The sequence below is a fragment of the Flexithrix dorotheae DSM 6795 genome, from assembly GCF_000379765.1.
In the GTDB taxonomy this organism is placed as follows: domain Bacteria; phylum Bacteroidota; class Bacteroidia; order Cytophagales; family Flammeovirgaceae; genus Flexithrix; species Flexithrix dorotheae.
The window spans coordinates 1-57,671 of sequence record NZ_KB903444.1; the positions used below are offsets into that span (position 1 = coordinate 1).

The window sequence follows — 57,671 nt, forward strand, 5'->3', positions numbered from 1 at the left end:
GCATAGCTTAAAGTCTGAGTACCACTATCTCCATCACTGGCCACTATTTGTAAACTTACATTATCCCCTTCAACTGCTGTCTGATTCCCCGGGTTAGTCACCAATGGTGCATAATTTACTGGGCCGGAAGCACCACCTGACAACTGAATTGTTTTTTGCTGATTAAAACCATATTCAATCAAAATTTCAGCATTATCCTGAGGGTCGTTCCCCGTATATTCTAAAAATAAACCATAGGTCTGACCAGCACTTAGCAGTATATCCTCTAACCCTGATGAAGGTAAGGAAAATTTATCCATATCTGTACCTGTTAAAGATATAGATTCAATAAATATCCCCTGATTACCATCTGCATTTATTAAATTAATAATCACATTACCCGGAGCCCCACTAAAAGAATATTGATCAATGGTATTTAGAGAACTGGCAGTAATAGGTATTCCCTGAGGGTTATTATTCCCAAAAACTTCCATATTCGTCATATTTCCACCACCTTTATTTGGTGAACCTGAGGTGATAAATATACCACTACCAGAAACAATTGCCTGGGTCCCATGTCTTGCTGTATTCAACTCATCCCAGGTATCCCAGTTTCCTGTATTAATATCTAAAGCCTCAGTATTTGCAAATACACCTGATGTGGACTCTCCCCCAATTACTACCACTTTATTATTATAATATACCACAGCAGCTCCAGCTCTTTCTGTTGGAATATTATCAGGTAAAGCACTTGATAACCAAACTTCGGATGACAAATCAAATACATCAACCTCTCCAATTGTAGGCGAGAGAGTATTTATCTCCCCGGATCTTCTCCCGGAAGAAACATATATTTTGTCGTTAATTTCCACCGCCTGGAAATGATCTCTTGCTCTGGGGGCATCAGGTAATTGCCTCCAGGAATTCGTGGCTGGGTCATATTCATCTACCCACGAAACCCATCCATTTGTATGTCCATTTGTAATTCCCCCTATAATGTAAAATTTGTTATTATAAAGCACCACACCTGCAGAGCCTCTTCGCCTGGCTGCTGGGATTTCTGGACCTTGAAGCCAGAAATCTCCAACTGGATCATATAAATAAATATAATCAGCCGGAAGTTCCGTTGGAAAATTATTATCCTTAAATCCACATATTGCCCAAATTAAACCCTCATATTCAACTGCCTGAAAATGATTAATGGAAATGGGAGACTCAGCTCCTGCAGACCAGGTCTTTGTAGCATAATCGTATTCTTCCACTAAATCAGACTCTCTGCCTCCAAGGATATAGAATTTATTCCCTGCCCTAACAAATGCATTTTCATGCCTGGCTATATGCTCATTTGTATTGGTAATACTTTCCCATGTTCCCATAATAGGAATAACTTCCCATTCAAAATTTGTAGTAGCTGAAGTATTCGTTAATTCATTGTCTGTTACAGTAATAGTTACCTGAAATGGACTATTTGAAGAGGCATTGCTCTGAATTGTCCCAAAGATATGACCGTTTGTAGGTTCTATGCTCAGCCCTGGAGGTAAGCCTAAAGCTTCATAAGTAAAATTCCCGCTGCCACCACTCGCTACCACAGCCAGATCAACCTGCTCTCCTTCAGTGTTGGTTTGATTAGAGATATCCTCTACTATAATTTCATTATTCCCGGTATCTTTTAGTGAAATACTAAAATAATCCCATGTACAGGCGAAAGAAGGATTGGATTGATATGATGTACTAATAATTCCAACTGCCAAAGCAGAGGGGATTCCATTTATGGAATAATTACCCTTAATTGCATTCAGCAAGGAACCTGAAATTGTAATCTCTGATCCAAGATTTATTATGTTAATATTATCGATAGAATATTTTGGCTGAACCGTACCGGAAACAGGATCAACCTCCAAAAACAACTCTATTTCAGTTTCGGACAATAAATTAGCTACATTGTAGAGCTGTCCAGATTGTTGGATTCCTCCCCCTTCATAATAAACCTCAAACCCACCAGAACCACTGTTTGCAGCGAGAACCAATTTGAAATAATTATCCTGATCACCGGTGCTAATGTAAAATCCCTGAGACTGATAGTTTTGGGGTGTTTCATTATTAAAAAATGGAGCATTGATTTTGGTTTTAATTACATAGGTACCAGTGGTTTCTCCTACATTAATACCAAACTGAAAGGCATTGTCCTGATTATTTTGGGTTACATCTCCAAAAGTGGTGAACAGGGTAAACAGCCCTGCTGTTCCTCCAAAAATAGTTTCGTCTGCATCAAATTGATTAAGATAATCCGTTGTACCATTTGTCATGAGTCCGGTCATCCCAATATCTCCAAATCCATAACCCAAAACATTAAACAAATCATTATTAAAAGGGATATCAGTAGAAAAGCCATTTGTAGCATCCCATTGAAAAGCATCATAAACGTCAATTATCCCATCCTCATCATCGTCATCATCATTTAAATTTGATATCAAAAATCCATTCACAAATGCTTTATCAAAATCTTCTGGTTGGCTTGAACCAGAGCAAGGATCAGTACCATTATCAAACTCATCTGCATCTGGATACCCGTCATTGTCACTATCTACATCCCAGGCATCTACAGGGTTACATGGATTTCCCCCTCCATCGTAATCTCCAGGTTCAAATACAACTATATTATCCGAACCATAAGTAACCGCCCAAATAGTACCGGGGAAAATATCATTGTCACCCTGAGCAATGACATCAAGAGGAGTAGAACCAAAGCCAGACGCAATATTTTTATTGCAATTATTAGGAGGATCTGGACAGTTTAATACGGATTTACCATCAGCACTAAGAGTCGCCCTAAATATTGGACCATCATTTTTAAAACCCGCCATGAGTAAATCACCTTTTAATTCATTATTAAAATTACTGGCGGTGTATTCACAAATTCCATTAGTGGAGGGTCCGTAATTTACCAAGGCCCCATCAGTTTCACCAGAGTTTCTGAAATCTCCTTCAGCGGGGTTTGCCATACTTAAGGGCACTGGAGGCCAGTCTATGGGGAGAGATTGTTGAGAAAAGTTTGGATCATTTTCATTAAGAATCTCATTCCGCCAATAACTATCAGATCCATCATTTGGATTCAGTGTATGTGTTCCTTTCGTAAATAATCCCGCCCCATCCGGGTTTCCTCTTACAGGAGTGGGGTGACCAGCATAATATATCTGATTATTAAAAGGATCACCGGGGACATAATTTAAATCCCCATTTACAAGAGGGCGAATATAGTGTAATCCATTTTTATTATTCACTGCAGGATCTCCTCCTGGCCCATTACTAGTGGACCCAGGCTCACCGGTAAGGTATTTATTGGTAACAGACGCGGTCAAGGCCTCTGCAGGATAATCGGCTTCGCCATCAGGATGCCCTCCCCAACCACCATTAGCACCATTGTCTACTGCATACATTCTCCCTTCTCTTCCAGGAGTAACCGTAATGAGCAAATCATACACATTTCTCCAACCAGGTGAATATATTTGCACAGGACTACTAGGATCAATTTTTGCTTGATTTAAACCATCATTTCCACCAAATGGGTCACCAGAGTCAGTATATCCATCAGTACTACTGATATTAGTCCTGGTTGGATCATCTAAAGTTGGCAAATCATAAATCCATTTATAAGTATACCCAAATTGATTTGTCGTATTTACCGGCATAGAGTTAATGGCAGACAAATCAATTTTTAAAATAGCTGCAGAGTAGGCATATTCCGTATGAAAGGCAAAATTGTTTGAAGGACTCCCGGCATTAGTATGACCACCCACAGTAAGATATAAAATATCGGGGTCGAAAGGATCAATCACCATTCCATTCACAGAATGATTTTCCTCAGACCTCGGAAACCCTCTTACCAAATCAATTTTTTCCCAGGCACTTCCGTTCCAGGTCAATCGATGTAAAATACCCGAGTTTGTATCCAAATTTAAATCATTTCCTCCTCCTCCAGCTCCAATTCTCCAGTCACTTGAGCTCACATACAAGACGGGATTACTCATAGTTCCAGTTAGAAAGATACCTGTGATTTGCCTTTCTTTTGTATCATTATAATTCCCATCATCATCATGATTGGGTGTATTGTTTATTATAATATCAATCGTTTCGGTAGCTGTAATTGTATAATTATTAGGTCCATTTCTGCTAATGGTATAGGCATAAATTAATCCGTTTTGTTGCGCAACATAAAGTCTGTTATCAGGACCAAATTGTAGAGAGGTTGGATTTTCACTTATCTCACCCTGTAATCCACTTGAATTGAAATTGATTTGAGCATAAGAATTAAAATTAATTGTCAATGAAAACAGAATGATTAACCAGTTTAAATTTTTCATAGTCATATCAGGTAATCTGAATAGTTAAATTTATGCTGTTTTTATTGGAGGAATCAGAATTAAAAAATTAATCTTTACCATTTTCAAGAGCAAGTTTAACTTTCTATGGTGAAACACCCTTTTTCAATGGGAGCTTCGCCTTCTGGTTAACTTAACTGCAATTTAAACCCCTAATTTACTGGTAATTTGAAAATCTAAAGTCTAGGTAAATTCAAAAATACAGGCAATACATTATAACCCTCACCTCCCAATTTGTCTTCAGGTTATTATTAAACAGGAAGACCAAAAAGTAGAATAAGAAATTCTAAATTTTGAAAATGTTAATCTTAAGTTAGGAAACTGGATTCAAACAATTGTTGATTAGTGCTGGATTACTGAAAGATTTATTTAGAAAAAGATATCTTATTAAGACTCAGTATATATGTAAACTTACTTAAAGAATTTTTTAGTGTCAATATTAAAGCCACCATATTATTCTAGTTGTTAACAAATATTTGAGAAATTCAATTCATTAGAATCAATGATTCTCATTCAGAATAATTAAATAGGATAGCTTTGTTAAGCTGAAAATTCCCATTAGTTAGAGTAGAAAACTCTTTATTTAACAATGTATACTTTTGTTTTTGACTTTAATTTTTGATCTTCTCAAACAAAACAGCTAATTGCTCAAAGGCCTTAAATAAGAATTTATTTCATTAATTCGAATTCAGTAAAAACTATATGGAATAATTGTTTTAATATTCAAAGGAGTTCAAACATCAATTTGTTCATTGTTATCAATTTATTTTACTTAGTAGTTTATACATTTTTATTATCATATAAACTCTAAAAGCCAAAATATTATAATCTACACTTTGAGATGATTGTATTTTTGTTTTTATCCTTTTTCTAAAGGATTTTGGGATTATTTTTCTTAATAAGCTTTTATAAGGGGTTTTCAATTTACCGCTCTCTCCGTTTTTGGAAGCTTTTAAATTTTCCTGAATCGTGTCCAATAAATCTGAAGGCAGTAATTCATAGGCATGCTTAGTCGATATTTCCTGTAATAATAAGCTTTGGATTCTGTTTTCTCTCAAAATGTCAGCAGCTTTTGCTCCTCCTCCCTCAGATGCATAAGGAATATTGGGACTAATGGAATTGACCATTTTTTTAAAAATCCTTTTTTCATTCCGGAGGTGATCAGGTAGTGTTCTAACCAATTCTAAAATTTCCTTCGATAATAATGGATTAACCAGTTCTACATAACTAAGTTTGAGATCTGACAAAGCAGCCAATATAGTTGATATACGATATTCCAAATATAATCTATCTCTCCATTGTAGTAAGGATTCATTATTTTTCCTCAAAAAATTTGCTGGAAGTTCTTGTTCAAACCCTTGATAGTCCGCATAATCCTTTAGATTGGAAAAATCAGAACAAAATGCCAATCCCAAGGAGAATCTCAATTCCTGAGGAGTAGATACAGTGGATGAACAAAAGTTTATATCACCGCGAATTATACCCTCAATCCTGTTTTCAAATAAACTTTTCCAAATATTAAACCCATCCATATATCCTGAAATATGGTCAACTCTGCCCTCTCCATTTTGGAAAAATCTATGGAAAATTATTTCAATTGGTTCATTGGAAATATCTGTACTTAAAAACTCATGGGAAACATTTAAGGCATTGGCTAATCTTTTTGCAATAACCACATCATTATTTGAATCTTTCAAAGCAGCTTTTAGGCCCCAGGTTATGGTCTTAATATTATCCAATTCCTGATTTTTTTTAAACAGGCAAAGAATTGCCCTGCTATCAAAACCTCCGGAAAGTGGCACAACCCAATTGGAATAATTGAATTTAATTTTTTTGAAGATTGAGTTAATGGTCGATATAAAAGTAGTCTCATGTATTTGAGCTGAAACCTTAGATTCCTTAAATTCAATTAAATTTGATTTTACAGTAATCTCCCATTTTTCTTTGTCTAGTATGATGGAAGAATCAGAAGGAATTCTTTTGATCCTTTTATCCCATGAATAAAGTGGACCTAAAGACCCTGTTGACAAAATCCAGGGAATTACCCTTTTATCAAACTCAAATGTCCCAACCAACAACACTATGGCTCTCTGAGAAGTCGAGGCAACAAACATATGTTGGTCAATATAGTACCAAATCGTTCTGGAGGCGGCAGGATCAGACACTACCTCTGAAAATTTATCTCCATCCCTAAAAAGAGCAAAAGACCCATCTGGATATGCTTCACAGGGAATATCCCACTTTTCATTTTGATTGAAAATCTTCCCTAATAAAAGGCCTGATTTTGTGGTGAGCATGGAGGAGTAAGGATTCACCACTGCATAAGCTCTAAAATTATTTACTTCAATTTTTGGTGGGTTAGGTGTAATATTATCGGGAGAGATAGCAGTACAAATTTCCAAAAGTTTATCCTTTATAGATAATGGAAGTGTTTCCCTGGAAATTAACCAGATTCCTTTAGCCATATTCTTTTAATATTTACACAAATAATAGTACCCATTGATTACCAATATAATAATTTGTTTTTGAATAATGAATGGGTCTAAAATTCATTTATGGCTTTGTTTTAAATGTATTCATTGTTCATCTCTAATACCAGCCCTAATTTTATTGTATATTTAGATTAATAATTGTTAATGTATAGCTTTTGTAATTAAAAAATTATATATTATTGATAAATATAAGATCAGTTTTTATCCTTCCGTGTTTGGAAAAATTCAGTGCTTTAAAATTTCCACTTATAAAAATTATCATAACAAACAATTCTATAAAACTAGAAATTTAACTGACTACCATGAGATTAACAATTACTCTTTTACTTCTTTTAGGTTTTAATCTAATTGGTTGCGTAAAGTATAATAAACTACTTTACATGCAAGACAAGACAAATCAAAGGGCTTTCACTGGATATACTACATCTAATTATACCATTAAACCTTTTGATAACCTTTCAATTAAGCTAAACTCATTTGAACAATCAACCACGGGAGAATTTAATAGCACTGGTGCTCTTGGCTCTCGTCCAGGTGGAGTAGACAATGCACTTTTATATTTATCCGGTTATATGGTGAATCAGGAGGGCTTTATTAGGTTGCCTTTGGTAGGAGATTTAAAAGTCGTTGGCCTGACAACTGATGAAATAAAAGACCTGATCGACAAACAGCTTGAGGATTATTTAAAATTCCCCTCAGTATCAGTGAAACTAACGAACTTTAGAATTTCTGTGTTAGGAGAAGTAAACCGACCAGGGGTACAATATATCTATGAAGGAAAGGTCACCCTCCTTCAGGCTTTAAGCCAGGCCGGGGATCTTACGGATTTTGCCAACAGAAAAAGTATAAAACTTATCAGAGAAACCGGTAAGGAATCCATAACATCATATATTGATGTTTCAAAGCCAGACCTCATTTCTTCTGAATACTATTTTTTACTACCAAATGATATTATTTATGTAGAACCAACCAAAGCTAAAGCAGCAAATGTAAATACCAGGGTAAATGGACTGGTGTTATCTGTAGTTTCTGTTGTGATTACCACTATCAACCTTATTGTTACTATAAATAAATAAAACAGTGAATTCAAATACATCTTATGTCAACAATAGCGAAGAAGAACAAATCGATATAAAATCCTTCTTATACAAAATATTACGGAAGTGGTATTATTTTGCCATTCTCATCCCTATATTCATAGGACTAGGCTTTTTATACTTAAAAGTAGCAACTCCCATTTACAAAGTCACTTCCACAATCATGATTGATGACGAAAGTGGCTCTACTTTAAGTACTCAGGATATTTTTGGTGACATGGGTGTGTTTAATAGTAAAAAGAATATCGAAAATGAAATCGCTATATTGAAATCCTATAAGATTGTAAATAATGCAGTAAAAACTTTAGACTTTACTATTTCCTACTTTGAAAAAAATACTTTTAGACTAGCTGAAAAATATAAAACAGTACCCTTTAAAGTAAATTATGACTCTTCTCACTCCCAAATTTTTGAAAAGTTATTTTATATCAATTTTATAGCTGATAATATCTATGTTATTTCCCTTAAGGAAGATGATTTTTTTGTCACTAAAGTCCAGGAAGGAGAAAAATCAAAAGCCTTTGTTGATCACTTTTCATTTGAAGATACAGTTCACGTGGGTCAGGATTGTAGTTCAGAATACTTTAAGTTTTCTGTACAGCATTCTGATAAATTTTTTGAGGGATTCTCCAAACAGGGAAAAAAATATGCCTTTAAAATTAGGGATTTAGAAAAATTGACAGATTCCTACCGAAAACAATTACTTATACAACCCTATAGTGACGAAGCCTCTGTAATAGAATTAAAATTAGAAGGTCCTGTTGTAAAAAAAGAAATTGATTTTCTAAATCGATTAGGGGAAGTTTATATTGATAATCAGTTAGAAAAGAAAAATCAAACCGCTATAACCACAATTGATTTTATCGACAGTCAAATTCTTCAAATCACAGACTCGTTGCAGGGAGCAGAAGAACAACTGGAAAATTTCAGAAAGGAAAAAAATGTGATAGATATCAATTTCGCTGCGGCAAATGCAGCCGAAAATCTTCAATCACTCGAAACTGAACAAGCAGCACTAAAAGTTAAAGATCAATATTATCAATTCTTATTAGATTACTTAGAAAACAGTGATTTTAATTCCATAATTGCTCCAGCATCAATTGGTATTGAGGACCCGTTACTGAATGCCTCCATCATTGAATTAAAACAATTAAATTCACAAAAAGTAGCTTTGTCATTTACTGCAAGTGAAAAAAGCAAAGAATTAGCCATCTTAAACTTACAAATTGAAAACCTCAAGAAAACGCTTACTGAAAATGTTAAAAATATCATTAATTCTTCTCAGATAGCTCTTAATGATGTGGACGGTAGAATTTCTCAGGTTAGAAGCATAATCAATAGATTACCTGAAAATGAAAGAAACCTGGTTAAAATTCAGAGAAAGTTTGATTTTAGTGATAACTTATATAATTACCTGCTACAAAAAAGGGCGGAAGCAGGTATTGCCAAAGCTTCAAGTATGCCTGAAAATGAAATTCTGGATAATGCCAGAGCTATTAGCAATGAACCTATTTCACCAAAACCACTCCCGGTATACCTGATTTCCTTCTTTTTAGGCTTATTAGTTCCTGTATCAATAATTATTATTAGAGATTTTTTTGATGATAAAATAAAAGACGTTGATCAATTGGAAAAATTAACACAAATTCCTCTTGCAGGATCTATTGCCCGAAAATCTAGTGATAGCGTAACTATATTAAATGCTCCTCAATCAGGATTAGCTGAATCATTTAGAGGATTAAGAGTGAATCTCCAGTTCCTTGGCTCGGAGGATAAGAAAAAGGTTATTGGTTTTACCTCTACCATAAGCGGGGAAGGAAAAACTTTTTGTGCCTTTAATTTAGGTATCATGTCATCCATCTCAGGAAAGCGAACTATAATTATCGGAGCAGATTTAAGAAAACCAAAATTAGAAGAACATTTTAAACAGATAAAGCCCAAAAACGGCAAAAAACACTCAGAGTCCCATGATATTGGACTGAGTACATATTTAATTAATCAGGCCACTATTAACGATGTAATTCAAAAAAGTACTGTTGAAAACCTTGATGTAATTACAAGTGGAACTATTCCTCCTAACCCAACTGAATTATTGGAATCTAATCGGATGGGGATTTTAATTAATGAATTAAAATATCTGTATGATCAGATCATAATTGATGCTCCGCCTCTAGGGCTTGTAGCTGATTATTTTATTATCAATAATTACACAGATGTAAATATTTATGTCGTTCGCCAAGGGATTTCAAGGGTTAAATTTATTGAAGACATTGATAAAATTTATAAAAATAAAAAACTTTCAAATCTTTCAATGATATTGAATGATGTGAAACGCTCAAACTCTGCTTACGGATACGGTTACGGATATGGCTATTATTCTGATGATAAAAAAATAAGCCGTAAACTTTTAAAAGCTAAAAAAAAGAAAAAAGAAAACGTATAAACACAGAGTATAACAATGTAAATAATACTAATTATCAAAATTTCATTTAAATGAAAATGATGACTTAAAACAAACTTATGAAAAAATTCATCACAGATACTTTATTCATATCTGTAGGGGGGTTATTGAGCAAAGCTAAAGGCATCATTTTTTTGCCTTTGATAATAGGAGCTGTAGGGCTTTCTAACTATGGAGCTTTTGTTCAAATCTATGCGAATGTAAAAATTCTAGTTCCAGTTTGCACACTTGGATTGGGAATGGGATTTCAACGATTTGCTTCTAAAATTGAAAAAAGAAATAAAGTAGAATTAAGTAAACACTTTTTTTCTGTACTCATTCCATCTTTTTCTTTTGGGTTCCTTGGTGTAATAATTCTCCTCCTAATTTCCCCCTTTATTAATAATTGGTTTTTGGAGGGTAAGTATTTAGAAAGCCTTCAGATTTCAAGTTTTATGGTGCTTTCAAATACTTGTTATACCAACATAAATAAATTTCTGTTGGGGGGTAAAAAATTTAAACTTTATTCGGTGCTGGAATTTTCCTATGCCTTTTTGCCTTATTTGGGATTTGTAATAGGTACGGTAATTTACAAGGATATATACTTTGGCGTGTTATATTACACCATTTTTGATTTTTTAATCGTCCTGATATTTTTCATTTTAATTGCTAAAGATTTAACTTTTGTTTGGCCTTCAAAAAATATATTTATTCAGTATTTCAAATTCTCTTACCCCCTGGCTATCAGTAATATTGAAGGTGGACTATTAAATAAAGCAGACAGGTATTTTATAAGTTATTACCTCGGTGTGGAAGCTTTGGGCATATACAATATTGTCCATAGGTTTACAAATCTGCTGTCTTTTGTAAGTGTCCCTATTAGAAAACAGATGATGAGTTATTTACCAAAAGTCTGGGACGATGGTTTCAAGGCAGAATCTATCAATATTATTAAATCAAGCTTAATTGTTTTTGCAGCAATTTCCATTGGTATTTTAGGTTATTTAACCTTTTACTTTAAAGATATTCTGTTCTTTTTGATCGACAAGGAAATAGAATTACCACATATCGAATTTTTAATTTTTCTGCTTGGTTCAGCTTCCTTTTTTTCAGGAACTAAAGTGTTTTATTATATTTTAATCCGACTGAAAAATGAGACCAAATATGAGTTGTTTTTTCAACTGGTTGGTATGATCATCAACATCATTCTCAATTTTATATTGGTGCCTGTCTATGGTCTATTTGGCTCCGGAATAGCCACCTTTATAACCTATTTAGTAATCCTTAGTTGGTTAAACCTCAAACATCCAATTCCATTTGACTTTACTTTCATCAAGCATTTTATTTCCTTTTTTATAATTGCTTCAATTTTTTATTTCACAAAAACTTGGATGCCTCAAGCAAGTTTTGTCTCCTTTTTAGCGAGTAGTATTCTTGCAAATGGTTTGTTTCTGTTTTGCCTCATTTTTGTGAAAAAGAAAATGCTTTTACAGATAAAATCTGAAATAAACTTATATAAAAAATTAATGAAAAGAAGAGGCAAAGTGACTATTTAATCAATAAAATTATGCCTGAACATTTACCTAATTTCATAATAATAGGAAGTCCGAGAGCAGGAACTACATGGATTGATAATAACATCAGATGTCATCCGGAAATTTTTATGCCTAAAAAAAAGGAACTTCACTTTTTTGACAGAGATTTTGAAAAGGGATTGGCATATTATCATTCATATTTTGATACTGTAACAAACGAAAAAGTAATAGGTGAAGCTACACCCTCCTATTTGCATAAACCAGGTATTGCTCAAAAAATATATGATACCTTAGGAAAGGATATAAAAATAATAGTTTCCCTTAGACATCCTGTTGACCGGTTATATTCCAGGTATTGGAATGCAAAAAGTAAATTTAATGAAAATAAAAATTTAACATTTGAAGAAAAGATCAAATCAAAACAAGAATTTATTAGTGAAGGATTATATGCCAGCCACCTTAAAAAATATTATGAGCTTTTTCCCGCTGAAAATATTTTAGTTTTATTGTTTGACGACCTTGAAGAAGATCCTGCTAAATTTTTAAAAAAAATCTATCAATTTTTGAAGGTAGATGAAAGCTATATTGCTCCGCTTACCAATGGAAAGATTAATGCAGCATCATCAAAACCAAAGTTAGGGAAAAGTATTTTGCTTAATTATTCATCCAGATTTTTCAGAAAAATTCATCTGTATACGCTCTCTCAAACTTTGGAAAAGTTAAACCAGAAGAAACTTCCCAAAATGGATCCTAAAACACGTTCATGGCTAATTGATGAAGTCTATAAGGAGAGTAATAATGAATTGGAAGTACTATTAGGAAGAAATCTGGACAGTTGGAAAAAATAAGAAAATGAAGCATTTAATTTTTAATACAACAGCTTTAATTAAATTATACTCTTCTTACCATAGGGCAAATGGTGAGAAAAATATTTTTTTATTTTCAACTCCCAGAAGTGGCTCTACCTGGCTTACCGAACTTATTCATACCCAGCCTCAATTCAGAATGATAAAAGAACCGTTTAATCTTAGAAAAGGCTATGTTCGTGATAATCTAAAAATGGATAATTGGGAGGATTTAATTAATCCGGTTAATCAAAAATCAATTGAAAAATATATCAATCATTTTATTCAAGGAAAAGATAATGATCTTCGGTTTCCCAGATTTGCTCCTTTCAGGCCGTTATGGAAACCATTTACCTCCAGAATAATTTTTAAAATTCTTTTTGCAGGTGAAGGGGAATTTAACTGGTTTAAAAAAAAGTTTAATGGCGAAATTATTTTTTTAATCAGGCACCCTATTCCTGTATCACTTTCCAGAAAAGTGTGCCCAAGAATTGAATCATTTTTACAAAAACCATATATAAATCACTTTTCAGTTGAACAAAAAAAATTCAGTCAGGAAATCTTGAAAAAAGGAGATCATTTTGAAATGGCAATTTTGGATTGGTGCTTTCAAAATGCCTTACCTTTAAGGCAAATGGATCAATCCTGGTTAACAGTTTCATATGAGCAAACTGTATTACAGCCAGAAATCGTCATTCAAAACCTGGTTTCAAAATTTCAATTTCCTAAACCAGAGAAAATTACAAACAGGCTAAATAAAGCTTCAGTTTCAACAGGAAAATCCTCCCGGGAATCTCAAAATATTCTACTGGATCCTCAAAAACTGGCAAAAAACAAAAGATGGCTTGTAGAAAAGTGGAGGGATAAAATTACAGATAACCAACACCAAAAAGCTTTTGAAATTCTTAATGTTTTTGGAATTGATTTTTACGAATACAAAAACTTTGGCCCAAAAAAATCCTATTTGCTCAAATAATACATGAAAAAATCAATAGCGTTTATATTACCACATTTTTATCAGTTCTATAAAGGAGGAGCTGAAACTCAATGCTATTATTTGGCCAGGGAGCTTCTTTCCAGAAACTGGCAGGTATATTACATCTTTGAAAGCCAGACAAAAATATACAAGGTAGATAGTTCAGGAATAATTCTTCGAAGCATACCCAAAAGAAAAGGGTATTTAAAATGGTTGAATTCTTCAAGTCTGAGGTCGACAATGGAGGAAATAAAAGCTGATTTTTGGTATTCGAGGGCTAATATTTCCTATCTTATATTTCTAGTAAAATTTGCCAACAAAATAGGAGGTAAAGTTATCTGGGCCTTTTCCAGAGATTCACAGTTTGCCCTTAACTGGAAACAACAAAGAAATGCAAGTCTTTTGATAAACTTATATAATGTTGTCAACCAGCTTTTTTTCTTCAATGCATTAAAAAAAACAGATATAATTTTATTACAAACAGTTCATCAACATAATTTATTAAGACAATACAGAAAATTAGAGGGTCAGGTGATTTACAATGCTCATCCGGTAGAGCAAATCCAATTAAATTCTGATAAGCGAAAGAAACAATTACTTTGGATAGGAAGATTAAGGCCTTTTAAAAGACCTGACAGACTTATTGAACTTGCAAAAGTTCTGGAAGATCACAATATTTCAATGAAAGTAATTGGAAAAGTGAGTATGGATAAATATGGATTGATGTTAAAAAAATATTCGGATGAAACAGACCACTTATTATTGCTTGGAGAGCTAAAGCCGGAAGAGGTCCAAAAAATGCTATTGGAATCCATGTTTCTAATAAATACAAGTGAATATGAAGGTTTTTCAAATACCTTTATTGAAGCCTGGCTCCGTGGGGTACCTGTTTTCTCCTTTGAGGTAGATCCTGATAATATTATTTGCGAAAATAAGATTGGATTAGTTTCGAAAAATAATTCTGAGTTATCGCAGGAAATTATTAAGCTATGTGATGATTTCTCCAGCTGGAAATTATTATCGGCAAAATGTCAAGAATTTGCTTTGGATACCTTTGATATTACAAAGGCTGTAAACCGGTTAGAAAAAATCCTTGGATAGAATATGAAGCAAAAAGTTATTTTTATAATGGGATTAGGTCATAGTGGATCCACATTTTTACAGTTGTTATTATCTTCACATCCTTCAATTATTGGATTTGGTGAAATCGCCTTATTATTAAAAACACTTAAAAATCAGTCTGCCCCTTTTGATCTTCCCAATTGTTCTTGTGGAAAGAAACCTCAACAATGTGAAGTATGGAACAAATTTCTTCTGGACTATAATCCAAATATGACAAATAAGGAATTGTATTTATCCATTATTAAATTATTTCAGGTACATTTCCCAGGAAAAATTTTAATTGACAGCTCTAAAAATCTGGATAGTTTCAAGGAGTATTATTCCACATACGATAAAAATTTAATTGATCTAAAGGTAATTTTCCTTTCCAGAGATTTCAGAGGCTGGATTAATTCAAGAAAGAAAAATAATAAAAGAAAAAACAGGAAAGATTATGGCCTTTTATTTAATTCCTACAAATGGTTTTATAGAAATTTCAGAAAACTAAAATTTCTTAAAAAAATAAACCAGGATTTCTTATCCATAAATTACGAAACATTGGTGTTTAATACTGATCAAACTTTCAAAAAGATACTTCATTACCTGGAATTAGATTTTATGGAGCCTGATCTGGAAAAAGCCTGCACACACGATATTTTTGGTAATAGAATGAAAAATGATAAGAAAAAGAACACAAAAGTATACTACGATCATAAATGGATGAAAGAAAATAACACAGTATTACTTTATCCCTTGTTGATACCTCCATATTATCTTAATAAAAAATTATATTCTTCTGATTAGATGGAAAGACTTTATTATTTGAGTAGCTCACAAATTCCTTCTCAAAAGGCAAATAGCATTCAAGTGATGAAAATGTGTCAGGCATTTTCAAAACATTTTGAAAAAGTATTTCTTTTTGCCGTAAAAACTGATGAAAAAACCAACCCATTTGATTTTTATAAGGTATCAGCAACTTTCGAAATAAAATTATTAAAAAGGCCTAAAATTAACTTTATTAATAAGATAATATACGCCATTAAGGTATTAAGGGAGCTTTGGTTAGCAAAAGCAGGTGGGGTTATTTACAGCAGGGATGTTTTCTCCACAGGATTGCTATCTTTTTTTTATAGTAGAAATTTTACTATTTTTTTCGAAGCACATGCACCACCATCCAATATTCTTAGAAAGTGGGTTTTAAAAAGAATTTTTTTAAACTCAAATTTTTCAAAGTTAGTAACCATTTCTGGGGCATTGAAAAAAGAATATCTCCGATTATATCCTGATTTATCCGAAAACAAGATTGTGGTAGCCCACGATGGAGCAGACCTTTCCCAAATTCCTGAGAGTATGATCAACCCGACTGATTTTAATTTAAAGGGGAAAAAGCTAAAACTCGGGTATATTGGCAGTCTTTATCCGGGAAAAGGAGCTGAAATTATTTTAGAGGTTGCCACATTACTCCCACAATTTGAATTTCATATTGTGGGAGGGAGCAAAAATCAAATAAATGAAATTAAAAAAAATATCTCCCTGGACAATGTTTTTTTTCACGGTTTTGTAAATCCTGAGAAAATTTATACCTATATGGATCAGTTTGATGTAATGCTTGCTCCGTACCAATCCAGAGTAATTGTTGGTTCGGGTACACTTGATATTAGTAAATGGATGTCCCCTTTAAAGTTGTTTGAATATATGGGAGGTGGAAAACCAATTATAGCTTCGGATTTACCTGTTTTAAAAGAAGTAATAAAGGAGAATGAAAATGCTTTATTGGCAGATCCAAAAAACCCTAATGATTGGGTTGAAAAAATTAATATGCTTCATGCTGACATAGACCTTAGGTGCCATCTGGGAATCAATGCCCAAAAGGATTTAATTAATAATTATTCATGGGATAAAAGGAGTAAACTAGTTTTATCCAAAGGAGAAAAAACACAGCATATTTTGCCCAAACTTTAATCAATTTGGAAAAAATTTTTTACATATTATTTGCCATTTGTATTCTCATAATACTCTCTGCTTTTACCTTAATTTTTAGTAAGAGGAGTAATTTGCTATTTTGGGTTCCTTTCATTTTTACATTTATCCCAATTGAGTATATAGATAGATATATTGTTGGCCTTCCATCTATCCTAACATGGCTCCAGCAAATAATTCTGATAATATGTTTTGGCATTTCAATCATTATTTTCCTGAAACGTCCACTGAAAGTCAGTTCCTGGTTTATCTTCTCATTTTGTGTTTTTCTAATCATCGCCATTGTTTCTGTGGCTATAAATGGGACCAAAATCGCCACAGCAATTTATTCCCAAAGAGGATTTATTTTCATCTTTGCTTACCTGGTAAATTTTAAAGCGGTATATGATAAGCTCTCGCTTTCAAAAGTTTATCAGCTAATTGTAAAAGCAGGGTTAATTTCGGTTGCTCTTGCAATTCTTCAGCGAATATATGTTACCTTGGGAAATTCCACGGGTGATATGGTAGCAGGCCTATTTAGTTCAGATAGTCAGTATTTATATTTCCAGTGTTTCTGTTTTATTATTTCTATTTCGTATTGGTATCATCACAAACAACTGATCAATAAAATTTCTCCTAGAAATTTATCTATCATATTTATATTGTCTATAGGTATTGCTAACAATAAGGCAGGAATTGGATTTCTTTTATTTATACTTTTTCTCTTTGCCCTTTATATTGGCTATAAAAACTTCTGGAAGTTCTTTGGGAAATTTTTGGTTTTGGGTCTTGTTATGGGCTTTAGTCTAATGATTTTTGAAAATATCCTCAGAGGAAGTGGAAGACTAAAAGATAAGGGCTCTTATGCTTATCTGACAGATCCTAATTACATATTGGGATATTTATTTGGTACAGACGAAAAAAACAAAGGAATTTTAGAAAAAAACGGAGCATTAAGGAGAGGATCCGCTCTAACATTTGGATATAAATTGCTTAAAGAAAATTCCTATACATTTTATTTTGGAAGAGGGCCTGGGTCAACCTCCGAAAGTAGTATTGGGACCGGGGAATTAAGTAATCAATATGAAGGATACAAAATTGGCAGGTCTTCTTTATCCGAAAAACTGACAGAAGTGGGAATTATAGGAACGACATTTTTCATTATGACCATTTTTGTATTGTATTTTAATCGTTCCAGAGAATTCCCTTTATTTAAGGAGCAGGTGCTCATAAGAAAGATTTCAGTGATATTCATCCTAATATATCTTCCCTATGAAAACATGTTTTTAACTATATTGAATGGTTTGATAATAAGTGTTTTACTTTATCCAAATATTATTGATCTTAAGGAAGAAAAATTAGAATTGGTAAATCAATAAACACATTACATAATTAATGAATTAAGCTTTAAATGAAAATGGATGAGGATTTTAAAAATTTTGATTTTCAACCAATATTCATTGTAGGAATGCCTAGGACTGGTTCCAAAATTTTTAAAAATATAGTAAATCACAATTCCAATATTAACATATCTCCTGAAATATTTTTTATCACTCCTTCCTGGATTCGCCATGATTTTATCAATTTAACGAAAAGTAAATTAGGCAGGATTGAAAGTGAAGAAAATCTTCAGAAACTGGTAAATTTAATGTTTGACAATACTTTTTTTGGTACTTATTGGAGAGACATTAAAGGTAACAAATCTGATATGTTAGCAATCCTAAAAAAAACTGATAAATCCTTTAAGGAAATTTTTATTGCTCTATTAAAATATGATGCCCATATAAATGGAAAAACAAAAATAGGAGCGAAGTTTCCGGTTCATATTGCCAGTGCCAAAAAACTTCAAAATTGGTTTCCTGAAGCGAAATTTATTCATTTGAACAGGCACCCTCTGGCCATTTACAATTCGCAAAAAAGAAAACATCTAAAAAATCAAAAAGGCTGGTTTAATAGGCAGAAAATGTCTTTCAAAATTTTGATTGTTACAATTCTCACTTATCGAAGCTCCTGCAATTTCTTTAAAGCTAACCGAAATAATAGTAATTATCTCATGTGTACTTATGAAAATTTAATTAATGACTCGGAAGAGGTAATTAAACGACTTTGTGAATTCCTTGAAATAAATTATAAACAAGAAATGTTGTACCCCCCTGCCAAAGGGTCTTCATATCAGTTAGCTGTTAATTCCAGAGGAATTCACAATAAATCAGGAAACAGATGGGAAAAGGAAGTTAATCTTATCGAGAAAACAATATTTAAACTTTTCACAAAAATGATTTAATGGGAAAGTTGCTTTTTATAATTTGATATTCACATGCAAACTAAAGCCGAATTATTCAGGGGACCACTCATTATTGTTGGATTACCCAGAAGTGGTACAAAACTTTTAAGGGACCTTTTAAATCAAAATCCGTCCATAAGTATCCCTGAAGGAGAGACTCATTTTATTCCTGCATTGATCAAAAAATTCAAAGGCAATCCCCCTAAAAACCAGGAAGAACTTACCAGATTTTTCAAAATGTTTACCCAGGTTAATTTTTACCATAGAATGAAAAAACTTGGAATCGAGCTGCCCCAAAAACAATTTCTTAATTCTGTCAATCAGCAGTCCTGGGAAAGTATTTTTGGTTTCATTTTAAGATTCTATAGTCCGAAAGGCCTTGAAAGCAAAATTTATGGGGATAAAACTCCTCAATATCTTAGATACCTGGAATTATTAAAACAAACTTTTCCGAAAGCCAAATTCATCCATATTGTAAGAGACCCAAGAGATTATTGCATTTCAATTAAAAATATTTGGGGTAAAAATATGTTCCGGGCAGCATATAGGTGGAAAACTGAGATTCAGCAGGCTCACTTTACCAGCGAAAAATTTCCGGATGATTTTTTAGAAATTCAATATGAAAAACTTTTGGAAAACCCTGAAAAAATAATGCGGAAAATATGCGACTTTGTGAGTTGCAGTTTTGATGAAAATATGCTTTCCCTAGCAAAACCAGCAGAAAATTACGGAGATGCGAAAGATAGTTTGAAAATTGTTTCTGGTAACTTTATGAAATATAAATCCAGGCTAAAAACTAATGAATTGAAAAAGATAGAAGAAATTGCTTTCAACCAGATTGTAAAAAGTAATTACACACTGGAAATAGCATCCAAATCAGTAGAGCCAACCAGATTACAGTTATTTTGGTATCAAATTTTGGATATCATCTCTCTTTTAAATTTCCATGTAAAAGAAAAGGGCCTCCAAAACGGAATTAATTTTATTTTAAGGAATTTGAGATTTAAAATCTGAAAATTTTTAATTGATTTTCCTATGCTTTTCCACTACCAGAATTATTAAATCCCATATGACCAAAATATTATTACTTACTCCTGACCTAAAGGATATGGGTGGAGTTACAAATTATTATAACACCCTGGGGCTTCATGAAAGCCCGGATATTGAAGTGTTTTTCGTTAATTCTGCTCAAAAGGAAACCAGTATTGATAAAATAATTAGATTGATTAGGAGATATATTCAATTTTTACTTTTACTTATCAGTAAAAATTTTCGCATCATTCACGTCAATCCTTCTTTCGATAAAAAATCCTTTTTTAGAGACGCAATGTTTGTATTTATCGGATTATTATTTAAAAAAAAAGTATTGGTTTTTTTTAGAGGATGGGATGAAACTTTTGAGCATTCGGTTCATCATTCCTTTTTAAAAAAGAAAATAATGAATCTTACTTTTGGGAAATGCAACAACTTTATTGTTTTAAGTCAATTATTTAAAAATAAAATCATTGCTCTTTCACCCCAACTCAAAAATAAGAATATTTGGGTTGAAACTACAGTTGCAGATGACAGTTTCCTGCCTCAATTTAATCTGGATCATAAATTATCTTCAACTGAAATTTCATTCCTCTTTTTGTCCAGAATTGTAAAAGAAAAAGGTATTTTTATAGCTTTAGAGGCTTATAGGTTAGTTAAAAATAAATTCCCAAACCTAAATCTAAAACTCATCATTGCCGGTGATGGACCTGCTCTAGGGGAAGCCAAACATTTCACTAAAGTGAACAATATAGATGCGGTAGAATTTACCGGATATGTTTTAGGAAAAGAGAAAGGAAAGTTGCTCCTTCAATCAAAAATCTTAATTTTCCCAACATTTCATGGGGAAGGTCTCCCAAACACTGTTTTAGAAGCAATGTTATATGGCATGCCAATAATTTCAAGGATAAATGCAGGAATCCCCGATGTAGTAGAAGCCAACATAAATGGTTTTTTAACTACACATAAGGACCCGGAAATCTTTAGTAACTTTATGGAAAAACTTATTTTAAATAAAAACCTGTACGAAGAGATGGCTATGGTCAACCATATTAAAGGCAAAAGTTTATTTACAAAAACCAAAGTAAAAGCCAGAATTTTAGGAATTTATCAAAAAATTTCAAAAGAGGATTAATTGTTTTAAAAAAAGCTACATCTTTCCCCCAATAATAGTAGAAGAGTTAAATTAAATACAAACCTTTGCCATAATATAGATTGATAAATATTCCATTTTCTGGATAAGTTTTAGCAAATTCAAGCTCGTTTTTTGAATACTTGAATTTTTTAATTTCTACTATAGTGAGAAAAGTTGGCTTATTCTTTTTGATCACACTAATTAAGTGGTTTTCTTTTTCTGAATTACCTGCCCAATCTCCAAAAGTTCCCAACATTATATTAATTATGTCTGATGATCAGGGTTGGGGAGATTTGGGTAACCGGCATGAACATTTACAAACTCCAAACCTGGACGAAATGACCAGAAATGGCCTGGAATTTACCAGGTTTTATGCTGCTGCCCCAGTGTGTTCCCCAACAAGAGGAAGTATGCTCACCGGAAGGCACCCCTACCGATATGGAATTTTTTATGCGAATTCCGGACATCTGCCACCTTCAGAGGTTACTCTACCTGAAGTTTTGAAAGAAAATGGTTATCTGACCGGGCATTTTGGCAAATGGCACCTGGGAATCATGGATAAATATGTGATTGAAGGAAACCGAGGAGGAAAGGCTGAAAACCAAAAACATTTTTCTCCACCATGGACCAATGGATATGATGTGTGTTTTGCCACAGAATCCAAAGTACCAACCTGGGATCCCATGATAAATCCACCCCAGGAAGTATCAGGTTCAAATAAAAAACAAAAAGATGGAGATTCTTTTGGAGTTTATTATTGGGAAGGAGATGGAAAGATTGCCACCTCAAATTTAGATGGAGATGATTCAAGGGTTATAATGGATCGAGTATTACCCTTTATTGAAAAAGCAGAGCAAAATAATCAGCCGTTTTTTACCACCATCTGGTTCCATACGCCACATTCCCCGGTGGTTGCTGGAGAAAAATATCGGAAAATGTATGCTGAATATTCCCTGGATCACCAGCATTATTACGGAAGTATAACCGCTATGGATGAGCAAATTGGTAGATTGAGAACTAAACTCAGAGAGTTGGAAATTCACGAAAATACCTTAATATGGTTTTGTTCAGACAATGGTCCAGCTGCCAGAGGAGGAGGCCCCGGATTGGAAAATGGAGGAAGGCAACAAGGCTCCAATGGTGGATTAAGAGGTATGAAAGGCACACTCTACGAAGGGGGCATACGGGTTCCCGGAATTATTGAATGGCCTGAAATTATAACTAAACCCGTTCAAACTGACTTCCCTTCTGTTACTTCAGATATTTTACCTACTATCCTGGAACTGTTAAATTTGGAACTGCCCAAAGGGGTAGATTTAGATGGAAGGAGTATTGGTTCAATTTTAAAAGGAGAAAAAATTACAAAAAGGAATTCGCCAATTGGGTTTCAATCCAGGTTTAGGGGAAATGAGTTTAAAGTATGGATGGAGGATAATCTAAAACTGGTTCATATAGTAAAAGAAGACTCATGGGAATTGTACGATCTGGAAAAAGATCCATTTGAAAAGAACCCAATTCAGCAACAATTTCCCGATCAAACTGAAAAAATGAAAGCTGCATTACTGCAATGGATTGACCAGACTAATACCTTAAATCAAAAAAATTAATGTAGCATTTTATGCTTAACAACTTCCGTAAGAAATTCAAAAATTCTTTTTAATTTGGAGGTTTTCGAACATTACTATAAACGGCTTTTGTCCTGCCATGATGAATGTTCGATCTTTTAAATACTAATTCACCAATTATGTTAAAACCTGTACAAACCTTATCTTTTATTTTCTTCATTTCCTTTTTAATTTCTTCCTGTAAAGAAGAAGTGAAAACTACAGAGGCCAAAAAACCTAATGTTATTATCATTCTAACAGACGATCAGGCTTGGGGAGATTTGAGTATTAATGGTAACCAAAATTTAAAAACGCCCAATATCGACAAATTAGGGCAAGAAGGTGCTGCTTTTAATAATTTTTATGTTTGCAGTGTTTGTTCCCCCACCAGAGCAGAATTACTTACTGGCCGATATAATTTTCGCAGTGGAATATACAGTACAGGAGGTGGAGGAGAACGGATGGATATGGATGAAACCACGATAGCCGATATATTTAAACAAGCCGGATATGCCACGGCAGCTTATGGCAAATGGCACAATGGTATGCAATATCCCTATCATCCGAATGCCAGAGGATTCGATGATTTTTATGGTTTTTGTTCTGGCCACTGGGGGGATTATTTTTCTCCTATGCTGGAACATAATGGGGAAATTGTAAAAGGTGATGGATTTTTGATTGATGATTTCACCAATCATGGGCTCGATTTTATGGAAAAAAATAAGGACAACCCATTTCTGCTTTACTTACCTTTCAATACGCCACACACCCCTTTTCAGGCACCTGACAGAAACTGGGATAAATTTAAAAATAAGGAAATCAATCAACTGGAAGAGCCTAGAAATGAAGATATTGTAGAAACCAGAGCTGCTCTTGCTATGTGTGAAAACATCGATGAAAATGTAGGTAGAATCATTTCCAAAACCAAAGAGCTGGGAATTGATGATAATACCATTGTGCTTTTTTTTAGTGATAACGGGCCGGCAAGAAAAAGATGGAATGGCGGCATGCTGGGTAAAAAAGGGAGTACGCACGAAGGAGGAATACGGTCGCCATTGTTAATGAAATGGCCTGCCAGTATAAAACCAGGAAAACTTGTAGAACAGGTAACCTCAGTTACGGATTTGTTACCTACTCTTATGGAGATGTGTGGGATTAATTTCCAAACAGAAAAACAGCTGGATGGTATTAGTGTTAAGCCAACAATACTGGATGAAAAAGCAGAATGGGAAGACCGATATATTTTTAATGATTTTCAAAAAAAATCAAGCGTAAGGAACCAGAATTATCGCCTGGCAGAAAATGATGGATTGTATAATATTACCGAGGACCGCAACCAAACCAAAGATTTAAGTGAAGAATTACCAGAGTTGAAGGCGGAAATGGTGAAGGTTAGAAATAATTTCCTTCAACAAAAAATAGCAGAATTACCCGCTGTAGACGAACGTCCTTTTTATTTAGGACATCCGGCCATGAAATTTACCCAAATCCCGGCAAGAGATGGAACTGCCCACGGAGCCATTAAAAGATCGAATAAATACCCCAACTGCTCCTTTTTTACCAATTGGACCAATGTAAATGATAGCATTAGCTGGCAGGTAAATGTTCCGGAAGCTGGTAAATTTAAGGTACAACTTTATTATACCTGCCCGGAAGCCGATGCGGGTTCCGCTATTCAGCTGACAGTGGGAAAAAATAAGCTTCAAACTAAAATTTCAGAAAGCTTCGATCCACCCCTGAGAGGAATGGAAAAAGATTTGGCTCCTCGAATTGAATCTTATGTAAAAGACTGGAAGAAAGTAAACATAGGAGAAATCCAGTTGGATAAAGGAGATTGGAATATGTCATTGAAAGCACTGGAAATGCCTGGAAATAGTGTGATGGATTTTAGGCTGTTTATATTTGAACGCATTTAAAACTTACTTTTAAAAAATTGAACTAAAAGCTTTTCCTGAACAGGACTTTTGTAATTCATACCTGGACTAAAGTCCTGTTCTTTCTTAATTTTCTGAAAGTTGTAATGAGCATATTATTAAGTTTTGACATTTAAAATCTTAAAAATTTAAATTAAACAGCAGATTTACAGTGTTTTATTATTAGTCATTAAATTGATTTTCCAGATTTCCGAATTTTACCAGCATCATTTAAAACTAAACTCTTAATGGTAAATCCTTGATCGTCACACCTTTTGAAAGCTTTCCTTTAAAATCAATTATTTCCCGGTAAAAATAAGATGTGTAGCCATACTGTAACCACATCAGATTAGTCAGAAATTGGCATTTTCATTGTTAGGAAAATTTTCCTGTATCAACCAAAAAAATAAGCTCCTCAATTAAAATAATAATGATTCTGATAGTTCTAAAATAAGGAGTATATTATCAATTATTTGATAAGTATTGAATTGAGATTATTCAGCATTTAAAATGAAAAAAGTATTTAAGGTTTTTCTGGTAGTCCTGTTTTTAGTTTTGGCCCTTTTCACAGGCCTTATTATAACGGCATGGCAAATGGAAGATCGAATTACCAGACTGGCCATTGAGGAAGTAAGTGATTATCTGCAAGTGCCACTTGGAATGGAAAGTGTTTCTTTCTCTTTGATTGATCATTTTCCGCTGGCTACTATTCACTTTAATGGCCTGTGGATGGGAAAACACAGTGAAAATGAGGCAGCCGGCAGCACAACCTCAATTGATACCCTGGCTCAATTTGATAAACTACATATTTCCTTTTTATCAGAGCCTTTACTTGAGAACATTTTTATTGTAAGGGCGATTGAAGTAGAGGGAGGTTTTTTAAAATATGATGTAGATTCATCAGGAGTTTCAAATATAGATTTTTTAATTCCTAAAGATACTACCACAACTGTAGAACAAGACACAGTAATTCAACCTCTGGATTTTACGCTTGATAAATTATCATTCAAAGAGCTTACCTGTTTTTATAAAGACGACCAAAAAAAAATCCAGCTTAAAGCATTTTTGGGAAATATAGATGCCAGGGCAAAAATTGATAGTGTGACCATGCGCGTAGAATCGGAGGGAAACATTAAGCTGACTGATTGCAAGTTTGCCGATACCAATTTATTCAAAATGCAGCAAACCGATCTGAATTATGCTATCAAATATGTGCCGGATTCCGTAGCTTTAAATAAGCTGGACATTCAAACTGAGGGAGCATTTCTTGGGGTTAAGGGTACAATTCAGCTTGGTGACACCACAAAAACCGGCATGGATCTGGCCCTTACGGCTTCGGATTTTAATTTGAAAGAATTGGTTAAATATGCACCCCAGCAATATTTAAATGACTATCAAATCAGCCAGATTGATGGTATCCTCAATTTGAATGCAAGTGTAAAAGGAGCTTATGCAGAGAAGGAACTTCCAAAAGTAAATGGTGAATTTAGCCTTGCAAATGGGCGTATCAAATATGCCGATTATCCCGAAGTAGAAAATTTTTATATCAAGGGCTCTGCCACCAATGGATATAAGCAAAACAATGAAAGCACTTCCATTTTAATCGATTCACTATGCATTCGGTCGAATGAGGCCACTTTGGCTTTGAAAGGTTCGGTGGCAAATATTGACCAACCCGAATATAATTTTATTACCCAGCTGAATGCCAAATTGGAGAAATGGAAACCATTTATTCCGGATTCACTTGTACAAAAATTAAACGGAGATATTACTTTAGACTTAAAATCCAACGGTGTTTTACCAGATTCCATAAACAGCGAATTTACGGACTATGTAATGGAAAAAAGCAAGGCTTCCCTCCTATTCCATAACCTGAATATCGATCTGGATTCTTCTCTTTCTCTCCATAAACTATCGGGGAAATTGAAATATGCTGCAAATAAGTTATGGTTAGATAGCTTCACCATTGATATTCCCCAACACGATATTTCCCTTGCAAATAATTCTCTGAAGGCAAATTGGGTAGGTTCCTTTAACAAAACTGAATCTCTGAAAATCGATTTGTTTGTAAAGAACCTTGAAACTCCGGGAGTTTTAATGAATGGAAAAGTATCCATCAAAAACCTAAACCGTCCAACTTTTGTGCTGCAGGATACATTACAACTTGATCTTCCCAAATTGAAAAAGTTCATTCCTGATTCCATTATTAGTGATGTGAAGGGAAATATTTATGCGATTATCAATTCTGAAGGCAGTTTAAATCCTGATTCTATTTCCGAGCAGATTATGGATATAATTTATGATCAGAGTACTTTCTATGCAAAAATGTCAGATGTCTGGATCGATCTTCCCGATACCGATATGGACATCAAAAAGCTTTCAGCTCAAGTTCATGTAGACCCCAAAAAGGTGGCCATACATCATTTGGAAGGCACTTATCACGATATTAGTTTTCATTCTGATACCACTTTAATCAAAAACTTGTTCAATACTATTGTAAAAGATAAACCTGGCAAACTGGAAATTGAGGGCATCTGGAGACTGGATGATTTGGATTATGCCATGTTGGATACTTATATGGGTACTGAAGAGGAAGAAGGCTCCACAAATAAGGAGGCTGTAGTTGATAAAAATGGTAATGTAGTAAAAGAAAATGCTGCACCAGGATGGGATATGAACTACGAAGTAAAAGGGAAAGTTTTTGCAAAAAGCCTAAAATATAATAATGCCTTATTAGATGATATTTCTGTAAAAATTAATATTCAGCCTGAATTATATGTAATTGATCAGTTGAAGTTTAATGCATTTGATGGAAGCATGAATTCTTCACTCAGAATTGAAATCCAGGAAGATAATATGGAAATCAATATAAAAAATAAAGTTGACAGGATGGATATCAAGAAGCTGCTTCATGACATGGACAATTTTGATCAGAAGGAATTAATTGATGAAAATCTAAGCGGTATATTTTCAACAGATTCCTTTTTTATTAAAATGATAATGGAGGAAGATTCTATAATTTACCCTGCAATGAGAATAATCGGTGACATCACCCTAGAAAATGGAGGTTTTTATAATTATGAACCTGTCAGTTCTCTTGCACCTTATATACCCGGTGTTAAAAGTCTTGATACTTTGGTTTTTAATACTATTGAAAGTCATCTCTTCTTAATGCAAGACAAAATGTATGTTCCTAAAACTGAAGTACACAGCAATGCTTTCGATATATCAGTAATTGGGATGCAGAGTTTTGGGGAAGATTACGAATATCGTTTAGAAGTTCACTTACATGAAATACTTTTCGGAAAAGGTAAAAAGGATAAAGATAGAAAACCTGTATTTGTAAAAGCATTTAGCCTGGAGGGAAAAGATAGAAATGGATTTGGTAAGGAAGAAGATCAAATAAAAATGGCAAACAGAATTAGATCAAAAGAACGGTTGTTAAAATTACATTTTCACCCATTAACCGTTTCGTTTAATACAGGCGTAAAATAAACAACTAAAATTTGGGGTTAAAATTATTATGCCTTCTAATTAGGCTGTTTTTATATATAAAATTTTCACTAAATCAGTTGGAATGAAGTATTTAATCTTACTATTAAGTTGTTTTACTTTAAGTGTTTCTGCTCAAAATTTTCAGGTTGGGGATACTGTGCCCAATATTGTTATGAATAATTTAGATGGACAGGAAATTAAATTATCTTCTTTAAGGGGAAAGGTAGTTTTGGTAGATTTTTGGGCTGCCTGGTGTAAACCATGTAGAGAGGAAAATCGGGAATTGGTGAAAGTTTACTCTGATTATAAGGATAAGACCTTTAAAAATGGTGAAGGATTTACTGTTTTTAGTGTTTCACTTGATAAAAAAGAAACGGCATGGAAAAAAGCAATTAATACTGATAAATTAATTTGGGATTACCATGTAAGCGACCTGAAAGGCTGGAACAATGATGCTGCAAAATTATATAAAATAAAAAGTATCCCGCAGAGCTATCTAATTGATGGAGAAGGACGAATAATTCATGTAAACCCAAGAGGAGAAACTTTGGAAAAAACCCTTAAAAAATTCAGTAAAAAATCGTTTGGTTTTTGGGATTAGACTTACCTAAAAAAATAGGATGGTTTACTATTATCGTAAACCATCTTTTGCCCTCATCAATAAATTAAGCAATTGATCTTTCACCTGATCATTTTCTCCTGAAGCAGCAAATCTACCTCCAGAAGAACTACTACAGCCCAAATCTTCAGCTAATTGATCTAATTCATCTTCCTGATATTCTTTCCCATCATATTCATATACACAAACCATATCGTCACAACAGGCTGTTACATTTTTGGATGTACAAATTTCATCCTGAGAACATGATTTTTCGGATTCTGGCTCTTCATCACAATTTGTAAGTGCAAAAGTGACCAACCCAAGAATAAAAAATAACTTAAAAAATTTGCTTTTTTTCATCACTGATTAAAATTTAAAATATCAAATTCCTTTGAAAACCACAACGTAGTAAATGTGCCATTGATATTTGAAATTCAAAAAATAAAAGCATCTAATGAAACTTTTCCCTGTTGGTAAACCAACCTCGGTAATAAATTAAAAATATCATACCAAATGGTACATGATTATAGCCTTCTGCTACTTTTGTGCCATGTTTTTATTCCCGCTATCCCTATACTGAAAAGATTCTTTAAATATCGATTTTTTAGGCAAAAAGCTCCAGCACAGGTTTTCCCTGCCCGTCTGGTGTGGTATAAAATGGTCTCCCTTCTATCGTATAATGTGTTTCAGGATGAATTCCCAAAGCGTGGTAAATAGTCTGATGAATCTGGTCTATTACCACTGTATTTTCTATGGAAGAACAGGGCCTTTCATCTGCGGTTTTGCCATAAACTAACCCTTTTTTTATGCCACCTCCCCACATAAGGATAGAACTTCCATCAGTGAAATGTCTGTGCATACCGTAGAATTTTTCATCCTCGATAATATCGGGTTGATGTCGTGCTTGATCTTTTACTGTTTTACCAGGTCTGCCTTCCAACATAGCATCTCTGCTAAATTCACTGGCTAAAATTATCAGCGTCCTTTCCAGATGTCCCGATTCTTCCAAATCTTTAATGAGCTGGGCAACAGGGCCATCAATCAGTTCTTTCATTTTTATCATTCGGGTGTGACCGTTCTCGTGGGTATCCCAACCAAGAAAGGGCTCATATTCTGTTGACACACTCACAAACCTGGCTCCGTTCATTACTAATCTTTTGGCAGTCAGACAACCCAAACCAAACCTTCCGGTGTTATAAATATCATATTTCTCCTGTGGTTCCTGGGTCAAATCAAATACTTTAGATTCGGGAGAATTCAATAATCTGTAAGATTGTTCCATAGACCTCATCAAAGATTCCCGCTGGTAATCACTACCTCTTTCCATTACCTGGCTTCTGTTAGCCAATTCCTTGTAAAGTTTATACCTGGCTTCAAATCTTTTTAATGACATACCCTGAGGTGGCCTGACGCTTTCCAATCCACTCGAAGGGTCTGGAATAAGGAAAGGTCCATATTCACTACCCAAAAAACCAGCAGTATGGAATGCTTTTAATTCCTCTCCCTCACCAACTGTAAAACGCTGTCCCATGGAAATAAAAGGAGGAATAACCGGATTAATCGGACCTAATTCTTTAGCAATCCAGGCTCCAATATGTGGAACCTGTACTGATTGAGGAGGCTCATAACAAGTATGCCAATGGTATTGATGACGAGTATGTAAAATATGACCCAAGTCCGCTGATTTATAAGACCGGATAATGGCTCCTTTATCCATCACGCTACCAATGGATTCAAGTCCCTCCGAAAATTCCAATCCATCCACAATTGTTGGCACTTTAGGGAAAGAACTTAAAATACTTTTACTTTCCATTCCCTTTTCAAAAGGCGCATAAGTCTTGGGATCGAAAGTTTCGGTGTGTGCCATTCCTCCTGCCATCCACAGTAAAACTACCGCATCAGCCTTTGTATTTACCGGAGCAGGTTTATTACAGGAACTTAAAAAACTCGCTGCAGGGATACTGGAAGATGCTGCTACAAGACTGGCAGCTCCCATTTTTTTAATAAATTCCCTTCGTTGGTTTGAATTATTTTTATCCATATTTTTCTGTTGATGTCACCACCTTGAATTTTCGTTCTTTAATAGATAAATTGAAATTCAGGGGAAAGCATTGTAGCCCAAAACAAATCCTGTAATCCTTCCTGATCTGGTTGTTCACCCAAAGAACTTAGCATAATGGTCTTTTCTTTTTTGGTAGGTTGTCTACCAAAAGATTTTAAATATAATGAATCCACAATCATTTTTCCCTGGTAATTATTTTCCTTTAACCATTTAACAGCTCCCTCTTCAAGTATCTTATTGAAAAAGGCTCCATTAGTAAGCTCAAGCGCTTGTAGCAAAGTAGCCTGTTCATCTCTGGAAGTAGTTACATTCTCCCTGCTGGGCCTACCAAGGGCTTTCATAAATGGATGCTGCCGAACAAGGCTGGCACGGGCATAGGATGATCCCTGATCATCAAAATTAAAATTTAACAACTTGTCCCAATGCTTGGAACCATAGTTTAAAACAAAATCCCATTCCTCATCATCAAAATCAAGGCTTAGCCAGTCTCCCTCAGGGCTTTCATCAGTACTTTTCCAGTCTTCATCTGCATGAGCAGATTGAATAATCGTCTCAATACTGTCCTGTTGGAGGATTTTCATCACAAATAAAATCCCGGCAGGATTGGCAATACTTCCTTCATTTTCTCCTTCTATAGCGATTATATTTTCTCCGGTATTCAGGAAATTCGTAACCTCCAGTTTATCCACCTTTCTCCAGTCTGAACCGGCTGAAACTTTTTGCCCATTTAAATAAAAGGTATAAGCATGATCTACTGAAATGAGTGCTTTGGCCTCCAATATCTCTTTTTTTGTCAGGGTAAACTTATGTCGAAAGTATCTTTTCCCGGGATCTGGCAATACGTCCCGATCAAACTTCCTTTCCCTATGCCAAATCCTTCTGGTGGAAAAACCTTCCCCTGTCGGGTCATAAGCAGCTGCATAATATACCGGAGATATAACCTGACTTACTGCATCCGCAAATTGTTCTGCACTCATTCGCCTGACAACCGGGCCTTCAAATACATATTTTGGAGATTTTATTTGTTCAGGTTTTTTATAATCAATACTGGGAAGCTGATAAACTTTTGAAGTCATAATCGTTTTGATCAAATGTTTTAGGTCATGGCCTGAAGCAATAAAATCTGCAGCTAACCAGTCCAGCAAGTCAGCATCCCAAGGGATATTATCCATTTCATCAAGAGGTTCAATTATCCCTCTCCCCATTAACCTCTCCCATATCCTGTTGGTAATAGTCCGGTATAATCTTCCATTCTCCGGCTTTACCATTACTTCTGAAAGTTTCAATAAACGCTCTTTCAGGCTGTCAGCTTCCACAGCGCCAAGTTCAGGATAGAGGAAATTGACTGTGGCCATTTTCCCAATCGGTTTGTCACATCGGTTTAGTTCCAATACGGAATCGGCAAAAATGGAAGCAAATCCATAGGCCTGATCCAAAGTAAGGTTGCTGACAAAACTATTATGGCAGGAAGCACACTTCACATTAACACCCATCAGGGATTGTCCTATATTTTGGGCCGCCTGCATTTCTGTTCGCTGACTGGCATTTACCAAACCCCTCCATTGAATTCCTTTAATAAATCCTTCAGATTCCGGAGTAGGATTAATTAATTGACTAATCAGACTGTCATAAGGTTTGTTTTCAAGTAAGGCATTATAAAGCCAATTGGTAATTTGTTTTCTTCCTCCGGTAATAAATCCTGTTCCAGAATAATCATTTCTCAATAAATCATTCCAAAAGCTCAACCAGTGCTGGGTATAATTGTGTTTATCATTTAATAAATTATCAATGAGTTGGGATCGTTTGTCAATATTTTGATTCTGTTCAAATTGACTGATTGCCTCAGGTTCAGGTAATAATCCTACAATATCCAGATAAGCTCTTCTTATAAAGGTTTTGTCATCTACCACATCTTCCCAGTCAATATCATTTTGCTCAAAGTAAACATCCACCAGTTTATCTACCGGATGTTTTTCCACAGATGAGGCAGGCAATTCTGGTTTTGTTAGAGCCAATTCTGCTTCTGGGAAAATCTTAAGTTGCCGGTCTGACCAGTGGGCACCCTTTTCAATCCATAATTTAACCAGGGCAATTTCATTGTCTTTTAATACTTTCCCCTTTTTAGGCATTACATGATCATCATCTGGAGGTAAGGTTATCCTTTTGTAAAGCTCACTTGCATTCGGATTTCCAGGAATAATCACTTTTCCGGATTCTCCACCTTGAAATACGCCCCTTTTATTGTCCAGTACCAATTCACCTTTTTGCTTGTTTTCGCTATGACATTGATAACAATTATGCGCAAAAATGGCACGAACGCCTAAATTAAGGTCATCCAATTGAGGCTCAGATAAGGAATCCAATTTATTCAGCTTAGCCAATAATATTATTGATTCATTATCATCATAACTTTCTGAATTGTTGGGTAATACACCTGAAAGAAAATCTTCACCATGAGTCAAGCTGGCCCCCAAATGGCCTGTGATGGTTAAGGAAACAACAGAAAGCAGCAGAAAAGATCTATATAAAATATAATTTGACAGTTTCCCTATTAAGGTTTTCTGTAAAATCAAAGCTGTAACTACAGCCAAAATGGCAGTGAGAATACCCAAATTCTGATGTAATTGCACCAGATCACCTGCATAATCCTCAAAAGTTCGAAGGAGCCATCCCAAACCGGTCGCCAATACAGAAAAAGTGGCTCCCAGATAAATCATCCAATTAATGCCTTCTCTGAGTCCGGGTCTTTTTCCTTTAAGGGTAAGTACTTCTAAAAATAAGGCAACAACTAATAATCCTATTGGGAAATGTACCGCTAATGGGTGAAGTCGGCCTAAAAACTGAAATATCCAATTCCATTCATTTTCATTCATGTTTGAAAATAATATTATTTTTAATTTTAAGAATCATGTACCGTCATGGTTGGCTTTTATTATTAGTTCCGGGCAGGATAATTTTTTCTAAACTAAAGCCTGTATTTAAAATCAGTAAAAATTTTCAAAACTTAAAGAGAAGGAGACAAATGGACAACTGAATATTTTAAGCACTAAAAAATGAGAGATTTCAGGACAGGAAGTTCCTGTTTTAAGCCTAAACAAGTAATACCCATACTGATTTTAAACTAATCTTTCTTCGAAAATTTTGATTTTCTAGACTTGATAATTAACATCACAGATGAAAATAGTAAAAATCTAACAATTTGAATATGAAAAGAAGACATTTTATTAAAACAGGATCATCGGCTCTCACCGCTGCAGCAGGGCTTTCCATTATTCCATCCGGAGTATTGGGAAAAAAGTTTGGAACTGTAGCTCCGAGTGATAAGGTAAACCTGGCATGTTGTGGAATTGGGTTCAGAGGAGGTCAAATTATTAAACAATTACACGAAACAGGACTTGCCAATATTGTCGCCCTTTGTGATGTAGATATGGGAGCTCCTCATACTCAGGAAGTCATCGATATGTTTCCTGATGCCCCCCAATTTCAGGATTTTAGGAAGATGTTCGATAAAATGGGCGATAAAATCGAGGCGGTAAGTGTTGGAACACCTGATTTCTCACATTTTCCAATTACAATGCTGGCCATGTCACTTGGCAAACATGTGTATGTGGAAAAACCTATGGCCAGAACTTTCAAAGAAGTGGAACTGATGATGGAGGGCGCTAAAAAATATAAAGTAGCTACCCAAATGGGAAATCAGGGACATTCTGAAGCCAATTATTTCCAATTCAAAGCCTGGAAAGAAGCGGGAATTATTAAAGATGTCACTGCTATTACTGCCCACATGAACAGTAAAAGAAGATGGCACGGATTTGATCCTAACATGACTAAATTCCCTGACGGCACACCAATTCCAAAAACCATGGATTGGGATACCTGGATGGTTACTGCACAGGAACACGATTATCAAAAAGACTTTGTAAATGGCCAATGGAGGTGCTGGTACGATTTCGGGATGGGTGCTTTAGGTGATTGGGGAGCTCATATTATTGATACAGCTCACCAGTTTCTGGATCTTGGATTGCCTTACGAAATAGATCCGATAAAGCTTGAAGGCTATAATCCATTTTTCTTCCCATTCTCATCTACAATAGCTTTTAAATTCCCTGAACGAGGAAATATGCCAGCAGTAGATATTACCTGGTATGATGGCATTAACAATATGCCAGCGGTTCCTGAAGGATATGGCATTTCTAAAATCGACCCAAACATTCCACCTCCAAGTGATGGAAAATTGCAGCCGGCCAAATTGAACCCTGGGAAAATTATTTATAGTAAAGAATTGACTTTTAAGGGAGGATCTCATGGAAGTACACTGACTATTATTCCTGAGGAAAAAGCCAAGGAAATGGAATCTAGCTTACCAGAAGTGCCTGAAAGCCCATCCAATCATTTTGCAAATTTCCTTTTAGCCTGTAAAGGTGAGGAGAAATGCAGATCATCATTTGATGTAGCGGGACCTCTTAGTCAGGTCTTTACCCTCGGTGTATTGGCACAGCGATTAAATACTAAATTAGTTTTTGACCGGGAAACCAAGCGGATTACCAATAATCCATTGGCCAATGCCCTTCTCGTAGGGGAACAACCCAGAAAAGGATGGGAGGAGTTTTATTTATTATAAAACTTAAATAACCACTATTTCTAAATACATCAATTTGCCATGGTGCAAATTGATGTATTTTTTTTCTATATCAGTTTTTAGCCATTTAAATCATTTCACACTTCCTCAAATATTTGCATTAATAAAACTGTATTCGTGCATTGTTTTGGCTTTTTCATGCAAAAACATGCATACAGTTCCTTTTTTTTAAATTAATTGTTTTAATTTTACACCACACATTTACGAAAACCCAGCAAATTCATTCAGCAATGAATCTAACACAACAGTTAATTCAAAGACCTTTTGGCAGGTCTACTAAAAGACGTTTATTCATTTTACCTTGCTTTCCCTTTCAGCCAAAAAAATTATCCGGAATTAATTTTCTAACTGATTTATCGCTTCTTAGATAACTCTTTCCCATTATCTATTATAGCGAGAAGTTATATAAATCGAACCATTTAGTTTTTCTATATCAACCACCCATTTCAAAATGAAAAATCTACTTATTCAGATCACAACCACTGGAATGATCAAAGTATTATTGAATTCCGTATTCTTTGTTTTTTTTGTCTCCTGTAATGCCCCTGATAAAGTAGTGGAGGTAGGTACTGATATCCCCAAAACCCTCAATTCTTATGTAGACCCATTTATAGGCACAGCCTATCACGGTCATACATTCCCAGGCGCAGCAGTGCCTTTTGGCATGATTCAGTTGAGCCCGGATAATGGAACCAATGGTTGGGACTGGTGTTCAGGATATCATTATTCCGATAGTATAATCGTAGGATTTAGCCATACTCACCTGAGTGGAACCGGAATAGGTGATTTGGCAGATATCCTTTTTATGCCCACTCGTAATCAGGTTGATCTCACCAAAAAAATCAGTTCGAGAGAGGATTACGATTTTAAGGGTTTTTATACTCATGAAAAAGAAAGTGCTTCTCCCGGATATTACAGTGTAGAGTTTGAGGATTCAGAAATCAAGGTTGAATTAACTACTTCTTCCAGAGTGGGTTTGCACAGATATTCATTCCCTGAAAAAGAGGGAAATAAAGTGGTGCTTGATTTGGGTTTTGCCATTAATTGGGATGCTCCTTTAGAAACTTATATTAAAGTAGAAAATGATTCTACAATTACGGGATACAGAAGGTCCAAAGGCTGGGCAAATGACCAGCGGGTGTACTTTGCTGCACAATTTTCGTCTCTCTTTCAATCTTACCAGCTTTCAGATGGGTTGAAACTGGAAGAGGGTGCAAAAGCTGTAGGATTAAAAGCTAATGGGATATTTAATTTTAATACCAACCAGGTTTTATTGAAGGTAGGCATTTCATCTGCCAGTGTTGAAGGGGCTTTAAAAGGAATAGAAAGTGATTTGCCCCACTGGGATTTTGAAAGAACGAAAACTGAAGCCGCAGAACTATGGGAAAAAGAATTGGAGGGAATCCAGGTTCAGACTTCCGATGAGAATTTAAAAAGGATTTTTTATACTGCTTTTTACCATACCAAACTGGCCCCTGCCCTATTTTCAGATGCGCTGGGAAATTATAAAGGTGCGGATGGAAATATTCATTCAGCAGACAATTACAAAAAATACACAATCTTTTCCCTTTGGGATACTTTCCGAGCAGCTAACCCGCTTTATACCCTGGTTCAGCAAGACAAGGTGAATGATTTTATTCATTCAATGATGGCACATTACAGGGAGTATGGATTGCTTCCGGTGTGGGAACTTACAGGTAATGAAACAAATACCATGACGGGTTACCATGCTATTCCGGTAATTGCTGATGCTATTTTGAAAGGTTTTGATGAATTTGATGCAGAAGAAGCCTATGAGGCGATGAAAAAAAGCAGTATGCAGGATATTCGTGGAGTGAAATTTTATAAAGAATATCACTACATCCCTTCTGAACTGGAAGAAGAATCTGTAACCAAAACTTTGGAATACGCTTATGACGACTGGTGCATCGCTCAGGTAGCCAGGCATTTGGGAAAAACAGAGGATTACAAATATTACATGAAAAGGTCATCAAATTACAAAAATGTATTTGACAAAGAAACAGGTTTTATGCGAGGGAAATCCAAGGATGGCATTTGGGTAACTCCCTTTGATCCTAAAAAATCCTCTCACCGGGTAAACACAGATTATACTGAAGGGAATGCATGGCAGCACAGTTGGTTTGTACCGCACGATATTGCCGGATTGATTGAACTACATGGGGGCCAGGAAAAATTTATTGAAAAACTGGATCAGTTGTTTGTTGAGAATTCGGAAATTACCGGAGATAATATTTCTGCAGATATTTCAGGATTAATTGGACAATACGCTCACGGAAATGAACCAAGTCACCATATTGCCTATATGTACAATTATGCCGGAGTACCCTGGAAAACCCAGGAAATAATAAGAAAGATTCTGGAAACTATGTACACCGACCAGCCTGACGGACTTTGTGGAAATGAGGACTGTGGCCAAATGTCTGCCTGGTATGTATTTAGTGCTATGGGACTTTATCCGGTCAATCCTGCAGAGGGAATTTATGTGATTGGCAGTCCAATGTTTGAGGAATCAAAAATCCCCGTAGGTGATGGAAAAACTTTTATCATTACAGCGGAAAATGTTTCTAAAACCAATAAGTATATTCAGTCGGCCACTTTAAATGGAAAATCACTGGATGTTTCTTATATCACGCATAAAACCATGATGGATGGTGGAAATTTAGTGCTTAAAATGGGGGCAGAACCAAATAAGGATTTATGGACATCAAAAGAGTCCTTTCCTCCTTCTGTTACGGTCAATTAATTTCAAAAGTACATGGCAGTGAAATCAATAACATTAATTCTTCTGGGTCTCATTATTACGTTTCAGGCCTCCATGGCCCAGGAAAACAAAAGAATAATTAAAGTGCTTTCCTTTAATATTCTTCATGGAGCTACTACAAAAGGTGATTTTGACCTGGATGCCATTGCCAAAGTTATTATTGAAGCCGACCCTGATTTTGTAGCGCTTCAGGAGGTGGATTATCTTACCAACCGGGCCAAGAAATTCGATTTGGTCACTGAGCTGGGGTGGAGAACAAAAATGTCTCCCCTTTTTGGCCGGGCCATGCCTTATGATGAGGGAGAATATGGAGAGGGAATATTATCCAAATATACATTTTTGCATACAAGAAATATTCCCTTACCTTTCACTCCCGGTGATGAACCAAGAGCAGCCCTGGAAATTACTACCGTTTTGCCTTCCAAAGATACCATTTCCTTTATCGGTACTCATCTTGATCATCTGAAAGATGAAACTAACAGAATTATGCAATCCAAACATCTCAATGCAGTATTTTCCTCCAACTCACATCCTACAATATTAGCAGGTGATTTAAATGCCGAACCAAACAGCGAAACCATTAAAATTCTTGAAAACACATGGACGGCCTCTTATAAAATGGACCAGTTAGCCTATACCTATCCTTCGGAAAATCCCGTAAAAAAAATTGATTATGTGATGTTTTATCCAAAAAACCGATGGAAGGTGTTGAAAACTGAAGTCATTCAGGATCCTATTGCTTCAGATCATTGTGCTTATTTGGTCACCCTTGAATTATTGGAAAAATAGTCTGATTTATTCCTCTCTCAATTTTTATAGAAACTCAGTTCTGGTTTTTTCTCTTTCAGTTTAATCAGTTCTGAAGTTTCCCCTAAAACTTCATCCACTATTCCGTATTCTTTTGCTTCGATGGCATTCAGAAAGCGATCTCTTCGGAAAAATTCTTCTATTTCTTCCTTACTGTGCCCGCTGTTCTTCCCCATGATATGGAAAAGCTGAGCCTGAAGCCGTTCTTGTTCGTGGGTGGCAATCCGAACATCTTCAGTATAACCCTTGGCTCCACCTCCCGCTGGATGTTGATGGATGGTAGCCATCGCCAAGGCAAACCGTTTCCCTTTTGCTCCGGAACTTAGTAAAGCTGTTCCCATACTTCCGCTAAAACCAACCGCCACTGTGGAAACAGGGGCTGAAATCATTTGCATGGCATCGTAAATGGCCAATCCGGCATATACTGATCCTCCCGGGCAATGAATGTACATGTCAATCTGTCGATTTTGGTCCTGGCTATTCAAATAAAGTAGCTGAGCTACAATAAGATTAGCCACCTGATCATCAATTGCAGTGCCCAGAAAAATTATTCGTTCTTTGAGTAAAAGACTAAATATATCATATGATCGCTCCCCACTACTGCTCTGATCAAGCACCATGGGAATCAAATGTGATTTTACATGCATAAGATTATTGTTTATAAAATAGAAAATATCCGGTCCTGAAATGATTTATATTTTGGACTTGTAAATAATTTTTTTTCAACCATATTTATTTCCCTTTTCAGTTTTTCTCTTCCATAGTGCTTAAGTATTCTATAAGTTAAAGCTTGCCAATAGGCCTTTTCCTTAAGTTCCTTGTTTATCTGTAACCTGGCCTCCATCACCAGTCTATCGGCCGGATCGCCCTCCTCCAAAAGGAGATTTTCCAATTGCTGTGCTTCAATCAATGAAATCCTCATATCCTAATGATTTTTGTTTCACATTTTCCCTTACTTTTTCAAGGCATTTAAATTTTTGCACGGTGGCAGATCGTTCACTTTTATAACCAAACTTTTTGGCAATCTCTTTCATACTCAATTTTTCGTAATAATAAGTTTGCAACAAATCCATACATTTCTCCCCTGACTCTTGGAGAAATAGTAGTAATTTTTGAACCAGCGGTTTCGATTCATTCGTTGTCTTAAATTCCATATTTTCCAGCCCAACCTTTCTTTTCTCTTTGTGATGGTATTTCAGCCAAAGGTTTTTCACTATACCCATTAAATAAGCCTGGTCACTAATTTCTGCCTGGAAACTTGTAGTGACCATTTTTTCATAATACAGGATAATCGCTTCATGGAAAAGCTCCCTGGCTTCTTCTAAATCACCACCTCTTTTTTGGATGTAATTACAAACCGCAGGAAACACCTCCTCATACCAGTTCATGATTTGTACTTCCCTGGATTGTTTATCAATTTTTTCTTTTACCAGCATAATTCTTTCTTTTCATAGATGTTCCGGCAATCAACCAAATATCACCCTAAAATTTGACTTTTTTTAATCAGGCTATTTTTGGATCCAGTACAGGCATTAAGATGTGGACAAATGAATTGAAAAACCGGTTGCCCGACTGATTTTTGGTTTTGAAGTTTTCTAAAGTATAACCTTTCAGCTGCGAATGGTAGATTTTGCTCTATGCCTCCCCAATTTTTCCTTAAATAATCTCCATTATTCTCTTCAAAATTGGGTCGCCTAAAATAAAATCTAATCATCCTCGCTTGGAAATCCCTTACTTTAGACAACCCCTTTGAATCTTCCAAACAATTGGTTGAAATGATTCATTGCATTTTTATTCTTAAACCAAAATTTCAAATTAACTCTATTCCCTTATTTGCCATTTTCGGCTATCAAAAATGACCTACGCTATCCATAGGTTTTTAAATTCCAAAAAAATTCCCTAATATCAAATCAATAAAATTGCTATAAACTAGAATTATTCAAACAAATTTTCACCTTTCAAAAAATGAACAAACAGTTCAATTATAATCAAACTTATATCTGGCTTATCTGTATCACTGCTGCAATGGGAGGTTTTCTCTTTGGCTACGACTGGGTAGTAATTGGGGGAGCAAAACCATTTTATGAGCCCTATTTCAATTTAACCTCTGCCACTCAAAAAGGTTGGGGAACCAGTTCTGCTTTGGTGGGCTGTATGGCAGGAGCCTTACTTTGTGCATTCATAAGTGATAAGCTTGGTAGAAAGCGCCTTTTAATTGCCTCAGGATTACTTTTTTCATTATCGGCCTTAGGAACCGCACTTGCAGATTCTTTTTATATGTTTAATGTGTACCGAATTATGGGAGGAGTGGCCATGGGTATTTCACTCAATTTGTCTCCTATGTACATATCAGAAATTTCTCCTCCTGCTAAAAGGGGCATGTTTGTCACCATCATGCAACTCATGGTGATGTTTGGCGTATTGTTGGCCCAATTGATTAATTGGCAAATTTCACTTTTGGATAATTCATTACCTGCAAATGCCTCTTTGGAAGTGATTGCACAAAGCTGGAATGGCCAAAAGGGATGGCGGTGGATGTTTGCGGCCGAATTTATTCCGGCAATTTTATTTTTTGTCCTCATGTATTTTGTTCCTGAAAGTGCCCGATGGCTAATTAAGAATGGACAAATTGAGGAGGCCAAAAAAGTATTTCAAAAGATTGGAGGGACAGCTTATGCGGAATTTGAATTGAAAGATGTAGGCAACACCCTGAGTAGTGAAAATGTTGCCCGGGTTAATTTTAAAGAGTTGCTCAATCCCAGGATTTTAAAGGTAATCGGGTTGGGAATATTCCTGGCATTTTTACAACAATGGAGTGGCATCAATATGGTAATTTACTATGCTGCAGATATATTCCAGGCAGCGGGTTATGACCTAAAGGAAATGATGTTAAACATTGTAGTAATTGGTTCGGTGATGGTTCTTTCTGTGTTCATTACCCTTTTCACAGTGGACAAGTTTGGCCGAAAATCATTATTACTCCTGGGGACCTCTTCTATGGTCATCGTTTATATACTTATTGGCCTTTGCTTTCAGTTAGAAGCCAATAACGGATTGACAGTGGTTCTACTCATTCTGATAAATATCATGTGCTACTCTATTACCCTAGCGCCCTTATTATGGGTAGTCCTTTCAGAAATTTTTCCCAACCGGATAAGAGGAGCAGCCATGTCCATAGCTGCCCTGGCACACTGGATTGGTAACTTTTCTCTGACCTTCACTTTTCCGGCAATCAATGAAGCCATTGGTTGGGCCAATAATTTTTGGATGCATGGAGTCATCTGCGCAATTGGCTTTCTAATTTTATATAAATTTCTTCCAGAAACAAAAGGAAAAACACTGGAAGAAATCGAGCGAGAGTTAATTGGTTCTTAACCAAACCAAAAGTAGATTTTAAGAAAGACACATCAATACTTTCCATAATTTGGAAATGAATTCTGATATAAAAATTAAACTAAAGGAGACTGTTCTATATTAGCAGTCTTTTTTAGTTTATTTACCACCCATAACTTCTTCCATCAATTTTACCAGAAAATACCTTTTGGGGATATTATAAATTTATTTTTTAGCCCGGTTATACTTTTCTATAGCAATAATTAGTTTGTATGGATGAAGTGGTGTAAAAGCCGCCTAATTACTCTGAAATCGCTATTTAACCCAGCTTTGTATGCCCAAATACCACTCCCCAAAATTTACTAAAACCCTTTTACTTTTTTCCTTAACTTTTCTTTTTATTATTTTCAAAAATTCAGAAGCATTAAGCCAAACCTATCCCGGAGTTTGTGATTTCGATGATGGAAACTGGGGCGATTGTGCGTGGAATCAGACACTTGATAAAACCAACTTTACCTTCAACATGAATATGTTGATACATGATGAAGATGGAGGTGGCTGTGATGCAGATGACTGGATGGAATACATGCATTATTATTATGAGGCAACAGGAGTCACAAAATATAGATTTTTAAAAGTATACAATAGAAGGCATGCTGCATTATATGACCAATTTGTAGACAATATTGATGGATGTAGTGAAGCTACTCACGATTATGGATATAATCCATATAATAACAATAACACATCAGGTAAAATCATTTCCCGGGGAGCTACAGGGGGTGAATACTTTAAAGTTCAGTTCCAATTTGCGTTTCCGCCTTCCTTAATCGGAAAAACAGTAACCATTGGTGTGGAAGATGGCTGGGGAGATGGTATGACCTTCCATGGTGGAACAAAGCAATATACTATTCCGCTACTTCCCACTCCGGGAGCATTAAATTCAACTGCAGGTTGTGGGAAGGTAGATTTAAGCTGGGATGAACCAGAAGACATGAAGGGCTATCCCGGAGACTATGTTTATGTGATTTATGAAAATGATGTTCAGATTACTACTTTGCCAGCCGGAACAACCAGTTATACCAGAAGTACAACTACCAACAAAGGGTATAAAATTTCACTTAGATATGTAAAAAATGGCATTACTTACGAAAGCAGCAAAAGGAGTGTACAGGGGGAAGTAATTGCACAATTGGGAGCACCTGCGGGACTTGAAGCTACCCAAAACCTTTGTGATGGCTCATCAAAACTAACCTGGCAATGGGCTGCTGCTAATCCTAAAAATTTCAAACTCTACAGAAGCAACACAGAAGGTGGTACCTATACTGCAATCGCTACTATTTCAGGTGAAAAAAGGAGCTATGTAAATACAGGACTAACCAGGGGCTCTACCTATTACTATAAAATGAGTGCAATTAGCAAGGAGTGTGATACTGAAGGAGATATTTCAGATTTTGTACCTGGGATTTCACCCGCTGATCCTACTGCAGCTGCTAATTTCCAAATGGAATTAATTAAAACAGGCACTGCGGGAGTAGAACTTACCTGGTCAGCTGGTAGCCATGTAGAAATGTACAAAATTGTAAGGCGGGGCATAAATGGAGGCGAAGAAACTTTTGATATAGATAACCCCACCACTACTTCTTATTTAGATCAGGATGCTGAATCCTGTGCTACCTATGAATATGAAATTTTTTCTGTGAATGGATGTAAGGAAGTCTCTGGTGGGAAGGCAAAGCTTAAAAGTGACAATACTAAGGATGAAATAAATATTACGGATATTGATGTAAGTAAGGTCCTTGCAAAAGACTCACTAACAGCATCTAAGGGATATTTTGGAGATAGGGTTCTATTGGAGTGGTCTACAGGTGAAAATGCCAATTTTATCAATAGATATAAAATTTACAGACGAAAACTGGGAAGTGATGTAGTCCCTCAGTTAATGATTACTACACAAACTGATGTAAGAACCTGGACAGATAATTCTACTAACGCCCGTCAGATTTATGAATATTTTGTGATTGGGGAAAACGAATGTGGGATTGAGAAGCAGATCACTTTTGATATCAATCTGGTTAATGGAAAAGATTACCAGTCATTAGCCCTTCCGGCAAATGGAGTAGCTTATACACTGGGATTCAGACTTCCTTTTGGAGTTGTAAATGGTAATATCGTATATGAAGGAGGAATTGCTGTTCCTGATGTAAAAGTAATTGCAGAACGGCAGGAAGGCACTTCAGGGAATGCATTATCATTTGATGGAACGGATGATTTTGTGCAAATAAACGGTTCGGATTTTCCCACCTTTACCAACGAACTGACACTTTCTGCCTGGATAAATCCAGATACCCTTTTAAATGATCAGTATTTAATCACCAAGCAAAACCAATTTGAGGTGAAATTAAACAATGCTGGAAATATTGTTACTACTGTTCAAAAAAGTGGAGGGGCTCAAACACTTACTTCAACAATAGCCTTAAATTCAGGAGATTATAGCAATGTTACCGTAACCATGGATACGGATGACAGCCTGAAAATTTATATCAATGGCGTATTAAGTAATTCCCTAAAAATTGCAACCGGAAACCTAACCACAAATTCAAATGATATTTATCTGGGTCGGAATTTCACAGCCTCAGGTTATTTTAATGGGAATATAGATGAGGTAAGGGTGTATAGCAGAGGCCTGGATTCTTTGAGTGTATTGAGAGATTATGGCAGGCTGGTAAATCCGGATGATGATGGACTTGAAGGATATTGGCGGTTTGATGAAGGCTTAGGTCCCTTTGTTTTTGATGCCTCTGAGAAAGGCGGCAAATTTCATGGTCGGGATGGAATAATTAATGGTGCCCTCTGGAGTGATTCCATTCCCACAGGGTCTCAGCTTGCCACTGCAAGTTATACAGATGATGCCGGAAATTATTCCATTACAGGAATAATATATGAAGGAAATGGAGGCAACTTTAACATTACCCCTACCATGACCATGGGAGGAGCTATTCATGCTTTCGATCCCAGCCAGCAAATAGTTTACCTTGGGGAAGGTAGCAGTGTGGAAAATGGAGTCGATTTTAAAGACATTTCTTCATTCAGGGTTACTGGAAATGTGTATTTTACCCATGAAAGCAAAAATAATCTTCAAGAGGTCGGTTCTAAAGGGGTTAATATTTTTATTGACGGGGAAATAGCTGCTGTAAAAAATGGCAAACTTGTAGAAACAGATGAAAATGGAGCATTTGACATTCAGGTTCCCATTGGTCATCACTTCCTTGAATTCAGAAAATTAACCCACACTATTCAAAATGAAGGAAGGTATCCTGTAGACAGGGAAACAAAGGATTTTCAGGCACCAGTTTCTGGAATTGTAATGTTGGATAGTACCACAAAAATTTTGGTGGGAAGAGGTGTAGGAGGACCCGTAGAAAGAGACAAACTAATAGGTTTTGGGAAAAGTGTAAATAATATTGGTCAAATTGAATTTACTCTGGAATCTGCTAATGATGGAGGGTTGGTTTCAGAAACCATAACTACAAATCTAGCAAATGGAGAATATCAGGTTTCCCTTCCACCCAAAGAATACAAAGTAAAGGAGGTAAAATATATCGATGATGGAAGCTACGTATTTAAGGATAGTGATGGAACTCCGCTTGCACAGGAAAATCTGGATATGTCCGCTCTTATTTTTGATTCTTATGAAAAAGACAGTGTATATCAAACTCTGCCTGATACAATTGTATATGTAAACGAACAGGGTTTTGTTGAAAAGGATACCACCGGGTTAAGCAATCAGCTGGATACATTGGAAATTACCAGGCAGGAAACGCAATATAAATTTAATGAGACTACCCAGCAAAATGACACCATATTGGTGGATGTAAAAGATTCTATTGTGGCCAAATTAACCACAATAGAAGTGCTGGATAATATTGATTCGGTAAAGTATCATTTCAGACGGGATTTCATTTTAAGAAATAAACCAATCATTATTGTAACCGATGAGTACGGAAGGGATTTTTCCACATCAGGAGGTGATCAGGAATTGAAATTTAAAGACAATGCAGGAACTACTTTTACTGCAGATTTAAGTTCCCTACCTTATAAGGTATTTCGCCAGGGACAACCGTATAAAATGCGAATTTTCCTCTATGAAATATATACCAATATTGATGATTCGAAAACTCATAAAGTTCCTGTTACAGATGCTGAATTATCGGTAAGTAATGGCCTGGGACGTGGATTTTATTTAGAACCCGATGGAAATAAAGACCAGGCAGTTGCCTATTCCAGCGGAGGTTTAGACAAAATTAGGATTACAGATGGAGATACGCTTTATAATTTTAAAGCAGGAGAACCTAATTTGTTGGAAAATGCCAGTGTTCCGTCAGAAAGTTATCTCAAATCTCTGACTATCCAGGCCAAAGCAGGAAGCAATATTATTGAATGGCCCGCACCAGGTGGTGGTGGTGCACCAAATCCTTTTAAAGCCTATGTTTTGGGTGGTTTACAGGTAGGTAATAACTTTATTACCCAGGGTCCTGAGCTGGTAGACTTTATTCTTCGAGATCCTCCAATGGACGGAAGTTACAGTTATCTAACCAAGGGATCTAGTTTCTCAAGTGTGGAAGAAACCTCTCATAATTTCGATGGCTCAGCCAGTCTAAAACTAAAGGCCCAGACAGGAGCGAAGATATTAAAGGGAGTTGGGGTAATCACAGAATCTAAGGCAGTAGCGTCTAAATCAGGTACTTTGGGCTTAAAAACAGGTGGAGGATTTGGGGAAGAAAATGTTTATAGCTACGAAGCAACCACTTCCTTTAAAACCAGATCTGCCGGATCATTAGTTGGGGCCTCCAGTGATCTTTTTGTAGGTACCTCAAAGAATATCATATTTGGCATAATTAAAAACCTGGCGTTTGTGGAAGAAAGTGATTGTGGGCTTTCTACAGTGGAATGTCCTGTTGAAATTACAGTTACAGCTTCCGATGGAAGTACCACCAAAACTTTAAAACTTGCCCGATTTAAAGAAATGGCATTTGGAAGAGGAGGAATTGCCACCACTTTTGTATATGACCAAAATCATATTGAAAATTACCTGATTCCAAACCTGAAAGCACTCAGGGATAATTTATTACAAAATAATGCGAAGTATGTAAATAATGTGACATCTGCCGCTTTTCCAAGCCAAAATGAAGAATGGTTAACGGAAAGAATTGGAACAAACAATGATAACCTTATTTGGGGAGCAGATATACAAGCAAATGACCTTTCCCCAACAAAAGCTGATGGTACCTTAACCTCTAATACAGGTAAAAGTTATACTTTTACCCCAACCAGAAAAGGAGAAATTGACTCTGTGAGGTGGTTTAACCAACAAATCAACACATGGATTAATACACTTGCCAGAAATGAAGTAGAAAAATGGTTGGCCATAAAAGGTTATGGAGTGAAGCAATCGAATGTGAGTATTTCTGCACAAAGTGAGTACAGTTATGAATATTCAGCAGAATGGGAAGATACTAATTTTGATGATTTCTATATTGGTCCTTTTGGTTCACTGGGGACTGAAACTGATCTAAAAGAATCTGGAAGTGGGGTTTCCATAGATTATAATATATCTCTTTCCAATACCAATACTGTTTCCTCTTCTGAATCAAATGGTCAGAGTTTTAAAGTAGGATATGTAATCAATGATGATGATGTTGGGGACTACCACACCATAAATATTTATGGAAATGATCAGGATACTGAAAACCTTGGTAAGGATGCCTACAAGAGTACGCCTATATTTGAAACCCTTGCAGGACAAACAGCATGTCCGCATGAAGATGAGGTTGTGCTTCGATTTGCCACTTCAAGCTATGTAGGAGGACTGATTTCCAAAAACCAGCAACTGAGTTTGCAACTGGCGGCATCTATTTTATATATCCAGCAAACCATAGATTATAGAGTTGGAGATAATTCTTATCCGCCTGCAGCCACTGCTATTTTAGATGAGGTGAAAGATGCCAAAAACAGATCTATTCTCAGTCTGGTTAAACAAAAGAAAAAGCTGGAGGAAAGGAAAAAACGAGTCGATAAAAAATTAGCTTTATTAAATACGCTGAAGGGTTCTATCGATAGCAATAAGAAGGAAATTCTAAGCAGCAGAACACAGCAAAGGGATAAACCTGGAATTACCATTAATGGTACTGCTAAAGTAGCCACGGCCTATAATATCCCTGCAGATCAGACTGCAGCATTCTTATTGAATTTTAACAATGAAAGTGAAACGGATGATAACCAGTATTATGTATTGGAAGTAATAGAATCAACCAATCCCGATGGTTTAGTGATGAGAATTGATGGACAGGAAATATTTGGCAACAGACAGTATTTTGTTCCCGGAGGCAAGTCCATCACCAAAACGCTGGTGGTAGAAAGAGGTCCTTTCGAATTTAATTATGACAGCGTACAATTAGTATTACATTCCGCTTGTCAATATGATTTAACAGGTAACGGAGCATTAATAGACGATACCGTAACCATTTCTGCATTTTTCATCCCAAGTTGTACCGAACCTAATATTTTTCAGCCGCAAGATAACTGGACCATAAATACCAGTTTGGTGGATAGCACAGATACTACTCGTGTACTTTATCAGATTGGCGGATTTAATATAAATTATCCTAACTTCCAGGCGGTAGAATTGCAATATAAATCTTCCGGGGATAGTGATGCTGAGTGGATTCTTTTAGACACTTATTATAGAGATTCCCTAGCCAGGGCGGAATTGGGTGGCAAACTAACCGATCCATTAATTGATAAAGATGGTGATGGAACGATAAAGCATATTTGGAAACAGGCCGGTTCAAAAACCTTAAATGGAGGATATGTCTGGACGGTCCCGGATGGAGAATATGATCTAAAAGCCATTACCCTTTGTGGTGCTCCGGGAGATATTACAAGGGTAAGTTCGGAAATTTTCTCCGGAATAATTGATAGAGAAACACCACATGCTTTTGGTGCTCCCCAACCATCTGATGGGGTACTTTCTGCCGGGGATGAAATCATGATTCAGTTCAATGAACCTATCAATGCAGGTTTATTGCGACCGGCAAATTTCGATATTAGAGGTGTTTTGAATGGCACAGATTTAAGACATCCGGCCAGCTTATATTTTGATGGCACAGATAATAGCTATATGGAAATTCCAGAGGGTAATTCCCTCACCAGAAGATCGTTCTCAGTAGAATTTTATGTGAAAAGAGAGACCAGTGGCCAAGAAGAGATACTATTTTCACAGGGATTTGAAAAAGTAAAAGGGTTATTTATCGGTTTTGATAATACCGATTCTTTAATGGTAACAGTGGTTGATGCAACTATTAAGGGAAACCAGAAAATTACTGCAGATGATAAATGGCATCATGTAGCCTTTACCTATGATGTAACTAACAATTCGGCCAGTATCCATATTGATGGTTTTTTAAGTGGTACCCACAATAGCTTTTCTCCGGATTATTTAAGTACCGGAAAAATTACAATTGGCAAATCACATTTTTCTGGAAATCCATCACTTCCATTCGCTGGAAATATTCATGAATTACGAATTTGGAAAAAAGCATTGTCAACCTCTCAGGTAAACATTTATGCTGGTAAAAGGATGAGTGGAAATGAACCAGGTCTTTCAGGAAACTGGCGAATGGAAGAAGCTTTTGGAACAATTGCAGAGGATTTAGCCAGTAATCGCCATGCTACTGTAAATGCCACCTGGCAGGTAGAACCAAATGGAAATGCTGTAACCTTTAATGGAACGGATGCTTACCTGAAGACTAAAAGTCCAGCAATCAATAATGATATGGATTTTACAATGGAATTTTGGTTTAATGCAAATGGAATTACCAACCAGACATTATTATCGAATGGAAGAGGTGATACCTTAAGAAATGCAGGAAATGAATTGCTTGATGCCAATAAAAATGGCTGGTCAGTTAATGCAAATGCTTCTGGCTTAATTGAAGTATGGAATTACGGAAAAAAATTCCAGGTTACCGATAAAAACTTTTTTGATGGTAAGTGGCACCATTTAGCACTGGTGGTAAAAAGACGTACCAACACCACCTGTTATATTGACGGTCTCGAACAAAATACAGTAAGCAGTATTGACTTCTTTGGCTTTGGAGGACCCGCCCTTTGGTTGGGTGCCAGAGGCTGGGTAGATCAGGCTGGAGCTACCAATATCACAGAATTTTACAATGGAAAACTGGATGAAATCAGGTTTTGGCAAACTGCAAGACCGCTCACTCAGATAAAGCGGGACATGCATTTCATGTTGACAGGAGACGAACCAGGATTATTACTTTACCATCCCTTTGACAGGTACCAGGAAGTGGCCGGCATTCAGGAATTATACGCTACTTATGTGAGCACGGCAATTTCAGGTAGTTCTGCCATTTTGGATACAATTAAAATAGGAGGTGGAGCTCAACATACAGATGTTACTCCAACTGTAAAAATCCCAAGACCTGTACAGAAAGTAAACTTCAATTACTCGGCAAATAATGACAAAATCATTTTAACCACCAACGACCCGGACAGTTTATTGGAAAATGTAATTCTGGATATTACGGTTAAAAATGTGGAAGATATGAATGCCAATGTAATGGCTTCACCAGTTTCATGGACTGCTTTTGTAGATAAAAATCAGGTTGTTTGGGATGATGAGGACTTGCATTTCGAAATTGAACAGGGGAATGGATTTGAATTCGAATCGAGAATTAGAAATACCGGTGGAAAGTTTGCCGAATTCGAAATAAAGAACTTGCCACCATGGTTATCCGTGGAGCCATCCAGTGGTACTTTACCCCCAGTTTCAAGTCAACTGGTGACTTTTGTAGTCAATCCGAATGTAAATATTGGAAAATATAGTGAAGACATCCAGTTAGTGACAGAATTCGGGTTTGAAGAGGTATTATTACTTGATTTAAAAGTATTTAAACCTCTACCAGAAGACTGGACGGTTGATGCATCAAAGTATCAATTCAGTATGAATATCATTGCCCAGGTTGAAATAAACGGGGAAATTTCCAGGGATCCAGATGATGTGGTTGCCGCTTTCATAAATGGGGAGTGCAGAGGATTAGCTGAGTTAAAATATATTCCTGCATTCGACAATTACCAGGCTTTTGTGAGTATTTACAGTAATCAGTCCGGAGGCGAAGCCATCAAATTCAGGGTTTGGAATGCAAGTGATGGTCAGGTTCACCGGGATTTAACGCCAACTTATTCTTTTAACAATAATGCCTTTCACGGAACACCAGGAAATCCGGAATTACTAATTGCTGAGGATGTAATTGAGCACGTAATTCCTACACCTAAAGGTTGGAAATGGCTTTCTTTCCATCTGCAATCCAATGAGATGCAGGCGACCAAAAAGCTTTTCAAAGAACTTAATGCCGCTGAAAAGGATGTAATTAAGGGAATTGATAAGTACGACCAGTATTCTGCTGCAACCGGTTGGTTTGGTAAAATTACCCAGGATGGTGGATTGCAAAATGGTACAGGATATAAATTATACCTGAGTAATGAAGACGAACTGAAATATACAGGAAGACTGCTTAAGGGGGATGAAGTTACCATAAATGTCCAGGAAAACTGGAACTGGCTGGGATATATCGGCTTTAAATCTATGGATATTAATGATGCGCTGGCCGGGTTTACCAATGCCACCAGCGGGGACATCATCAAAAGCCAGTATGCTGTGGCAATTTATGTGGATGAAACCATTGGATGGATAGGAAACTTAACCCATTTGCATCCGGGAGAAGGTTATATGCTGAAAGCTGACAAAGCAGGATCTTTCAATTTCCCTAATGTAAATCTTTCTGCAGGTTCAAGAATGGCTACTTTTCCAAGGGGTGTGGATGCCAGGGGAATGGTAACTGAAAGCGTTTGGGAAATGAATCCTCACGAATTTAATTCCAGTATGACTGCAGTGCTTGAAGTAGCAGATGTGCAAGACGTAAATAGCAGACTTGCCGCAATGGTAAATGGGGAATGCAGAGGAATTGCATACCCTATTTTTAACCCGATTACACAGCGAAATACCTACTTCATGACTATATACGGGGAAGTAGCTCAGGAAAAAATTAAATTCCAGTTTATGGATGGGGAGTTTCATCATCTTTATCCGGCAAATGAATCTATTCAATTCGATAAAGAATCCCTTAAGGGATCCGTAGAGAAACCATTTGTAATTACCCTGGACTACCATGCTGAAGCTCTGGATGGTGAAGAGGATGCCACCACTATGATCGGCCATCCCAATCCTTTCGGCAATGAACTTTTACTGGAATTTAACCATGTAGAAGCCAAAAAGCTGACTATTTTCATCACCGATGCAACTGGAAAAGTAATTCATACTGAAATACTAAAAGATCAGGATTATAGGTTTACCCATAAAATCTCTACAAAAGATTTATCAAGCGGGATTTACCTGGTGAGGGTAGAATTTGAAGACGGAAAAACTTTGGTAACAAGGGTGGCTAAAAATTAAGCCACCATTTTTTTACACTAACAATCTCCAACTAGCAACAACTTCTCAAAAAGAGAAAACGATTTAGAAAATTATCAAAACAATGAGAAAAAAGAGCATTGCCTTTATAGGCTTACTGTATGCCTTTGTGTTTTTGTCATTTGGCAAAATTTGGGCACAGGCACCCTCCTGGAATGTAACTCCAAGTGATTATGATAATTCAATGATTATTACAGCCGTATTGCAATTGGAGGGAATAGAATCTCGTGATACAGATGACATGGTTGCGGCAATTATCAATGGAGAAGTAAGGGGTGTTGCAAAGCCTGATACCTACCTTTCCGGTCAGGATAGATATGTTGCACAACTTATTGTTTACAGCAATGAATCGAATGAGGCAATTACTTTTAAATTATATGATAACAGTATGGATACAGAGCTGAATTCTGTAACCTTACCCATCACTTTCATAGCAGATGCCGTAGTAGGAGGTTTTAATGATCCGGTTATTATAACTGACAACAACCTGCCTACTGCCATTTCACTTTCTAATAGTTCTTTATCCGAAAATCAAAGCATAGGAACTGAAATTGGGACTTTATCCAGTACCGATGCGGATAATGATACTTTTAGTTATTCACTCGTAAATGGAGAAGGAGATGAGGATAATACTGCTTTTAATATCAGCGGAAATTCCCTGCAAACCGCAGCAATTTTTAATTATGAAATAAAGCAGGAATACAGTATCCGATTGAGGACTACAGACAATAAGGGGGGAACTTATGAATCCAACTTTACCATCAACATTCTGGATGAAAATGATGATCCTACAGATATTGCGCTCAGCAACCCGGAATTTGCTGAAAATATTGAAGAGGGAAATATAATTGGAACTTTTACTTCTATTGATGAAGATGCTTCGGACGCCTATTCTTATTCAATTGTAGGCGGAGATGCCGGTTTCTTTTCTATTGATAATGACAAACTAATTAATACAGCAGTTTTTAATTTTGAAGTAAAATCCACTTATTCCATAACAGTTAAAACCACTGATGCTGCTGGAAGTGAATTCCAAAAGTCAATCGACATCAGTATTGTCAATGCCAATGATCCTCCTACTGCTATGGTACTCAATCCAGGCAGTATTGCGGAAAATGAAAGCACTGGATTATCAATTGGTTCTATTTCTACTACTGATGAAGACAGCGGAGATGAATTTACTTACAGTCTTTTTTCTGGTGATGGGCAAAATGATAACAACAACTTTATCATTGTTGGAGACGAAATAAAAACATTAACCACTTTCGATTTTGAGGCAAGACAGTTGTTTTATATCAATGTGAAAGTGACTGATGGAGGTGGAGCAAGTTTTACCAAATTATTTACCGTACAAGTAACTGATGCTAACGATACTCCTACTGCCCTGGATTTATCGAACAACGAAATTGCTGAAAATCTGACTGCAGGATCTGAAGTGGGTTCACTAATCACAACTGATCCTGATGTTTCAAATACCCACACTTACGACCTGGTGGCTGGTACAGGAAGTACAGATAATGATAAGTTCCTCATTTCCGGAGATAAGTTAGTAACAGCTGAAACTTTTGATTTCGAGAGCAAGCAACTTTATAAGATTAGAATAAAAACTACGGATAATGGGACTCCTGCTAAAAGCTACGAGCAGGCTTTTGTAGTTTCTATCACCGATGAAAATGATACCCCTGAAAATCTTCAGCTATCTTTCAATCAGGTGTCAGAGAATGCTCAAATAGGTACAATTATCGGAAATTTCTCAGTGAGCGACCAGGATAATGACGATTCCCATCAATACAGCCTTGTGAGTGGAGTGGGAAGCACAGATAATGAATCTTTTGCCATTGTTTACGGTGAATTACGAAATCTAATCAATTTCGATTATGAAACTAAGGATACTTATTCCATTAGGGTTCGTGCCAAGGATGAAGATGGAGCTACTGTTGAGGAACAATTTACCATTAAAATCACCAATGACAATGATGTACCTACACTTATCGAAATAAACAACAACAGAATTCCCGAGACCATTGCTGTCAATTCAGTAGTAGGTACTTTATCTACTGTTGATGCGGATGGAGGCAATACATTCACTTATGCACTTACAGGAACCGGGAATGACAACAGTCATTTTGTAATCATTGATGATGAACTGCTGACCAGTAGCACTTTCGACTTTGAAAAGAAGGCTTTTTATTTCATAAATGTAACATCAAAAGATAACAGTGACGCTGAAGTTACTGAACAACTGGTCATTATTATTACCGATGAAAATGATGATCCGACAGACATCACGCTATCCAATAATAAAATTGGGGAAAATGAAGCCTTAAATACTTTTATTGGAAAATTTTACACGGTAGACCAGGATGAAGGAGATAGTTTTTCTTATTCCCTTATTTCTGGTTTGAATGATGAAGACAATGCTCTTTTCCGAATTGTAGATAATGAATTACAATCAGATGCCATTTTCAACTACGAAACAAAAAATGAATTCTCAATAAGGATACGAACTACTGACAGCCAAAATGCTTATGTTGACAAGAACTTTGTGATTTATGCTACCGACAGGAATGATTCTCCCACCAGCCTTGATCTCAATGATAAATCCTTTTTTGAAACCGATCCTATAGGAACTATAATTGGGGATCTTATCTCAACTGATCCTGATCAGGATGATCATTTAAGCTACAAATTGGTAGCTGGCGATAATGATACAGACAATGCAAAATTCCTGATTTCTGGTGATGAGTTGTTATTAAATACCCAGGCTGATTTCGAAACCAAATCTTTTTACAATATCAGGCTTGCTGTAGTGGACGAACAAGGAGAAAGTCTTGAAAAAGCCTTTATAATAGAAGTAAAGGATGAAAATGATGCGCCCACTAAAATTGAAATAAGGGACAATATCATTACTGAAAACCAACCTGTTTCTTCTACAGTGGGTACTTTGGTCACCACAGACCCTGATGCTGGTGAAGAATTTGTCTATACTTTATTACCAGATTTTGATGCTGAAAAGTTTTATGTGGAAGGTGATTTTCTAAAAGCCAATCAGATTTTTGATTATGAAGAAAAGTCAGTGTATACCGTGAAAATCCAGGTAGAGGATAAAGGCGGATTTACCCTGCAGCGAAACTTTGCCATTGTGGTAAAAGATACCAATGATATTCCTTCTGATATCACACTTTCCAACCTGATTGTTTCAGAAAACCAGGAAGTGGGCGCATTGGTTGGAGCACTCGCCACTGTGGATAGTGATGGAGATGATACCTTTACTTACAGTTTAGCTGATGGCTTAAATGCAGAAGGCAATAGTTTTTTCCAGATCTCCGGTAATAAATTATTAACGGCTTCTACTTTTAACTTTGAAGAAAAAGCATCTTATCCCATTCGGTTAAAAACAACTGATACCAATGGTTCTTCAATGGAAAAGAACTTTATCATTCAAATTAAAGATGTAAATGATGCACCCGTTTCCATCTCCTTAAATATCAATAGTGTAGAGGAAAATGCAGCTTTAGGGACCACAGTGGGAAAATTTGAAACTGAAGATGAGGATGAAAATGATGAATATACCTATGCACTGGTGAGTGGAGCTGGAGACACCGATAATTCCAGTTTTTCCATTCAGGGCAATCAATTAATTACCAATGAAGTTTTTGATTTTGAAACCAGATCAACTTATAGTGTTTTAATCCAAAGTTCTGATCTTGAAGGAGAAAGTGTGACTGTTACATTTACCATCAATATTGTAAATAAAAATGAGCAACCAGAACTTGAAGATGTAACCTTCAGAGTAGAGGAAGAAAGTCCAAAGGATGCTCTGGTTGGTACCCTTGAAGCCAAAGATCAAAATCCTGATGCCGTTCTGAATTACAGTATAGTTTATGAAAATGATGAAGATGAACAGGAAGAACCATTTTATGTAGATGAAACCACCGGAGATTTACTGGTAAATAATCCAAAACCTCTTGATTATGAAAAGAATCCAACTTTTTTCCTGAAAATAAGGGTGGCTAATAGCGGAAACCTGGCCGATACAGCCCGAATAACCATCAGATTAATTGATATCATAGAAAAAACCGAATTGCCTGTAAACAACTACATTTCTCCAAATGGAGACGGACTTAATGATTTTTGGGAAATTCAAAATGTAGAATTATACAGTGATTACGAATTGTTGATTTTTAATGATAAAGGAGAGTTGATCTATCAAACCACCAATTACCAAAATGATTGGGCCGGAGAATACAATGGACAACAATTACCCTCGGGAGTTTATTTCTATTCTCTTCACAATGATGAAACGGCAATTTCCTTTAAAGGCTCCATTTCATTGGTGCGGTAATTTTTAGACATAAAAAATTCTTAAAATCAAAGTCATTGAACAATATTAAACACATTTAATTTAATCATAACTAATTGATAATGAGATAATAATTCTCTTTTTAATTTAGTAATGGTTCTTAAAACTCAAATAACATGCACTTTTACTCCAAGATAGCAATGGCATTTATAGCCAGTCTTTTTTTTCAGCTGAGCATTCAGGGGCAGGATATATCGGGTAATACCTTATACATGCAAAATTTGTATGGCATTAATCCGGCTTATGCAGGAAGTACTGATGGCATATTT

At 35.9% G+C, this 57,671-nt stretch carries 32 protein-coding genes (1 of these 32 running past the window's edge); 23 read left to right on the forward strand and 9 right to left on the reverse strand.

The genetic code is table 11. The features are described from left to right. Together A3EM_RS45955 and A3EM_RS0118135 are read right to left on the reverse strand one after the other, a co-directional pair. A partial coding sequence (locus A3EM_RS45955; RefSeq protein WP_211211986.1) for a Kelch repeat-containing protein occupies positions 1 to 4,340 on the reverse strand: 4,340 nt, incomplete at its 3' end. A gap of 776 nt (positions 4,341 to 5,116) precedes the next feature. Further along, entirely contained in the window at positions 5,117 to 6,823 is a 1,707-nt protein-coding gene (locus A3EM_RS0118135) for an asparagine synthase-related protein (protein ID WP_020529658.1), read from the reverse strand. Positions 6,824 to 7,152: 329 nt separating this feature from the next. Here A3EM_RS0118135 and A3EM_RS0118140 point away from each other — a divergent pair, with 329 nt between their 5' ends. The 8 genes from A3EM_RS0118140 (at position 7,153) to A3EM_RS0118175 (ending at position 16,806) form a co-directional block, all read left to right on the forward strand. Then, positions 7,153 to 7,926, forward strand: a complete 774-nt coding sequence (locus A3EM_RS0118140) for a polysaccharide biosynthesis/export family protein (RefSeq protein ID WP_026210382.1) — start codon at positions 7,153 to 7,155, stop codon at positions 7,924 to 7,926. A gap of 4 nt (positions 7,927 to 7,930) precedes the next feature. After that, entirely contained in the window at positions 7,931 to 10,390 is a 2,460-nt protein-coding gene (locus tag A3EM_RS0118145; RefSeq protein ID WP_083925254.1) for a GumC family protein, read from the forward strand. A gap of 77 nt (positions 10,391 to 10,467) precedes the next feature. Then, complete coding sequence (locus A3EM_RS0118150; protein WP_020529661.1) at positions 10,468 to 11,943, forward strand: lipopolysaccharide biosynthesis protein; 1,476 nt, start codon at positions 10,468 to 10,470, stop codon at positions 11,941 to 11,943. Positions 11,944 to 11,954: 11 nt separating this feature from the next. Next, complete coding sequence (locus A3EM_RS42810) at positions 11,955 to 12,770, forward strand: sulfotransferase domain-containing protein (protein WP_020529662.1); 816 nt, start codon at positions 11,955 to 11,957, stop codon at positions 12,768 to 12,770. A gap of 4 nt (positions 12,771 to 12,774) precedes the next feature. Next, positions 12,775 to 13,743 carry a sulfotransferase family protein gene (locus A3EM_RS0118160; protein ID WP_020529663.1) on the forward strand — a complete coding sequence of 323 codons (969 nt, stop codon included), beginning with the start codon at positions 12,775 to 12,777 and terminating at the stop codon, positions 13,741 to 13,743. 3 nt (positions 13,744 to 13,746) lie between these two features. Further along, positions 13,747 to 14,844, forward strand: coding sequence for a glycosyltransferase family 4 protein (locus A3EM_RS0118165; protein ID WP_020529664.1), 1,098 nt, complete (start codon positions 13,747 to 13,749; stop codon positions 14,842 to 14,844). Between the two features lie 3 nt (positions 14,845 to 14,847). Further along, positions 14,848 to 15,648, forward strand: coding sequence for a sulfotransferase family protein (locus A3EM_RS0118170; RefSeq protein ID WP_083925255.1), 801 nt, complete (start codon positions 14,848 to 14,850; stop codon positions 15,646 to 15,648). Further along, the gene (locus A3EM_RS0118175) at positions 15,649 to 16,806 is read left to right on the forward strand and encodes a glycosyltransferase (RefSeq protein ID WP_020529666.1); all 1,158 of its coding nucleotides are present in this window, start codon (positions 15,649 to 15,651) and stop codon (positions 16,804 to 16,806) included. It begins immediately after the preceding gene. A gap of 19 nt (positions 16,807 to 16,825) precedes the next feature. On the opposite strand, the gene A3EM_RS0118180 is transcribed toward A3EM_RS0118175, so the two are convergent. Further along, a complete protein-coding gene (locus A3EM_RS0118180) occupies positions 16,826 to 17,101 on the reverse strand; it encodes a hypothetical protein (RefSeq protein ID WP_169513379.1) in 276 nt (91 codons plus the stop codon). A 13-nt stretch (positions 17,102 to 17,114) separates the two neighbouring features. Here A3EM_RS0118180 and A3EM_RS0118185 point away from each other — a divergent pair, with 13 nt between their 5' ends. The 8 genes from A3EM_RS0118185 to A3EM_RS0118225 all read left to right on the forward strand — a co-directional run bounded on the left by A3EM_RS0118185 (position 17,115) and on the right by A3EM_RS0118225 (position 28,867). Beyond that, entirely contained in the window at positions 17,115 to 18,182 is a 1,068-nt protein-coding gene (locus tag A3EM_RS0118185; protein WP_020529668.1) for a hypothetical protein, read from the forward strand. A gap of 38 nt (positions 18,183 to 18,220) precedes the next feature. Continuing rightward, positions 18,221 to 19,087, forward strand: coding sequence for a sulfotransferase family protein (locus A3EM_RS0118190; protein WP_169513380.1), 867 nt, complete (start codon positions 18,221 to 18,223; stop codon positions 19,085 to 19,087). Between the two features lie 33 nt (positions 19,088 to 19,120). Continuing rightward, complete coding sequence (locus A3EM_RS0118195; protein WP_020529670.1) at positions 19,121 to 20,101, forward strand: sulfotransferase family protein; 981 nt, start codon at positions 19,121 to 19,123, stop codon at positions 20,099 to 20,101. Between the two features lie 55 nt (positions 20,102 to 20,156). Continuing rightward, positions 20,157 to 21,254: a glycosyltransferase family 4 protein gene (locus tag A3EM_RS0118200; RefSeq protein ID WP_020529671.1), complete on the forward strand. Its 1,098-nt coding sequence runs from the start codon at positions 20,157 to 20,159 to the stop codon at positions 21,252 to 21,254. Positions 21,255 to 21,418: 164 nt separating this feature from the next. Next, complete coding sequence (locus tag A3EM_RS42820) at positions 21,419 to 22,861, forward strand: sulfatase-like hydrolase/transferase (protein ID WP_052323367.1); 1,443 nt, start codon at positions 21,419 to 21,421, stop codon at positions 22,859 to 22,861. A 137-nt stretch (positions 22,862 to 22,998) separates the two neighbouring features. Then, entirely contained in the window at positions 22,999 to 24,774 is a 1,776-nt protein-coding gene (locus A3EM_RS0118210; protein ID WP_020529674.1) for an arylsulfatase, read from the forward strand. Between the two features lie 507 nt (positions 24,775 to 25,281). Then, complete coding sequence (locus A3EM_RS0118220) at positions 25,282 to 28,266, forward strand: AsmA-like C-terminal region-containing protein (RefSeq protein WP_020529676.1); 2,985 nt, start codon at positions 25,282 to 25,284, stop codon at positions 28,264 to 28,266. A gap of 82 nt (positions 28,267 to 28,348) precedes the next feature. Continuing rightward, positions 28,349 to 28,867, forward strand: coding sequence for a TlpA family protein disulfide reductase (locus tag A3EM_RS0118225; protein ID WP_020529677.1), 519 nt, complete (start codon positions 28,349 to 28,351; stop codon positions 28,865 to 28,867). A gap of 30 nt (positions 28,868 to 28,897) precedes the next feature. On the opposite strand, the gene A3EM_RS0118230 is transcribed toward A3EM_RS0118225, so the two are convergent. The 3 genes from A3EM_RS0118230 to A3EM_RS0118240 form a co-directional block, all read right to left on the reverse strand. Then, positions 28,898 to 29,227, reverse strand: a complete 330-nt coding sequence (locus tag A3EM_RS0118230) for a hypothetical protein (protein WP_020529678.1) — start codon at positions 29,225 to 29,227, stop codon at positions 28,898 to 28,900. A 244-nt stretch (positions 29,228 to 29,471) separates the two neighbouring features. Beyond that, a complete protein-coding gene (locus tag A3EM_RS0118235; RefSeq protein ID WP_020529679.1) occupies positions 29,472 to 30,908 on the reverse strand; it encodes a DUF1501 domain-containing protein in 1,437 nt (478 codons plus the stop codon). Positions 30,909 to 30,946: 38 nt separating this feature from the next. Further along, the gene (locus A3EM_RS0118240; RefSeq protein ID WP_020529680.1) at positions 30,947 to 33,802 is read right to left on the reverse strand and encodes a DUF1549 domain-containing protein; all 2,856 of its coding nucleotides are present in this window, start codon (positions 33,800 to 33,802) and stop codon (positions 30,947 to 30,949) included. A 332-nt stretch (positions 33,803 to 34,134) separates the two neighbouring features. Between A3EM_RS0118240 and A3EM_RS0118250 the strand changes: the two genes are divergently transcribed. The 3 genes from A3EM_RS0118250 to A3EM_RS0118260 all read left to right on the forward strand — a co-directional run bounded on the left by A3EM_RS0118250 (position 34,135) and on the right by A3EM_RS0118260 (position 39,139). Continuing rightward, positions 34,135 to 35,550, forward strand: a complete 1,416-nt coding sequence (locus A3EM_RS0118250) for a Gfo/Idh/MocA family oxidoreductase (protein ID WP_020529682.1) — start codon at positions 34,135 to 34,137, stop codon at positions 35,548 to 35,550. 469 nt (positions 35,551 to 36,019) lie between these two features. Then, entirely contained in the window at positions 36,020 to 38,332 is a 2,313-nt protein-coding gene (locus A3EM_RS0118255) for a GH92 family glycosyl hydrolase (RefSeq protein WP_020529683.1), read from the forward strand. Positions 38,333 to 38,344: 12 nt separating this feature from the next. Then, positions 38,345 to 39,139 (forward strand): endonuclease/exonuclease/phosphatase family protein, encoded by a 795-nt coding sequence (locus tag A3EM_RS0118260; RefSeq protein WP_020529684.1) that lies wholly within the window; start codon positions 38,345 to 38,347, stop codon positions 39,137 to 39,139. A gap of 17 nt (positions 39,140 to 39,156) precedes the next feature. Here A3EM_RS0118260 and A3EM_RS0118265 read toward each other — a convergent pair whose 3' ends face one another. From A3EM_RS0118265 to A3EM_RS0118275, 3 genes are read right to left on the reverse strand one after another with little or no spacing between them, the layout of a single operon-like run. Further along, complete coding sequence (locus A3EM_RS0118265; protein ID WP_020529685.1) at positions 39,157 to 39,804, reverse strand: ClpP family protease; 648 nt, start codon at positions 39,802 to 39,804, stop codon at positions 39,157 to 39,159. An 11-nt stretch (positions 39,805 to 39,815) separates the two neighbouring features. Next, positions 39,816 to 40,079 (reverse strand): hypothetical protein, encoded by a 264-nt coding sequence (locus A3EM_RS0118270; RefSeq protein WP_020529686.1) that lies wholly within the window; start codon positions 40,077 to 40,079, stop codon positions 39,816 to 39,818. Continuing rightward, positions 40,060 to 40,593, reverse strand: a complete 534-nt coding sequence (locus A3EM_RS0118275) for an RNA polymerase sigma factor (RefSeq protein WP_020529687.1) — start codon at positions 40,591 to 40,593, stop codon at positions 40,060 to 40,062. The genes A3EM_RS0118270 and A3EM_RS0118275 overlap by 20 nt, the downstream gene beginning before the upstream one ends. A gap of 529 nt (positions 40,594 to 41,122) precedes the next feature. On the opposite strand from A3EM_RS0118275, the gene A3EM_RS0118285 reads away from it, so the two are divergent. From A3EM_RS0118285 to A3EM_RS0118300, 4 genes are all read left to right on the forward strand, one after another. Next, positions 41,123 to 42,532 (forward strand): sugar porter family MFS transporter, encoded by a 1,410-nt coding sequence (locus tag A3EM_RS0118285; RefSeq protein ID WP_020529689.1) that lies wholly within the window; start codon positions 41,123 to 41,125, stop codon positions 42,530 to 42,532. Positions 42,533 to 42,824: 292 nt separating this feature from the next. Continuing rightward, positions 42,825 to 53,021, forward strand: a complete 10,197-nt coding sequence (locus tag A3EM_RS0118290) for a LamG-like jellyroll fold domain-containing protein (protein WP_020529690.1) — start codon at positions 42,825 to 42,827, stop codon at positions 53,019 to 53,021. 82 nt (positions 53,022 to 53,103) lie between these two features. Then, a complete protein-coding gene (locus tag A3EM_RS45960; RefSeq protein ID WP_020529691.1) occupies positions 53,104 to 57,384 on the forward strand; it encodes a cadherin domain-containing protein in 4,281 nt (1,426 codons plus the stop codon). Between the two features lie 134 nt (positions 57,385 to 57,518). Further along, positions 57,519 to 57,671, forward strand: partial view of a PorP/SprF family type IX secretion system membrane protein gene (locus A3EM_RS0118300; protein WP_083925256.1) — the 5' end (the start) only. The gene runs 1,197 nt beyond the window's last position; only the first 153 of its 1,350 coding nucleotides appear in the window; its start codon is at positions 57,519 to 57,521; its stop codon lies beyond the right edge, outside the window.

Coding starts and splice junctions, on each gene's coding strand:
- A3EM_RS0118135 (WP_020529658.1), bottom strand. CDS start 6,823: ATGGCTAAAGGAATCTGGTTAATTTCCAGGGAAACACTTCCATTATCT.
- A3EM_RS0118140 (WP_026210382.1), top strand. CDS start 7,153: ATGAGATTAACAATTACTCTTTTACTTCTTTTAGGTTTTAATCTAATT.
- A3EM_RS0118150 (WP_020529661.1), top strand. CDS start 10,468: ATGAAAAAATTCATCACAGATACTTTATTCATATCTGTAGGGGGGTTA.
- A3EM_RS42810 (WP_020529662.1), top strand. CDS start 11,955: ATGCCTGAACATTTACCTAATTTCATAATAATAGGAAGTCCGAGAGCA.
- A3EM_RS0118160 (WP_020529663.1), top strand. CDS start 12,775: ATGAAGCATTTAATTTTTAATACAACAGCTTTAATTAAATTATACTCT.
- A3EM_RS0118165 (WP_020529664.1), top strand. CDS start 13,747: ATGAAAAAATCAATAGCGTTTATATTACCACATTTTTATCAGTTCTAT.
- A3EM_RS0118170 (WP_083925255.1), top strand. CDS start 14,848: ATGAAGCAAAAAGTTATTTTTATAATGGGATTAGGTCATAGTGGATCC.
- A3EM_RS0118175 (WP_020529666.1), top strand. CDS start 15,649: ATGGAAAGACTTTATTATTTGAGTAGCTCACAAATTCCTTCTCAAAAG.
- A3EM_RS0118180 (WP_169513379.1), bottom strand. CDS start 17,101: ATGATTAGAAAAACACAAAATGAGAAGATAAACCAGGAACTGACTTTC.
- A3EM_RS0118190 (WP_169513380.1), top strand. CDS start 18,221: ATGGATGAGGATTTTAAAAATTTTGATTTTCAACCAATATTCATTGTA.
- A3EM_RS0118195 (WP_020529670.1), top strand. CDS start 19,121: ATGCAAACTAAAGCCGAATTATTCAGGGGACCACTCATTATTGTTGGA.
- A3EM_RS0118200 (WP_020529671.1), top strand. CDS start 20,157: ATGACCAAAATATTATTACTTACTCCTGACCTAAAGGATATGGGTGGA.
- A3EM_RS0118210 (WP_020529674.1), top strand. CDS start 22,999: ATGTTAAAACCTGTACAAACCTTATCTTTTATTTTCTTCATTTCCTTT.
- A3EM_RS0118220 (WP_020529676.1), top strand. CDS start 25,282: ATGAAAAAAGTATTTAAGGTTTTTCTGGTAGTCCTGTTTTTAGTTTTG.
- A3EM_RS0118225 (WP_020529677.1), top strand. CDS start 28,349: ATGAAGTATTTAATCTTACTATTAAGTTGTTTTACTTTAAGTGTTTCT.
- A3EM_RS0118230 (WP_020529678.1), bottom strand. CDS start 29,227: ATGAAAAAAAGCAAATTTTTTAAGTTATTTTTTATTCTTGGGTTGGTC.
- A3EM_RS0118235 (WP_020529679.1), bottom strand. CDS start 30,908: ATGGATAAAAATAATTCAAACCAACGAAGGGAATTTATTAAAAAAATG.
- A3EM_RS0118240 (WP_020529680.1), bottom strand. CDS start 33,802: ATGAATGAAAATGAATGGAATTGGATATTTCAGTTTTTAGGCCGACTT.
- A3EM_RS0118250 (WP_020529682.1), top strand. CDS start 34,135: ATGAAAAGAAGACATTTTATTAAAACAGGATCATCGGCTCTCACCGCT.
- A3EM_RS0118255 (WP_020529683.1), top strand. CDS start 36,020: ATGAAAAATCTACTTATTCAGATCACAACCACTGGAATGATCAAAGTA.
- A3EM_RS0118260 (WP_020529684.1), top strand. CDS start 38,345: ATGGCAGTGAAATCAATAACATTAATTCTTCTGGGTCTCATTATTACG.
- A3EM_RS0118265 (WP_020529685.1), bottom strand. CDS start 39,804: ATGCATGTAAAATCACATTTGATTCCCATGGTGCTTGATCAGAGCAGT.
- A3EM_RS0118270 (WP_020529686.1), bottom strand. CDS start 40,079: ATGAGGATTTCATTGATTGAAGCACAGCAATTGGAAAATCTCCTTTTG.
- A3EM_RS0118275 (WP_020529687.1), bottom strand. CDS start 40,593: ATGCTGGTAAAAGAAAAAATTGATAAACAATCCAGGGAAGTACAAATC.
- A3EM_RS0118285 (WP_020529689.1), top strand. CDS start 41,123: ATGAACAAACAGTTCAATTATAATCAAACTTATATCTGGCTTATCTGT.
- A3EM_RS0118290 (WP_020529690.1), top strand. CDS start 42,825: ATGCCCAAATACCACTCCCCAAAATTTACTAAAACCCTTTTACTTTTT.
- A3EM_RS45960 (WP_020529691.1), top strand. CDS start 53,104: ATGAGAAAAAAGAGCATTGCCTTTATAGGCTTACTGTATGCCTTTGTG.